Consider the following 53,627-nt stretch of genomic DNA (forward strand, 5'->3'; position numbering starts at 1 on the left):
GGGAAGGAGCGGGGGGAGGCGTGACCGAGAAGAGGGGGCGCCGCCGCTCTCAGTGCTGCAGCACGGCGCGCATGGCGGCGACGCGTCTGAAGACGACCGTCTCCATGTCGTCGGTGTTGTCCGTCGTGAAGAACTCGAAGGCGCTCGCCCGCATGATGGACATGAGGAGCTGCACGGCAGCGGCGGCGCGGAGGTCCCCGGGTGGGAGCCCCTCCCGACGCTCGACGAGGGCGACGTCCCGCTTCTCGTCGCTCGACATGTGCTCGAGGACCCGCTTGAAGAGCCTCGGCTCCTGGTCGATGACGGCCATGACTTCGCGGATGTCTCCCGAGTTCGGCTCCGGGTCGGATTCGCGCCACCGCTCGAGTGCGAGGTGCGTCAGCGCTTCGAGGAGGTCAGGGCTGAGCTGCTCGCTCCCGGGGTCCCCGCCTGCCACGAAGCGCTCGTCGAGGGGCGTCGTGTCTCGTCGGGCCGAGATGCCGAGCACGGCGTCTTCCTTCGATGCGAAGTAGTTGAAGAACGTCCTTCGGGAGATGCCGACCTGCTCGCAGAGCTCCTCGATCGTGAAGCTGGGAAGGCCGCCGTCGAGGGCGCGACGTCGGGCCATCGACGAGATGTCGCGGCTTGTCTGCGCCATCTTGCGAGCCCGCAGGTTCGTTGCACTATCGGTCACTAGTGCAGTATTGCACTAATCAGGAAAAGTGCAACAAGTTCTGGGTGCGGATGCACGTTCCGCCCATGCGCATCCCTTGGCCTACGCTGTCCCCTAGTACCCCGAGGAGACCCGATGGCCGAGATCCCGCACATCACGATCAGCGCTGGCTTCATCTTCGCGATCATCGACCTGATCATCCGAGTCATCGCGATCATCGTCGTGCCCCGCAATCGCAAGCCGAGCGTCGGCATCGCCTGGCTCATGGCCATCTTCCTCATCCCGTACGTCGGCGTCATCGCGTTCCTCCTCCTCGGCAGCTTCCGCCTCCCCGCGAAGCGCATGGAGCGTCAGCAGGAGGTCACGACCTTCATCAACATGGCCGTCGGGAGCGTCGAGGTCGAGCCGACGAAGCACAGTGACCCGGCCTGGTTCGACTCCGTCGTCGCCCTCAACCGCACGTACACGGCCATCCCGCTCATCAGCGACAACGAGGTCGTCCTGCAGGGCGACTACGAGGAGACCATCGTCGCGATGGCCGCCGAGATCGATACGGCGGAGAAGTGGGTGCACGTCGAGTTCTACATCCTCGCCTGCGACCACACCACTCGGCCGATCTTCGACGCCCTCGACCGGGCGGTCGCTCGAGGCGTGAGCGTTCGCATCCTGCTCGACCACATCGCCTCCATCCGCGTGCCCGGCTACCGCAAGCACACGCTGTCGCGACTCAAGGCCCTCGAGCGGGCCGGCGCCGAGTGGCACTACATGCTGCCCGTCCGCCCCTGGCGCGGCGAGTACCAGCGGCCAGACCTGCGAAACCACCGCAAGCTCCTCATCGTCGACGGCAACTCCGCCTACCTCGGCTCGCAGAATGTCGTCGACTCGACGTACAACAAGCGCGGCAACATCCGCCGTGGCCTCCACTGGCACGACCTCATGGTGCGCCTCGAGGGGCCGGCCGTGCACGCCGTCAGCGCCGTCTTCATCACCGACTGGTACTCGGAATCGGGAACGATCATCCCCGAGGACCTCACCGACGTCGAGACGATGCCGCAGGAAGCCCGGATGGACTGCCAGATCGTGCCAAGCGGCCCCGGGTATCCGAGCGAGAACAACCTCCGCCTCTTCCTCAACCTCCTCTACGTCGCCCAGAAGTCGATCATCATCACGAGCCCCTACTTCGTTCCGGACGAGTCGATGCTGTACGCCATCACGACCGCGACGGCACGCGGGGTGGTCGTCGAGCTGTTCGTGTCGGAGATCGGCGACCAGGCCATGGTCTACCACGCGCAGCGCTCCTACTACGAGGCCCTGCTGCTCGCGGGGGTGCGCATCTGGATGTACAAGTCGCCGACCATCCTGCATGCCAAGCACTTCACGATCGACGACGAGGTCGCCGTCATCGGGTCATCCAACATGGACATGCGCTCTTTCTCGCTGAACTTCGAGGTGTCGCTCATGGTGCGAAGCGCGGACTTCGTCGAGGACCTGCGAGAGGTGCAGCAGGACTACCGCGAGCACTCGCGAGAGCTGACGATGTTCGAGTGGCGGAAGCAGCCGCTGCGCTCGACCGTCCTCGACAACCTCGCGAGGCTCACCGCGGGTCTGCAGTAGCCGAACCCTGGGTGTTCGCTCCACCTCGAGCACGAGGCTCGCCGCAGCTGTTGTGGGTCGGGAGTAATTTTGCGAGTGAGCCCGATCGGGCTCAGATCGACCGACGCGTGCAGGAGCAGCGAGTCATGCAGAAGATCATCCCGAACCTCTGGTTCAACAAGAATGCCGAAGAGGCAGGCGAGTTCTACGCCTCCAGCTTCCCCAAGACGACGACGTCGGTGGAAGCCCGATACCCCGAGACCGATCTCCTCGACTTCCAGAAGGACTTCGCGGGCTTGCCGCTCGTCGTCGGCGTGGAGATCGACGAGTACCGGTTCACGCTCATCAACGCCGGCGACCAGTTCAGGCCGAACCCGTCGGTCTCGTTCATGCTCAACTTCGACCCGCGCGTGCTCGGCGGCGACGCGGCGTCGGTGCAGGCGAGCCTCGACAAGCTCTGGACTGCGCTCAGCGACGGCGGGAAGGTGCTCATGCCGCTGCAGGAGTACCCGTTCAGCCCGCGCTACGGCTGGGTCGAGGACCGCTATGGCGTGAGCTGGCAGCTCATGTTCGTCGATCCCGACGGCTTGAGCACTGCCGACGAGGCCCGGCCGTTCATCGTGCCGAGTCTGCTCTTCGGCGGAGCGGCGCAGAACAGAGCGCGCGAGGCCATCGACTTCTACGTCTCCCTGTTCCCGGATGCGCTCATCGGCACGGTGGCCGAGTACCCGGCGCCGTCGGGTCCGGCTCCGGCGGGTGCCATCATGTACGCCGACTTCCAGCTCGCCGGCCAGTGGTTCGTCGCGATGGACAACGGGGCCGGCCAGGAGTTCGGCTTCGACTGCGGCGTCTCATTCGAGGTCGACTGTGCCGACCAGGCGGAGATCGACCACTACTGGAACGCGATGAGCGCCGTCCCGGAGGCCGAGCAGTGCGGATGGCTGGCGGACAGGTTCGGAGCGAGCTGGCAGATCGTGCCGACGAACATGGGGGAGCTCATGGCGAGGCCGGACGGCTATGAGCACATGATGCAGATGAAGAAGCTGGTCATCGCCGACTTCTGACCTACCACCGTGCGGTGTCGAGCGCGCTCGGGTTCGAACACATATTCCCAGGATTCGTCGGGTCGTCAGCCAGGCGAGCCGCTTACTGTCGCCGGTATGGCAGAGACACACGAAGGCGAAATGCTCGGAGCAACCGAGCCCGATGAGAACGGCACGGAAAAGGATCCGTCGAACTGGGTCACCGGTGACGAGCCGATGACCGGCGCGCAGCGCAGCTACCTCGACACGCTCGCCCGCGAGGCTGGCGAAGAGATCCCGGCGAACATCACGAAGGCCGAGGCGTCAGAGCACATCGACCGCCTCCAGCAGAAGACGGGTCGCGGCGAGAGCTGACCGCGGCAAGAGAAAAGGCCAGGCCGGGTCGCGTTCAGCGACCGGCCTGGCCTTCTTCGTGGAGCGGATGACGGGAATCGAACCCGCGCTATCAGCTTGGGAAGCTGAAGTTCTGCCATTGAACTACATCCGCGCACCCAACGCCCGAAGGCGATGAACTCGACCATCGTACAACGAAGCCGCCTGGGGGTGGTGGCGACGCGGCCGTGATGTCCCGGCATAGGTGCCCGCATGACTCCCCAGAATGTTGCGGTCCAATCTGTGATCTGTCATCGTGGGCTTCACATCACAGTGAAGCCGGATGAGGGGGAATGCCGGTTCACTGTTCGACAACTCCGGGGGGACACATGAGCGATATTCTGCGCGCCGAGAAGCAAGAGCCGAGTCGACGGGCGGTTGCATCCGCGGTGGCGTGGGCGCTGCCGACCATTGCGATCGCGGTCTCCGCGCCTGCGCAAGCGAGTTCCGGCGTCCCGCCGCAGCCACCAGGCCTGAACGGTTGGATCTCCTTCACGATGCCGGACGACAGCGCGAGCGTCTACCGAGTCGAGGGGCGCCCTGGCCAGAGTCACCAATACGGAATATATGGGCTCTGGGTGACGAACACGACGAGCACCTCCGTCATCACGGATACGCGAATCGTCCTGCACTACCTTCCCGGTCCGAGCTCGTGGTCCTCGAGCACGTCATCGGCCTGGAGCGACCTCAAGCAGATCGGCACGCACGACTTCCCTGAGGGCAGGCACGAGAGCTACGAGATGACCTACCTGCGCACCATCGTGCCGACGGAGGGAGTCACGAACCTCGTCAGCGACATGGTCTTCGCGGGCGAGGTCAGCCTCGACGGCAACGCGCCCTCCCTCTACGTCGACAGGTACGTGACGGTGGACGGCGTGGAGCTTGCGTTCCGAAGGAAGTACCGCACGAACGTGTACACGCCGCTCAACAGCAACACCCCACCGAACGCGTCGAGCACTTCTCGCGAGCGGCGCGCGTTCGCAGGGGCCGACGAGGAACTCGGGTCGAACGCCGCCCCAGTCTGAGGGTGCGCACCTGAGGGTGCGCGTCCGAGCCGGCGCTCTGAACCCGACCGGCGGTGCGCCGGTCGGGTTCAGTCGCGCTTGGCGACAAGCGCGCGGATGACGAAGAACACGATGACGGCGACGACGGCGACGACGGCGACGATGCTCAGTCGCGCCACCATCCAGGCCAAGTGGAAGAGCACGTCGACGAGCCACCAGGCGATCACGACGGCCACGATGACGCCGATGACGGTCCACACGTTTCTGCTCACGTCCTCAGCCTAGCCTCGCGCATCCGGCGACCAACTAGGCTGGCGACGTGCTTCTCAGCGATCGCGACATCAAGCAGGGCGTCGAAGCGGGCCGTATCGGCCTCGAGCCGTACGAGCCGGGACTCGTGCAGCCCTCGAGCATCGACGTGCGCCTCGACAGGTACTTCCGGTTGTTCGACAACCACAGGTACCCGTTCATCGACCCGGCAGAGGAGCAGCCGGAGCTGACGAGGCTGGTCACGTCGAAACCAGACGAGCCGTTCGTGCTGCACCCGGGCGAGTTCGTGCTCGCCTCCACATTCGAGCGCGTCACCCTCGGCGACGATGTCGCGGCCCGGCTCGAGGGCAAGAGCTCGCTCGGCAGGCTCGGACTGCTCACGCACTCGACGGCGGGATTCATCGACCCCGGCTTCACGGGGCACGTGACGCTGGAGCTGTCGAACGTCGCAACGCTCCCCATCAAGCTCTGGCCCGGCATGAAGATCGGCCAGCTCTGCTTCTTCCAGCTCTCGAGCGCCGCGGAGCACCCCTACGGGTCTGCGATCTACAGCTCCCGCTACCTCGGGCAGCGAGGCCCGACCGCTTCCCGGTCGTTCATGAACTTCACCCGCGCCGACGTGTCGGTCACCGAGGCGGGCGCGCCCGGCGAGTAGCTCGAGAGGGGCAGCGAGCCGCGCCGCTCCGGTGCACCGAACTTCTCTGCGAGGTTGCGGAAACCGGGGCACGCGCACGTAGCGTTGGCGCAACGTTGTCAACGATGCCCGTGCTCCATTCGGGCTCGAGGCGTCCCCACGAAGGATGCATGGCCCATGCCACAGACACCACCCCCGAACTCGCAGCGCGGCCCCGGAACCGGGGATCTCTCTCGCGAGCCGAGCGGTGCCGACATTCGCCGTTGGCGCCGCTACCTCGCCGATGAGCGCGCAGAAGGGTCCGTGTACCGAGACCTCGCGGCGAAGCGCGAGGGTGAGGAGCGGGAGATCCTGCTGGGTCTCGCGAGCGCCGAGGTGCGGCACGAGGAGCACTGGCTGAGTCTCCTCGGCCCGGCGGGCGACGGCGGGGTGCGAGCACAACTCGGGACGCGCCTCTTCGGCTGGTTCGCGCGCCGCTTCGGCTCCCTCTTCGTGCTGGCGCTCATCCAACGAGCTGAGTCACGTTCGCCGTACGAGCGCGAAGCGGATGCGACCCCAGAGATGGCGGCGGACGAGCGCATCCACGAGGAGGTCGTTCGCGGCCTGGCAATGCGCAGCCGCTCCCGCATGTCCGGCGGCTTCCGGGCGGCGGTGTTCGGGGCCAACGATGGGCTCGTCTCGAACCTCGCCCTCGTGCTCGGCATCGGCGCGACCGGTGCGCCCACGGTGATCATCCTCGCGACGGGCCTCTCCGGGCTGCTCGCCGGAGCGTTGTCGATGGCGGCGGGCGAGTACGTGTCCGTCCGCTCGCAGCGTGAACTCCTTGAGGCCTCGACGCCAAGCCCGGACACTCCCCAGACCATCCAGCAGCTCGACGTGAACGCGAACGAGCTGGAGCTCGTCTACCGTGCCAGGGGCATGGGCGAGGACGAGGCTCGCAGCTACGCCCACCGCGTGTTCGCGCTGCAGGGGGCCGACCCGGAATCCGGCCCGATCTCGCTGCAGTCCGCCGAGGAAGAGCACGAGGAGCTCGGTACCGCGTGGACTGCGGCCCTCTCCAGCTTCTGCTTCTTCGCCGGCGGTGCGCTCCTCCCGGTGCTTCCCTACATCTTCGGAATGAGCGGCATCGCCGCCGTCGCGGTGTCCGCGGCGGTCGTCGGTGTCGCGCTTCTCGCGACGGGCGCCATCGTCGGCGTGCTGTCGGGTGGTCCGCCGTGGCGTCGCGCCGGACGCCAGCTGCTCATCGGCTTCGGGGCCGCGGCCGTGACGTACGTGCTCGGCCTCGTCTTCGGAGTTGCGGTTGGATAGGGCTCATGCCCATTCCTGAGTTCGTCGCCGAGCTGCGCGCCAAGATCGGGCCGGAGCATCCGCTCTGGCTTGCTGGTTCGACTGCCGTCATCATCCGTCCGACGATGGCACCCGCTGGTGTCCCCGCTGCCGGCGGTGAGGAGGTGCTGCTCGTGCGGCGCTCCGACAACGGAGTGTGGAGCCCGGTGACGGGCATCGTCGACCCGGGCGAGCATCCGGCGACGACTGCAGTGCGGGAGAGCCTCGAGGAAGCCATGGTGGAGGTCCGCGTCGAGCGCCTCGTGCGTCTCAGCGTCTCGCCGAAGATCGTGCACGCGACGGGTGACCGCGCGCAGTACTGCGACCTCGTGTTCCGCTGCTCCTGGGTAGCCGGAGATGCGGCGGTCGGTGACGACGAGTCGGTGGACGTCGCCTGGTTCCCCGTGGATGCCCTGCCCGAGATGCCCGAGCATCTGGCCTCCCGTGTCGCCGTCGCGGTCGCGGACCAGCCCGAGTGCGAGCTGCTCGTCGACGGGGTGCCGCTGTCGATCGTCGGGCCCGGAGTCTCTCGGTAGACATGCCGGTGCCGGTGCCCGTGCCGGCGTGGGTGCCCGTGTGAGTGTGAGTGCGGGTGGAGTCGTCCCTGCCTGGCTACTCCGGGGCGCCGACGACGACCTGGCCGTCGGCTGACGAGACGGTGACGGTCACGGACTGCTCCTGCTCTGCATACGTGAACGTGCACTGGAACTCGGCGCCTTGATCGGCCTTGACCTGCTCTGGGCAGACGACGTCGGTCACCTCGACGAGACCGAAGTCGTCTTGCAGCACGCGTGTGACCTCAGCCTGCAGCGGCTCAGCTGCGAGCACGCTGCCGTTGCTCTGGCCGATGAAGTAGCCGCCGAGACCTGCGATGAGTGCCGCCGCGGGAATCGCGAGGATCAGGAGCAGACGAGAGTTGCCCTTCGGCTTGCCTGCCTGTGCCGGCCCGGGCCCTGGTCCGAATTGCTGGCCCGGGAAGCCAGGGCCCTGGACGCCGGGCCCCTGGTAGCCAACCGGCTGCTGGTAGCCGAAGTCCTGCTGTGTCGGGGACGCGGGAGCTGGCGCCCCGTAGGTGGCGCTCGGGACGCCGTACGTGGCGTTCGGGTTCGCAAAACCGGAGCCGTACCCGGAACCATCTCCAGGCCCGTAGCCGGACGCCGATGCCGCGTGAGCGCCGGGACCGTACGCGCTGGGGGTTGACCTCTCGCCTGGCGTCGACCCGACCTGGCCGGTCTGGCTGGTCTGGCCCGTCTGGCCGGCCTGGCTGGTCTGGCCCGTCTGGCCGGCCTGGCTGGTCTGGCCGGCCTGACCGACGTTGCTCGCACCTGGCGTCGCCGAAGCGGCCGGGTATCCGGGCTGGGGATACGGCAGGCCGTACTGGGAAGGCTGCTGATGCGGTGCAGGCTGCTGGCCCTGGCTCTGACCGTACTGCTGGTTCTGGTTCTGGTTTTGGTTCTGGTTCGGGTTCTGACCGTAGTGCTGTTCCGGGCCCGACCCCTGGCCGGGCCCGTGCGGTTGCCGAGCCTGCTGCCCCTGTTGCCCCTGCCGCGGGTCACGCGGGTCGCGCGGGTCGTTGGGGTCGCGTGGCCTCTGCGGGCCGCCCTGCGGTGGGAAGGTCATCGTGGCTCCTCCAGCTTGCTTGCTGTGACGTGCATGAGCGGTCCCGGCCTAGCCGGTTCTCGCGTTCCCGATCGCATCCCAGAACGCGCTCGCCTGATCTGCGGTCACATTGGTCACGTACTGGGGCGCGAGCGACGCGGGGTCATCCGGCAGATCGTCGGCCGTTGGCGTGCCCGTGATCTCGAAACCGAACTGCACCTCGACGTCGAGCGATGCCGCATCCATCGTGCCGTTCACCTCGATCTTCTGCACGATGCCATCCGTGCCGACCCACACGTGCAGCGGGAGCAGGGTGCCGAGCTCGTCCTCGCTGAGCTGCGAGCGGAGATCGTCGCCCAGCGTGTACAGCCCGGCCTCCTCGAGCGAGTCGAACGTGACCGCCGACGTGAAGTGCTTGCTGCCATCTGCCGAGACCTCGAGCTTCTCGGGAAGCTCCTCGCCGTTGCTCTCCTTCGACAGCTGCCATGCCTTCACCAGATTGCACATGTAGATGACGGTGCCGAGGATGCACGTGCGCTGCGGGTCGTTCGCGCGGTCGAGGTCGCCCATCGGCAGGCGCGCCCACGGGGTCGAGACGACCGTCGTGTACGCGCTGCCGAAGAGGTAGTAGGTGTAGTCGCTGCCGGCAATGTGGACCTCGTCGATGGAGGTTCCCGCCTCGGCGGTCGACTCCTTCGTGACGTAGGACGCGCCGACCACGCTCGTCTCGTGCTGCGTGCTGAGCGTTGCCCCGGTCGAGGCCTTGCCGTGCGTGTAGGCGGTCGCGGAGAAGTTCTCGACCTTGGCGAGGCCCTCCACGAGGGAGTCACCGAGCAGCTCCGCGCCGGTGTCGGCGTGGTACTCGAGCTTCGCCTCGTGGTTCGCGACCGCTGTCGGGGTCGTCGTCGCGCATCCGGAGAGCACGAGGCCGACCAGCAGCGCCGTCGCGCCTGCGATGAGGTGTTGGGTGCGCATCAGGAACCCCCGAGCTCGTTGTACAGCGAGAGCGCGGTCTGGCCGAGCACCGAGCCCTCCCACCGGAACGGCGGGTTCGCCGACGAGAGGACCGTCGACGAGGTTGCGGCGACGTAGCCGGCCCCGATCACCGTGTCGTAGTAGACGAGCCAGGCCCCACCAGAGCCTCCCGGCGTCATGCTGCACATGTGGGTGTACCCGCCGGCGGAACCCTCCCGCCACTGGCTGGAGGCGCACATGTACTCCTCGGAGCCGTCGTAGGGGCTCGCACTCGGATAGCCGACCTGCGTGATCGCCTTGGCGGGGACCCCGAAGGCGATGCCCTGCCCGCCCGTCACGTCCTGGATGCGCTTGCCGTCTTTCTCCTCCATCACGAGGAACGCGAAGTCGTTGTTCCAGCCCTCCCCGTACACGCCCTGGTCGCCGTAGTTGGCGTTGTCGAGGAAGTGCTGCGGGATGCTGTAGTCGGTGGCCGCCCAGCGACCGTACGGCTGCTCGGCCCCGTCGCCGCGGTCGCCAGGGATGAAGACGACGTTGCTCGCGATGGCCTTGTTGCTCTCGAAGTCGACGAGGCAGTGGGCCGCCGTGACGACGATGTTGCGCTCGCCGGAGTTCACGACCGTCGCCGAGCACACCGCGAGACCACTCGCGAACGACATGTACAGGCGACCGAAGGTGGATGCGCCGAGCCCGGCGCGGTCGTAGGGCACCGCCTCCGAGACATCTCCGTAGCCGTTCGCCGACTCGGCGGCGGGCACCGGGGTGGTCGGCGGGACGAAGGCGCCGGTCGCCGGGTCGCCGACTCCGACCGTGATGCCGTTGTCTGGTGCCGTGTAGTCGAAGCCCTCGGCGTTCTTGAACATGTCGGGGTCTGACCAGAAGTCGTGCGATTCCTGCGCCGAGGACTCGAACGAGTCGCGCAGGCTGACCGTGCCGCCCTCGATGGGCGCGTCGACGGCGTCGTACCCGTTTGCCGAGGGAGTCGCCGTCGCGCTCACTGAGCACCCGGCCAGCAGCGCGACCGCAGCGAGCGCGCCGATGCTCGCGAGCAGAGCCCGTGGTCGGCGACGGTGTCGGGTCATGGGGTCTCCTTCGGCACGCTGGGTATGCCGTTCGTTGTCATGCTACGCAGAGCCACCGACACTCAGGCCGCGAACCTGCCGAAAACCCCGACGGTGGGGACTTCTCCCCGGGAGGGCCGGGGAATGCGGCGCCATCACCGCGTGGGCCATGAGGAATAGGGAGGCCTGAGTGTGCGTTGCCCCGACCATGCCAGGAACGCCCACGCTCTCCGTGCTCGACCTCATCCCCGTCGCCGAGGGGCAGTCCGGCGCTGACGCCGTTGCCGCATCCGCCCGCCTGGTGCGGCGAGCCGACGAGCTCGGGTACCACCGCTACTGGGTCGCCGAGCACCACAACACCGAGCTCGTCGCCTCGACGACGCCGCCCGTGCTGCTCGCGGCGCTCGGCGCGGGAACGCAGCGCATCCGCCTCGGCTCGGGCGGCGTCATGCTGCCGAACCACGCACCCTTCGTCGTCGCCGAGCAGTTCGCGACTCTCGAGTCGCTCTACCCCGGGCGCATCGACCTCGGTCTGGGCCGCGCGCCCGGCACCGACCCGTTCACCGCCGCCGCGCTGCGTCGCGACCTGTCGCGCGATCGCGTCGACGAGTTCCCCAACGACGTGCTCGAGCTCATGGGCTACCTGGGCGACGTGAGGGCGGAGCACGACCGCGAGGTGCTCAATCGCCTCCGAGTCAGCCCGGGCGCGGTGACGAACCCCCAGATCTGGCTCCTCGGCTCGAGCCTCTACGGGGCAGAGCTGGCCGCCGCCTTCGGCCTGCCGTACACCTTCGCGCACCACTTCGCGATGCACGCGGACCCCAAGGCCGCCGCCGACCACTACCGCGACCACTTCGTGCCGTCGCCCGTGCTCGCCGAACCGCACTTCATGGTGTCGGTCTCCGCGATCGCCGCGGAGTCGGTCGATGAGGCCACCCGCCTCGCGCTCCCCAGCAGGGCGGCCATGCACCAGATCCGGTTCGGCCGCCCCACGAGGGTCCTCTCCCCAGAGGGCGCGGCCGCGTACGCGGACCGGATGCAGGATCGCTCTCTCTACGACGCGACGACCGGCACGCAGCTCGTCGGGACCCCCGAGATGGTCGCCGACGGCATCGACCGCCTCATCGAGCGCACGGGGGCCGACGAGGTCATCCTCGCCGCCACGACGCACGACGTGGAGGTGCGGATCCGCACGATCGAGGCGCTCGCGGAGCTGCGCGACCCGGCTGCCTGGGAGCCGCGCGCGACTGTCGGTGCACATCCGCATAATTGACGGGTGACTTCCCACGCGCGCCATGCCTCTTCCGCCTCCACACCTGACGACTTCACGTTCGACGACCCGAGCGACGCCCCCGACAGCACCGACGAGGCGCTGCTCCGCGCGCTCGCGGTGACATTCGCCGACGCTGGCTTCACCGTCGACGGGGTCGAGTCGCGTCTGGGGGCCGAAGCGGCGGATGCGCTGCACCGCGACCTGCTCGAGCCTGCGTCGTTCGCCCTCTCGCGTGAGCCGGACGACGCGCTCTCCGCGCTCATCCGCCTGTTCGTGCTCGCTGAGACCGTCGAGGCGGGCGACGTCCCGGCACTCGACGAGCTGCTCGCGGCTCGCCTCGTTGCTCGCGTCCCGCGCCGGCGCCCCACGGAATCGGCTGAGGAGGCCAGCGCCGAGGAGCTCGCGGACGGGCTCGTGGTCGCACTCGTCGACGTGCGCCCGTACGCGAGCGAGGGCGTCAACGGCAGCGTCGAGATGTGGGTCGCCTCCGACCTCGGCGGTGTGCAGCTCGGCCGCGACCAGCCGCTGCGCCGCGACCATGTCGTCGGCATCGGGCCGGCGACGACGCTGCTCGCCCAACTCACCCCGCGGGAGCCCGTCGCCCGCGCGCTCGACCTCGGCGTCGGCATGGGCGTGCAGACCATGCACCTGCTCGCCCACACCAGGCACGTCGTCGCGACCGACATCTCGGAGCGTGCCCTCGCGTTCGCGAAGTTCAACCTGCTGCTCAACGCCGAGGCGCTCGGCATCGCCCCCGGCGGCCTCGAGGATCGCGTGAGCCTGCGCCTCGGAAACATGCTCGAGCCCGTCGCCGGCGAGCACTTTGACCTGTTCGTGTCGAATCCGCCGTTTGTCATCACGCCCCGGCGCGAGGGCGAAGGGGGAAGCGACCAGTACACGTACCGTGACGGCGGCAAGCCGGGCGACAGCATCGTCGAGGGGCTCGTGCGCGACCTCGGCACGGTGCTCGCCCCGGGCGGCGTCGCCTGCATGCTCGGCAACTGGGAGGTGCGGGAGGGCGACGCCAACTGGCACTCGCGCCTCGAGACGTGGCCCGCGAACGATGTCGACCTGTGGGTCGTGCAGCGCGAGGACGCGACTCCGGTCGAGTACGCCGACATGTGGTTGAAGGATGCGGCTGAGAACGCCGAGCTCTCGAGCTGGCAGCACGCATTCCGCCGCTACCTGCAGGACTTCGCGAGCCGCGACGTCGAGCGCATCGGCATGGGCATGTTCTTCCTCCGCCGCACCCACGAGGGCGCCGTCGGCGGCCCGCTGCGCCGCTTCGAGCACCTCACGCACGCGCTCGGCCACCCGCTCGCCGCGCACATCCGCGACGGCTTCGAGGCCATCACCTGGCTGCGCGGGGTCGACGACGACGAGCTCTTCGACGAGCCGCTCGTCGTCGCCGGCGACGTCACCGAAGAGCGCCACTCGCGGCCAGGCGACGAGGACCCGAGCATCATCATGCTTCGCCAGGGCGCGGGGTTCCGCCGCACCATGTCGATGTCGACGGAACTCACCGGCTTCGTGTCGGTGTGCGACGGTGAGCTCGTCGGTTCACAGATCGTCACCGCCATCGCATCGCTCGTCGATGTCGAGGAAGAGGCCCTGCGCGCGAGCCTCGTGCCCGACGTGCGCGAGCTCGTGGCACTCGGCTTCCTCGAGCCGCGCTGGCGGTAGAAGGTCAGCTCGGCTGGCGGCGCTGAGCGTGCTCGCTCCCCGCCGTCACGGGTGCACCACGACGTTCTCCGGCGCCTCGCCGGCCAGGAGTGCGCGCAGCTGGCGGTCGATGAGCGCGACCATGCGCGGATGCATCGCCGAGGAAGCACCCCCGACGTGCGGGGTGATGAGTGCGCCGTCGAGATCCCAGAGCCGGTGCCCTGGCGGCAGGGGCTCTGGGTCGGTGACGTCGAGGGCGGCCCGGATGCGGCCGGCCTCGAGCGCGGCGATGAGCGCCTTGGTGTCGACGACGGGTCCGCGCGCGACGTTCACGAGGAGCGAGCCCTGTCGCATCGCGGCGAGGAAGCTCGCATCGACGAGGTGCCTGGTCTCGTCGGTGAGCGGCACCGTGAGGATCACCACGTCGATCTCGGGGAGCAGCGCCTCGAGGCTCGAGATGGGGTGCACGCGGTCGGGCCCGCCCTCGGCTCCGCGGGCGGAGCGCGCGAATCGGAGCACGTTCGCCTCGAAGCCGCTCAGTCGAAGCTCGATGGCCTTGCCGACGCCGCCGTATCCGACGATGGCCACCGTGCGGTCGGCGAGGCTCTGGCCGGGCAGCTGGTGCCACGCGTGCCGCTTCGCCGCTGTCGTGTACTCGGGGATGCGGCGGAGCGACGCGAGCGTGAGTCCGAGCGCGAGCTCGGCCGTCGAGGCCTCGTGCACGGAGCGCGCGTTGGCAACCGCGTGGCCGGCGGGCAGGTGGGCGAGCACGTCCTCGTAGCCGATCGTCTGGGCCTGGACGAGTCGCGTCGTCGTGCACCCGAGGCTCGCGGCGAGGCGCGGGTCCTGCTGATAGGGGAGCACGACGAGGTCGATGTGCGGGGCGGGTGACGGCGTCGTCAGATCCCAGGTGATGCACTCGAGGTTGGCGGCGATCTCGAGCTGCGTGATCGAGGCCGCGAGGGCCGGGGTCGGCACCGAGACGAGGAGCTGTTTGATGTGGGTCACGATACGGGCTCTTGCTTACATAATGAGTTCATGCACATAATGTAAGCCAGACGCGGTCCCAGGCCAAGCAAGTCCTGTTCCTCCTCGGCAAGGCCGAGACCGCGCGAGACCCCACCTCGATTGGACGACAATGACGTCAGAGATCATCACGATCATCCACACGGCGATCGCCATCCTCGGCGTCGTCGTGCTCATCACCCGCTTCCGACTGAACCCCGCCGTCGCCCTCGTGATCGGCTCCCTCTACCTGGGACTCGCCACGGGGCATCCGCCGACCGAGACCATCGGCACGATCACCGGCGGCTTCGGGGAGATCATGGCCGAGGTCGGCCTCCTCATCACCTTCGGCGTGCTGCTCGGCTCCATGCTCAGCGAGATGAACGCCATCCAGCGCCTCGTCTCGCACCTGCTGCGCGTCTTCGGGCCGCGAGGGCTGCCGTACGCGATGGGCCTCACGATCGGCACCGTGCTCCAGTCGATCTTCCTCGACGTGCTCCTCGTGATCTCCGCGCCCCTCGCACGCAAGATGGCGCCGCTCATCGGCAAGCACGGCACGCCGCGCATCGCGACGGCCCTCGCCATCAGCCTCGAGTGCGGCATCGTCTTCATGGTGCCGGGCGTGGCAGCCCTTGCGCTGGCAGGCGTCCTCGGCGTCCCGCTCGGCCAGATGCTGCTCTTCGGCCTCATCGTCATCGTGCCGACCATCGTCATCTCGATCTTCATCATGACGCTGCTGTTCCGCATCGGCTTCTGGAAGGAGAAGCTGGACGAGACGCAGCCCCTCGAAGGTGAAGAAGGAGCGGACAACAGCATCGACGCGTCTCCGGAGCCCGTCGCACCCCTCAAGACCGAGAGCATCCCAGTCGGCGACCGACTCAGCAAGGTCGGCGGCGTCCCCCGCGGCGTCGCCGTCGCCGAGCGCACCACGACCTCCGAGCCGAAGCTCATCCTGCTCTTCGCGCCGCTCCTGCTCTGCCTCGGCCTCATCGCGACGGGCGCGATCCTGCAGATCGTCGGCGTCGAGATCGACGCGCTTGTCCTCGTGACGGACCCCGTCTTCGCGCTGCTCCTCGCCGTCCTCGGCACGAGCATCATCGGCAGGCTCACGGTCGGCGGCAAGGCGGTCGAGAAGTCGGTTGTCGCGGGCTTCCGCGAGAGCGGTCAGATCCTGATCCTCACCGGTGTGGGCGGCTCGCTCGCGGCGACCGTCGCGGCGACCGGCCTCGGCGACATCCTCGGGCAGGCGTTCAGCGCCAACAGCTTCGCGCCGCTCCTCATCGTCTGGGCCATCGCGGCCGTACTGCACATCGCCGTCGGCTCCGTCACGATCTCGGCGATCACCGCCGCCGGCATCCTCGCGCCCATCGCGTCCGTCATCGGCCTCGACCCGATCCTCATCGCCCTCGCGGCGGGAGCCGGCTCGCTCTTCGCGGTGCACGTCACCAGCAACACGTTCTGGCTCCTGCAGTCGTTGCTCGGACAGACGACACGGGGCACGCTGAAGACATGCACCGTCGGTGTGTCCGTCGCCTCGGTGGTCGCGTTGCTCGTGACCCTTGTCCTCAGCATCTTCATCTGACCCGCACGCTCCGACCGATCACCGTCCGGAAAGGACCGACATGCACACCAACGCCAAGATCGCCCCGCTCGCGGGAGTCCGCGTGCTCGAGCTCGGGAACTTCATCGCAGCCCCGACGGCAGGGCGGATGCTCGCCGACTTCGGCGCCGAGGTCATCAAAGTCGAGCGGCCCGGAACGGGAGACGAGTTGCGCTCGTGGCGCCTGCATCCCGGCGCGACGACCTCCATGCTGTTCCACACCATCAACCGCAACAAGAAGTCGATCACCCTCGACCTCCGGACCGAGGAGGGGCGGGATGCGGTGCGTGCGCTTGCCGCCGACTGCGACGTGGTCCTCGAGAACTTCCGTCCGGGCACCATCGAGCGGTGGGGGATCGGGCCGGACGTGCTCAACGAGATCAACCCGGAAATCGTCATCGGCCGTATCTCCGCTTTCGGGCAGACGGGGCCCCTCTCGAGCCGGCCGGGGTTCGCCGCCGTCGCGGAAGCCATGGGCGGGTTCAGGAACCTCGTCGGCGACCCCGACCGCGCCCCGGTCCGCGTGGGCGTCTCGATCGGCGACTCCATCGCGGGCGTGTACGCCGCCTACGGCGTGATGATGGCGATGTTCCAGCGTGAGCAGCGCCGTGGCGCCGGCCTCGAGCCGGCCCCGCTCGAGGAGCGCGTCATCGACGTCGCCCTCAACGAGGCCATGTTCTCAATGATGGAGTCGCTCATCCCGGACTACCAGGCGCACGGGGTGGTGCGCGAGCGGGTCGGCGGGCGCATGGAGGGTATCGCCCCCACCAACGCGTACGTGTGCGGGGATGCGAAGAGCGTCGTGATCGCGGGCAACGCCGACGCGATCTTCGTGCGCTTCATGGGCATCATCGGGAGAGACGACCTCGCTCGCGACCCGGGCCTCGCGACCAACAATCTCCGCTGGGATCGGCGCGACGAGCTCGACGCCGCGATCGGCGCGTGGACGGCGACGCTCCCGGCCGAGGAGGTGCTCGACATCCTCGACGACGCCGGCGTCCCCTCTGGCCCGATCTACACTGCCGAGGACATCACCGCGAGCCCGCAGTACGCGGCCCGCGACATGATCCAGAAGTTCGACGTGACCGACGGAGACACCACCGTCGAGGGTGTCGGCTTCCCGGGCATCGTCCCGGTCCTCGGCGGCGCCTCCCTGCCGATTCGCACGCTCGCGCCCGGGCTCGGCCAGGACACCGAGGCGGTGCTCGCGGCCTACGCGGGCCGCAGCGGGCAGACGCAGAGCGACGACAACAGCAAGGTGGACGCACGATGAGCCAGAACCCGATCACCTCCGCGCGTCTGCGCGACGTCACCCTGCGCGACGGCCTGCAGCTCACCGGCAAGCTGCTGTCGACCCAGCGCAAGGTCGAGCTCGCGCGCGAGCTCTTCTCGGCCGGGGTACCAGAGCTCGAGATCGGCTCGATGGCGCGCGGCGACCTCGTCCCGCCCATGGCCAACACGCTCGAGGTCATCGAGGCGCTCACCCCGGAGGAGCTCGAGCACAGCTGGGTGTGGGTCGCGACCCCGCGGCACATCGAGAAGGCCGCGGCCGCCGGGGCGAAGAACTTCCAGTACTGCCTCTCGGTCTCCGACGCCCACAACCAGGCGAACATCGGGCGTACCACCGACACGAGTCTCGCGGCCATGCCGGACGCCGTCGCCCTGACCCGTCAGGCCGGCGGGCGCATCCAGCTGTGCCTCGCGACCTCCTTCACGTGCCCCTTCGACGGGCAGGTCGACCCAGACCGGGTCATTCGGATCGCCGACGACCCCAGGGCCGAGGGCGCTGAGGACATCGTCATCTGCGACACCCTGGGCCAAGCGCACCCCGGACAGGTGTCCTCGCTCATCTCCAGGGTCGTCGCCGAGTCGCCGAAGCGGGAGATCGTGTTCCACGGCCACGACACCTGGGGTGCGGGCGTCACGAACTCGATCGCGGCGGTCCTCGCGGGTGCGAGCGTCGTCGACGGCGCGCTCGGAGGGCTCGGCGGATGCCCGTTCGCTCCCGGAGCCAGCGGCAACACGGCCACGGAGGACCTGCTCTTCGCGATGCGCCCCGAGTGGCTCACTCCGGCGGCGTTCGCCCAGATCGTCCGCGAATCGGAGGCGCTGCTCGTCGACCTCGAAGAGCCGAACCGATCGAAGGCCCGCCAGGGCGCTCGCTCCAAGGCCCCCGCGTTCGAATGGGTCGTGCCGGCGTAGGCTGCGCCGCTACTCGGCGGGAGCGCGACCGCCGATGAGGCGCGTCGCGCGTTCGGCCGTCTCGACGAGCATCGGGGCCCAGTCCTCGAGCATCTTCGGCTGGATGCGGGCGGCCGGCCCGCTCACTCCCAGCGCCATCCGCACCCGTCCGCTCGGCTCGAACACCGGGGCTGCCACCCCGACGAGGCCGTCGATGCGCTCGTTGCGGGTGATCGCGAACCCGTCTTCCCTGGTCTGCTCGAGCACGGCTCGCAGCTCGACCGGGTCGGTGATGGTGCTCGCCGCGAGGTCGGGGATCGGCCCGGCGAGGATGCTCTCGCGGAGGTCAGCGTTCCAGGCGAGCAGGACCCGCCCCGCGGAACCGACCGTGAGCGGCGCGACCTTGCCGACGTGGACATCCTGCTTCAGCTCATGCCGCGTCTCGTCGACGGCGATGCAGACGCGGTAATCGTCGTCGGCGCGGAAGAGGGTCGCGCTCTCGCCGGTCGCCTGACGCAGCTCGCGCAGGAGCGGCGCGAGCAGGTCGATCGCTTTGATGCCGCGGACGGCTGGCGCAGACCAGTACGCCATCCTCAGCCCGATCCGGAACCGGTCGTCGTCGCGGTCGAGGAAGCCCTGCGAGACGAGATTCGTCACGAGACGCTGCGTCGTGGAGGTGGGCAGGCCGGTCTTCGTGCGGATCTCCGCGAGCGACAGTGAGGGCGACTCGAGGGTGAAGCTGTCGAGGATGTCCGTGATCTTGCCGAGTACCAGCAGCGGGGCGACGCCCGAGTTTCCGGTGGCTGGCGGGGCTGCGCTGCCGGAATCAGTCATACATGGAATCTAGAGCATCGGCTCGCTCGATCGCCCACGACGGCGTGGTTCAGCGCTGGCCCTGAGCGTCGCCGCGCCGGAACGGGGCGAGCAGCTCGCGTCGGTCGCGCCACGCGGCGGTCGACCAGAGCGCCACCGCGATGAGCAGCACCTGGAACGGCAGGCGGATGAGCCGGGCCGCGTCGGTATCCAGGCCGAACGCATCCGTCCCCGTGACGTACTGGGAGATGTTCCCGGGGAAGACTGCCAGGAAGAACGCGGCGACGACGAAGCCGACGGCGACCCGCCAGCGGCCCGCCGCGATGAGCGCCAGCCCCAGCAGCACCTCGACGACGCCGGAGGCGAGCACGACGAAGTCCGCGTCGAGCGGCAGCCACGTCGGCACCTGCGCCTGGAACTCGGCGCGTGCGAACGACAGGTGCGCGGCCCCCGCGAACAGCAGGAACCCGCCGAGCACCACGCGGGCGATGACCCGCGGCACCGAGGTCCGGGGCGTGCGCCCCGCGTGCGCCGTGCGCGCGTCCTGTGGCGCGCTCTGTGGCGCGTTGGAGCCGGCCGGTCGGTGGTCTGCTGGCGGTGAGGTCTGCATCCGCCAAGTCTGCGCCCTCCGCTACGGGTGCACCTGCGGATTGACTTGGTGGATCTGCGGCGCCACCTGCGCCGGCGCGGGCTTGGGCGGCGCTAACTGCTTCGTCGCGAGGAGCACGGCCACGAAGATGAGCGGCACGATCCATCCGGTCCAGCCGAGGATCGTGGCCTGCGTCGTGTCGACCCGCTCGCCAGCCGCGGCGAACAGCAGGTACGAGCCGGCTGCGGCGTTGAAGGCACCGTGTGCGAGCGCGGCCGGCCACACCGATTCCGAGCGGATGCGCAGCCACGCGAACACGGCCCCGACGAGGATGCACATCACCGTCATCATGGTCAGCCCGAGCCAGCCAGGCGCATCCGCGTAGTTGTAGCCGAGGAGGATCAGCGGGGCGTGCCAGAGGCCCCAGATGACGCCCGAGATGAGCAGCGCGGGGACGGTGCCGAGCCTCAGGAGCTTCGGGAGCAGCCAGCCACGCCACCCCAGCTCCTCGCCGAGGGCGGGGATGAGGTTGAGGAACGCGCCGACGGGGATGCTCACGAGCTGCAGCAGCACGAGCACGACAATCGGGAGGGGGAGCTCGAGGTTGCCGACGCCCTCGGCGGCGAGCTGCTCGTCGAGCATCGCCTGGAAGCCGGAGAAGTTCACGAGGTCCATGGAGTAGACGCCGAAGAGGGCGCCGATGGGCAGGGCGGCGAAGATGAGGGCGACCGGGACGATGACGGCGAGCGCCAGGTACGCGATGAGTCTGCCCGCCGGCTTCAGCGGCACGAGGCCGAGCGTGCGCCACGGCCGTGCGGGGCGCTCGAGCGCGAACACCGTGACGAGGGCGGCGATTGCCGGGGTCAGCATCATGGCGATGGAGATGACGGGGAACCAGGGGTTGGCGAGCCCATCGCCGAGCCAGAGGGGGAGCGCGATCAGCCAGGAGAGGCCGAACGCCAACGCAAGGAAGACCCCGACGGAGAGCTTGTCACGGGTGGACGGGGTGGTCGGCGTTGTCGTCTGCACCGTTCCAGCCTGTCGTCACCGAGCGCGTCCTGTCAAAGAAACGCGAGCAACGCGGCGAGAAGTGGCAGCGGATGCGGAAAAGGGATGTTCCCGCCCGTTTCCGAGCGGGAGCATCCCTTCTGCGAGATCGAAGCGGAGGGCTACGCGGCCGCGCTGGTCGCGTTCACCTCGCCGACGAGCACCTCGAGGACGTCCTCGAGGAACAGGAGACCCGTCACCCTGCCGTCGGTGTCGAGGGCCTTGGCGACGTGCGCGCCGCGGTCGCGGAGCACCGCCATGGCGTCCTCGAGCTCCGCGTCGCGCGACACGGAGACGAGGCTCCGCAGTCGCTTCTGCGGGATGGGCGACGTGAAGGCGTCAGCACCCATGAGGTCCATGACGTCCTTCATGTGGATGTAGCTCGTCGGCTCGCCTCGCTCGTCGGTGACGACGTAGCGGGAGAAGCCGTGCTCGGCGACGGCCTTCTGCACGTCGATGGGGCGTGCGCCTGCCGGCAGGAGCACCATCTCGGCGATGGGCACATCCACGTCGCTGACCTTCTTCTCGGTGAACTCGAACGCGCCAGCGAGCGTGCCGGACGTGTCGCTCAGCGTTCCCTCTCGGGTCGACTGCTCGACGATCCCGGCCACCTCCTCGAGCGTGTACGTGCTCGTCGCCTCGTCCTTCGGCTCGACCTTGAAGAGGCGCAGCACGCCGTTCGCGATCGTGTTGAGGCTCCAGATGATCGGGTTGAAGATCTTGGAGACCACGACGAGGGGCGGGGCGAGAAGGAGCGACGCGCGGTCAGGCACCGAGAACGCGAGGTTCTTGGGGATCATCTCGCCGAACACGACGTGCAGGAACGTGACCAGCACGAGCGCGACCGCGAATGCGATGACGCTGATGGCTTCGGCCGACAGCGCGGTGAGCCCGAGCGGGATCTCGAGCAGGTGGTGGATGGCCGGCTCGGAGACGTTCAGGATGAGCAGCGAGCAGACGGTGATACCCAGCTGGCTCGTCGCCAGCATGAGCGTCGCGTGCTCCATCGCCCACAGGGTGGTCTTCGCGGCGCGGCTGCCCCGCTCGGCGAGGGGCTCGATCTGGGATCGCTTCGCCGAGATGACGGCGAACTCGGCGCCGACGAAGAAGGCGTTGCCGATGAGGAGGACGAACAGCCACAGGATTCCTGGCAGGTACTCACTCATTGGTCATCACCTCCTTGACTCGGTCGTGAGCTCTGTCGAGCGCAAGCTCCTGGTTCGTCATGAGGCTCTGGTCGCCGTCCGGTTCGTTGGGCAGGTACCGCACCCGCACGATGCGGGTGCCGTCGATGCGCTCGACGCGCAGCATGCCCGCCTCGATGGCGACCTCGTCGCCCAGTTCGGGGAGACGCTCGAGGGTGTCGGTGATGAAACCGCCGACGGTGTCGTAGTCGCCGTCCTCCGGCACCTCGATGGCGAGGCGGTCGAGGACTTCGTCTGGGCGCCAGGAGGCGTCGAACGTGACGGAGCGGCCGCGCCGGATGAACCCGGTCTGGTGTCGGTCGTGTTCGTCCTCGAGTTCCCCGACGATCTCCTCGACGAGGTCCTCGAGCGTGACGATGCCAGCGGTGCCGCCGTGCTCATCCACGACGACGGCGACCTGGTGGCGTTCGGCGCGCAGGAGGGTCAGCAGGGCGGATGCGCCCATCGACTCCGGCACGCGGAGCGCCTCGGTCTGCAGCTCGCCGGCGGTGACCTCGGTCTGCCGCTCCACGGCGACCGCGAACGCCTGCTTGGCGTGCACGAACCCCGTGATGTTGTCCGGGGTGCCGTCGACGACCGGGAACCGGGAGTAGCCGGTCTCGATGGCGAGGGTGATGATCGCCTGCGCCGTGTCGTCGACTTCCACGCTCGCCATGCGCACGCGGGGCGTCATGACGTCGGACGCGTCGTGCTCGGCGAACTTGAGGGTGCGCCGCAGCAGGGCCGCGTCGTCTTCCTCGAGCAGGCCGGAGAGCGCGGAGTGGCGGATGAGGTACGACAGCTCGTCGGCGCTTCTGGCACCGGAGAGCTCCTCCTTGGGCTCGATGCCCATGGAGCGGATGATGGCGTTCGCGGTGTTGTTCAGGAGCAGGATCACGGGCTTGAACACCGTCGTGAAGAGCGCCTGGAACGGGATGACGACCTTCGCGGTCGCCCGGGGAAGGGCGAGTGCGAAGTTCTTCGGGACGAGCTCGCCGATGATCATCGAGAACAGCGTCGCGAGAATGATGCCGACGATAGCCCCCGCGACGGGCACGAGGCCCGCGGGAACGCCGAGGCCGGTGAGGGGTTCCTCGAGGAGGGAGCTGACGGCCGGCTCGAACGTGTATCCCGTGAGCAGGGTCGTGAGCGTGATCCCGAGCTGCGCGCTGGAGAGGTGTGTCGACGTGATCTTCAGGGCCTTGATGGTGGGCCCGAGTCGCTTCTCTCCGCGGCTTTGCCGTTTCTCGAGTTCGTTTCGGTCGAGGTTGACGAGCGCGAATTCACTCGCGACGAACAACCCGGTTCCTACTGTGAGAACGAGGCCGATGCCGAGCATCACCCATTCGTTCATGCGTGGTGCCTCCAGACTGTGGCGGCCGAGGGTTCGGCCGGAACGTCGAGAGGCTTGGGACTATGACTGGGAGGGTCTTCCATGAGGAGAGATTCTAGTTGCCCTTCGTTTGCCCGCAACTCGGCAAGCTGGGGATCCGCCGGGTCAGGAGCGAGCGAGCTGGGCCTCTTCGCGGCCCTGGGAGGTCCAGGCGGGGTCGGCGGAGCGGTGACCGGCGACCTGGTCGGCGAGCGCGTCCAGCTGCTGCAGCTGCTCGCCGTTCAGCTCGAGGCCGATGGCACGCAGGTTCTCGTCGACGCGCTGCGGGCTGCGGGTTCCGGGGATGGGGGAGACGCGCACGCCGAACTCCGCCGACTTCGCGTAGACCCAGGCGAGGGCCACCTCGGCGACCGAGACGTGGCGGTCGTGCACTTCGCTGAGCTGCTGGGCGACGGCGGCGACCTCGCCGGCAAGCGCGCGGTTCACGGGCAGGTTCTCGGGGAAGAAGCGGGGGAAGTTGGCGCGCACATTGGGGGAGACGGCGTCGAGCTCCGCCCAGGAATCGGTGAGCAGGCCGCGGCTGACAGGCGAGTAGGGCACGAACCCGGCTCCGACCTCGCGGATGGCGGGGATGACGTGCGCCTCCAGGTCGCGGCTGAAGATGCTGTACTCGCTCTGCACCGCAGCGATCGGGTGGATGGCGGCCGCGCGGATGATCTCAGCGCCCGTCGGCTCGCTCAGCCCGATGTGGCGGACCTTGCCTTCGGTGACGAGCTCGGAGACGAACCCGACCGTGTCCTCGATCGGTACGTTCGGGTCGACGCGGTGCTGGTAGTAGAGGTCGATGTGGTCGGTGCCGAGACGCGTGAGGGAGAGCTCGACCTGCTCGCGGACGTGCTCGCGGTCGCCGCGCACGCCGCGCTTGCCAACGCCGTCGCCCTTCGTGATGCCGAACTTCGTGGCGAGCTGGATGCGCTCCCGCTGTGCCGGGAAGATCTTCGCGATGGTGCTCTCGCTGCGGCCGTCGCCGTAGATGTTGGCGGTGTCGAGGAACGTGATGCCCGCATCCACCGAATGCTGCAGCGTGCGCAGCGCCTGCGCGTCGTCGATGGGCCCGTAGGCATCGCTGAGGCTCATCGCGCCGTAACCCTGCACGGTCGTCACGAGGCCGTCGCCGAGGAGTGTCGTGGGGAGCTGGCCTGCCGAGCTGTTCGTCATGGCGTCAAGTCTTGTGCTGACCACCGACATTTCGCCAGCGAGCCGCGCCCCGGGGGTAACACTCGGGGCGCGGCTCGCTACCTCGCCACGTTGAAGGCGACGAGCCGAGCCGAGCCGTCGTGCTGCACGTCGATCGCCGTGAGGCTCGGCGCGGCGACGGGCTCGATGAGGTCCGCGGTGAGTCCGATGTAGCGCGCGAGGACCGCGCGGATCGTGCCACCGTGGGTGACGACCAGCACGGGTCCTGGCCGCCTGGCGGCATCGGCGACGGCGCCCTCGATGCGGGCTCGAAGCGCTGGCGCCGATTCGCCGCCAGGCGGCACGAGCCGCCCCGCACGCCACTCGGCGTAGTCCGGCCCGATCTCCGCTGGCACGCGCCCCTCCCATTCGCCGAGCGTCGCCTCCGCCCAGCGCTCGTCGATCGACGGCTCGAGATCGCTGAGGGCCGACGCTGTGGAGCGAGCACGGAGCAGCGGCGAGGCGACCACGCTGGAGGGTGCCCACACCGAGACGGCATTGCGCAGCGCCGCGGCATCCGCTCGGCCCTTGGCGGTGAGGTCGATGTCGGTGCGTCCCTGCAGGCGGCGCTCGGCGGTCCACGAGGTCGCGCCGTGGCGGACCAGCAGCAGCGCGGTCATCGGGCCGCCCCCGCGAGCTCGGTCCCCGCCGCGTCCCCGGTGGCAGCGAGCCGCGAGCCGTCCGCCGAGAAGATCGCGTCCGGACGCTCCGGCGGCTGCAGGCGCGTCGCCTCGCCAGGCTGGTGGGCCCGGTCGGTGACGATCGAGAGGCGGTCTGCGCCCGTGAGGCCCGTCGTGATCCATCGTCCCGCGACCGGGGTCGACTCGAGCACCTCGAACTCGAGGAGCCCGCCGGGTCCGACCGAGATCGACTCCGGCGCGTACATGGCGTGCAGCGTCTCCCCGTCCGGGACGCCGGGCACCTCGGCGAGCGGCGCCACGCCTCGGAAGAGGCGCCCCCGACCGACCTCACCGCGGAGCATGACCTTCGCGGGGCTCCCCAGGAAGGAGGCGACGAACGCGGTCGCGGGTCGATCGAGCAGCTCCTGCGGCGTGCCGAACTGCTCGATCGCCCCATCACGCATCACCGCGATGTGGGTCGCCATGGCAAGCGCCTCCATCTGGTCGTGCGTGACGTACACGCTCGTCGCACCGCTCAGCCGGTGCACCTTCACGAGCTCGGCCCGCGTGTCGAGCCGCAGGCGCGCGTCCAGATTCGAGAGGGGCTCGTCGAAGAGCAGCACGCCGGGCTTCGGCGCGACGGTGCGGGCGATGGCGACGCGCTGCTGCTGGCCGCCGGAGAGCTCGGCGGGGAAGCGATCGGCGAGGCCATCGAGCTCGAGCATGCCGAGCACCTCGGCGACTCGAGCGTCACGCTCGGCGGAACCCCAGCCGGCGACCTTGAGCGGCCAGCCGATGTTGTCGCGCACGCGCATGTGCGGCCACAGTGCGTAGCTCTGGAACACCATGCCGAGCCCGCGCTTGCTCGCCGGCACGGACGCGCCCGTGTCGCCGTCGGCGACGACCCGGTCGCCGAAGCGGATGCGCCCCGCCGTCGGCTCCTCGAGCCCCGCGAGCATGCGCAGCGTCGTGGTCTTCCCGCATCCGGAGGGCCCGAGCAGCACGACGAAGGCGCCGTCCGGGATATCGAGATCGATGTCGCGCACCGCGCGCTGGCGGCCGAACGCCTTCGCGAGGCGGTCGAGGGTGATGGCGGTCACGTGGTGCTCCCGGCGTTTCGGTCGCCCTGCAGTCTGCGGGCGAGGAGGGTGGCGGCCACCGAGATGGCGGCGATGATGAGGGTGATGGCGTTGGCGTGCTGGGTGAACCCCTCGGAGGCGTACCGGAAGGTCATGGTCGAGAGCAGCGGGGTGGCTGGCGTGACGAGCAGCACGACAAGCGACAGGTCGCGCACCATGGTCACGAAGACGAGCACGCCTCCGCCCACCACGCCCCTGGCCGAGAGGGGTAGCAGGATGCGCGCCAGCCGTCGCGGTCCACGGGCCCCGGCGACGGTCGCTGCCTCCTCGAGCTCGCTCGAGACCTGGCCGAGTGCGGCCCGTGAGGTCTGGAACGCGAACGGGACGCTCGCCGCGACGCCGGCGAGGATCAGGATCCAGAAGGTGCCGTAGAGCGAGGGGAGCGGGCCGATCGGCGTTCCGAACTGCGCGATGAACGCGGCCCCGAATGCGACGCCTGGGATGAGGAAGGGCACGTACGACAGGAACGAGATCGTCCCGGACGTGACGCGCGCTCGCGGGAGGCGACGCAGCACGTAGGCGCCGAGCACGCCGAGCACGATCGCCCCGACCGCGACGGAGGCCCCGAGCGCGAGGGTGCCGCCGAGCGCGGTGATGACGGTCGGGTCGGTGAGGATGCCCCGCACGCCCTGCGCGATGCCGGGGTCGGACCCGCCGGTCCAGAAGTGCAGCGTGAAGCCGCCGTCGACGCGCCCCGTGCGCCGCAGCACGGTGCTCACGGCGAGCACGATGCCGGGGACGATCGCCGTGACCAGCACCAGCGTGGATGCGGCGACGAGCAGCGGGATGCGCCAGACGCCGGTCCGCACGGCTCGGGCCCGCGTCGCCTTGCCGGTGAGCGTCGCGAACGAGCCGCGCCCCGTGGCCTTCGTGCCGAGGAAGAGCACGGCGGCCGCGATGACGACGAGGAGGATCGAGAGCACGTAGCCGCGTTCGACGTCGCCCGTCGAGATGGACCCGTAGAGGCGGGTGCTCAGGGTCTGGAAGCGGACGGGCAGGCCGAGGAGGGCTGGCACGGCGAAGTTGCTGACCCCTTCGGCGAAGGCCAGCAGGAACCCGGAGAGGAGCGCGGGGGCGACCGAGGGCAGCGTCACGCGGAGGGCGATCCGCAGCCTGGAGGCCCCGGTCAGCTCGGCGGCCGCGAGCAGGTCCCCGCCGACGTTCGCGAGGGCTGCGGCGACGACGAGGAAGGACAGCGAGAAGTAGTGCGCGACGAGCGTGAGCGTGATCGGCACGGCTCCCCAGGCCAGCGCATCCGGAACCGCGATGCCGAACGACTGGAGAAGGCCGGGGGAGCCGCCGATGCGGTCGTTGCGGAAGACCGTCTCCCAGGCGAGCGCGATGGCGAAGCTCGGCAGGGCGAAGGGCACGGCGGCGAGCGCGCCGATGATCTTCCGGCCGGGCACGTCGCTCATGACGACGACCCAGGCGAGGAACGCGCCGATCACGGTCGAGAGGAGTCCCGTTCCGAGGCCGACGAGCAGAGAGTTCCCGAGCGGCTGCCAGAAGAGGTTGCCCGCGATGCGCCCGACGAACACGTCGCCCCATGCGCCGGCACCTCGTTCGCCGACGGTCGCGGCGACGAGGCCGCCGAGGGGGAGCGCCACGAGGACGACGAGGATGGCGATGACGACCGCCGCGAGCACGCCGATGCGGCCTCGCGATGCGACCGTCCGCCAACCGCGGCCCCGCGCAGGGGTGGGGCCGCGGCCGACGGACGTGGCGAGGAGCGTCACTGGATGCTGAGGAGGAAGTCGGCGATCTCGTCGCGGCGCTCGGCGGACGACTCCGGCTCGATGCGCCACGCGCCGAGCTCGTCGAGCGAGACGGCGTCGGCTGGCGCGACCACGTCGCTGCGCGTCGGGTAGTCGCCTGCGACGTAGAACGGCTCGAAGCCCTCTCCGCCCGTCTCGGTGTCATCGCCCATCATGTAGTCGATGAGGAGTCGCGCGGCTGCCGGGTTCTGGGCGTTCGCGGTGACGCCGAGCATCGCGGGGAATGCGATGCCGGGCGACGGGGCGACGTTCGCGGCCACCTGCAGCGCCCATCCCTCGTCCTCGTTGTCGCGGCGGTCGGAGTACGAGGTGAAGCCGACGGGAGGGTTCGCCTGGCCGGTGGCGCCGATCGCGGCGTTGACCGTGTCGGTGTCGTCGACGAGCACGACGTCGTTCGCGTAGAGCTCGGAGATGAACTGCAGGCCCGCATCGTCCACGCCCTCGTCGAGCACGACCGGCGTGCCGAAGTGCTCCTCGTAGGCGGCGGCCATCTCGTCGGCGCGCAGCGACATCTCGGTCACGAGGTCGAGGTAGTCGCCGCGCACGTTCGGGTCGACCATGACGACCTTGCCCGCCCAGGCCGGCTCGGTCAGCTCCCACAGGTTGTCGACCGGGGCGCCATCCGGATGTGCCTCCTCGTTGTACATGAGCACCTTCGTCGAGAGGCGGTTCGCGACGAGGGGCGCCTGGAACTCGGCGGGCAGCGACTCGGCGACGCGCGGCGGCACGTAGGGGGTCAGCACGCCGTCGGCGAGCAGCTCGGTGACGACGACCGGGGCGTCGCTCACGTAGGCGACATCCGCGGTCGTGCTGCCCGCGGTGTGCTCGCTCGCGAGTCGCTGGATGAGCTCGGTCGAGGAGAGGTCGCTCGAGACGACGTCGATGCCGGGGTAGGCGGCCTCGAAGCTCTCCTCGATGCTCGCGATGCGGCTCGTGAAGGCGTACACGGAGACCGTGCCCTCCTCTTCGGCCATCGCGACGAGCTCGTCGTGGCTGAGGGAGTCCCAGTCGACTGCGGATGCCGCGTCGTCGCCGGTGGTCGGGGTGGTGGAGCATCCGGCGAGAAGCGCGAGGGCGGTGAGCGCCGCGGCGGACGTCACGAGAGGGCGGGCGGGGAAGCGCATGGGTGTTCCTTCGTTGTCTGTGGAGCGCAGAGCGGAGAGGGGTGGATGCGTCGATGCGTATCCGGGTGCGGGGTGAGGCAGATCGTGGTGCTGGTCAGGAGTCGAAGCGGTCGAGGAGCGTGCCGAGGCGGTCGAGGGAGCGCAGGGAGGGCTCGGCGCGGCGGGCGATGGTGAGGATGAGGGCGTTGCTGATCGCCATGGGCACGGTCAGGGAGAGGTAGTCGTCGCTGCCGCCGCGGGGCGCGGCGATGATGGTCGACGGGCGCGGCGCGGGCCACACGACGGTGTCGGTGATGAGGGCGCTGTGCGCGCCCGCCTCGGCCGCTACGTCGAGCAGCGGCCCGAGCACGGCGGGCGCCCGGCGGAAGGCGAATGCCAGGAGGAGGTCGCCCGCCGAGAGCCGCGCGATCCGCTCGGCGATGTCGCGGCGCGACCCCGTGAGCTGCACGGTGCGCATCCCGAAGCGCTGCAGGCGGCGGCTCATGAGGTCGACGAGCACGGTCGCGTTGCCCTGCGCGAAGAGGTGCACCTCGCCGGCGCGCAGCACCTGCTCGGCGAGCGCATCCAGCTCGCCCTGCTGCACGTGGCGGGGGAGGTCGGAGAGCGCAGCGAGCTCGTCGGCGACGAATCCACCGAGCACGTCGCTCGCCTGATGCCGCTCGAGGCGACCCCTGATGCGCTGCGAGGGGCCGTCGCCGGCGTGGTAGTCGGCGCGCAGCGCATCCCGAAGCTGCGGGTAGCCCTCGAAGCCGAGCCGCTGCGCGAGCCGGGTCGCCGCGGACTGGTGCAGCTGGAGCGGGCCGGTCAGCTCGGCCGCGCTCCAGAAGGTGGCCTCGAGCGGCTGCGACTGCAGGGCCGAGACGAGCCGACGGTCGGTCGGCGTGAGCAGGTGACCCTGCTGCTTGGCGAGGCTGATGATGAGCACGCGAGGAACGCTAAGTGCAAAAGAACTTGCAATGGGTGCAAGTCCTGCACGTTCACGTGCCGTTCATCGAGTGTCCGATTCGGCGTTCCCTGACGCGCCGCCGGAGCGCCGCGGAGCTCGCTGCTACGCGCTCGCCTGCTTCACCTTGCTCGGCACTGGCAGCATCATGAGGAAGCCGACGGCGAGCACGATGCCGATGCCGATGATGCCCATCTTCGGGTTGCCGGAGAGGAACACGAAGAGGCTGAACAGGGCGGGGGTGATGAAGCTCGCGACGCGGTTCGTGGTGGCGTAGAGGCCGAACAGCTCGCCCTCGCGCCCGGGAGGCGTCGCGCGCGACAGGTAGGAGCGACTCGCCGCCTGCGCGGGCCCCACGAAGAGGCACAGGGCGAGGCCGAAGATCCAGAACACGGTCTGCTCGGACGGCAGGAAGAGGAGCACCACGGAGAACGCGGTGAGCGACACGAGCGAGGCCATGATGACGAGCTTCGGGCCGAAGCGGTCGTCGAACCAGCCGGCAGCGAGCGTGCCGAGGCCGGCGACGAGGTTCGCGGCGACCGCGAAGTAGATGACCTCGCTCGGCGCGAAGCCGTACACCTGCGCCGCGAGGATCGCCCCGAACGCGAAGATCGCCTGCAAGCCGTCGCGGAAGACGGCGCTCGCGGCGAGGAACAGGAGCAGCTTCGGGTCGCTCTTCGCGAGCTTCCCGATCACGCGGAAGAGAACGCCGTAGGAGGCGAGGAAGCCCACCTTCGGGCGGTTCTCGTCCTTCGCGATCTCCGGCACCTTGAACATGACGGGGAGCGCGAAGACGACGTACCAGACGGCCGCGAGCACGATGGCGAAGCGGATGTCGAGCGCGCCCCCATCCACCCCGCTCGGCACTCCGAGCACTCCGTTCCGGCCCTCCGCGCCGAACGACTGGATGAACAGCACGAGCAGCAGCACGAGCAGCACGATGCTGCCCAGGTAGCCGAGGCCCCAGCCGATGCCGGAGATGCGGCCCACGTTCTTGGGCGTCGACACCTGCGAGAGCATGGCGTTGTAGTTGACGCCGCTCAGCTCGGCGAAGATCGTGCCGACCGCGAGCAGCAGAGCGCCCCAGAAGAGGTACTCCTCGCCCGGCTGGATGAAGAACATCGCCAGCATGATGAGCACCGTGATGCCCGTGAAGATGCCCAGCCACAGCTTCCGCTTGCCCGAGCCGTCCGAGCGCTGTCCGAGGACCGGCGCGATGAGTGCGACGAGCAGTCCAGCGACGGTGCTCAGGTTCGCGATGACGTTCGTGGATGCGGCCTGAGCCGCCAGGTACTGCGGGTCGAGCGGGTTCGCGTCGCCCAGCGCCGCGACCTGCGGGTCGATGAAGAGGTCGCTCGCGAGGTAGGTCGCGAAGACGAACGTGACGACGACGGCCTGGAAGGCGGAATTGCCGACGTCCCACAGCGCCCACGCCGTCGCGCGCCTCTTCAGCTCCTTGGGCGTGACCGCCGCCCCGCCGTCGACGGTCTCGACTCGCCCGCTCGGGGTCGGGTCGCTGGAGGAGGGGGCGCCATCGTCGGCGCGGCCTGGGAGTGCCATGCGCGGAGTCTATGCGCGCCAGGCGGCGCGCAGGCGAACGCGCGGACGGTGGGGTCCGCGTGGACGTCTGCGCTCCGGTCCGGCCCGGTCCGGCCAACTTCCGTGATGGTTCGGGGCTGCCCGCCCGGATGGACGTCAGTCGGGCCGAAGCATCACGGAAGTTGGCCACTGCAGTGCAGCGCTGCGTGCAGGCGCGCCGCCGGCGGCTACTGTCCGAGCCAGGTGTCGTAGAAGTACGGGCGGCCGACGGCGTTGGTCTCGATGCCGTGCACCTCGGGGCTCGTGACGAACACCTGGTAGTTGTCGACGATCGGCACCGTGTAGGCCTCCTCGAGGACGCTCTCCTGCAGCTTCGCGAGGTTCGCCGCGCGTTCATCGGTGCCGTTCGCGGTCTGGGAGACGCCAAGCAGCTGCTCCTCGAGCTCGCCGCCCGTCAGCTGGAACTGGTTGGTGTAGTCCTGCCCCCAGTACTGGCGCAGCGTCGTCGCGTCCAGGAACGAGTTGGCTACGGGGAAGATCGGGGTGCCGCCCGCCGCGAAGACATCGCTGTACGTGCTCGCATCCGTCTGGCGGATCTCGAGCTGGATGCCGATCGCCTTGAGCTGCTGGGCGGCGAGCTCGAGGATCTGGCCGGAGCCGTTCACGAACGGCGACGTGTATGCGGGGATCGTCAGGCGCGTGCCGTCCTTCACCCGGTAGCCGTCGCCGTCCTTCTCGGTCCAGCCGGACTCGTCGAGGAGCGAGTTCGAGAGGTCCTGGTCGAAGGCGAGCTTCTCGCTCAGGTCGACCCAGCCTGGCGTCGCGGCCTGCACGGAGGAGGTCGCCGGCTTCCAGTTGGCGTTGAAGACGGTGTCGACGATCTCCTGACGGTTCACGCCGTGCTGGATGGCCTGGCGCACGTTCACGTCGTCCGTGATCTCGGCGTTGGGTCGCAGCACGAAGTTGATGGGCGTGCCGAGGTACTCGCCGTAGATGACGTTGAAGCCACCGTCGATGAGGCGCTGCTCCTCGCTGGGCTGCACGAAGTGCACGGAGTCGACCTGGCCGGACTCGAGGGCGCCCTGGCGTGCGGAGTCCTCCTCGAGCACGTTGAAGGTGATGGAGTCGAGGTAGGCGGGGCCCTCGTGGTCGAACGCCTCGCTGGCCCAGTCGTAGTCGGCGCGCTTCGTGAGCACGATCTCGCGCTCGGGCACCTGCGACTCGAAGACGAACGCTCCGGTGCCGACGACGTTCGCGAGGTCCGCCTGCTCCTCGAGCGGCAGGTCGATGGTGCTCTCGCCGAGGATGCCGGCCGCGAAGAAGCCGAGACTGGGGATGAACCCGCGGTTGGGTGCGCTGAGGGTGACGAGCACGGTCGTGTCGTCGACGGCCTCGGCGCTCGCGAATTCTCCGGGGACGATCGGCGAGCGGGTGATGCCCTTGCTGTCGTCGCCGAGGCCGAGCACCTCGAGGTTCTTCGCGACGATGTCGGCGTTCAGCGGCGTGCCGTCCGAGAAGGTCACGCCATCGCGCAGCTTCAGCGTGTACTGAAGTCCGTCCTCGCTCTCCTCCCACGACTCGGCCAGCCACGGGTGCACCTCGCCCGTGTTGTCGACGTAGACGAGCGTCTCGACGAGCTGCGTCCACACCTGGCTCTTGTACCAGTTGTTCGACTGCTGCTGCTGCCACCCGTCGGCGATGGCGGTGACGGCGTGCACGAGGTCGCCGCCGGCGACGGGGGTGTCGGAACCCGCGCTCGCGGTGCTCTGCCCGGTCGCGCATCCGCTGAGGAGGAGGGAAGTGAGGGCCGCGCCGATGACGGCTGCGGAGAAGGTGGAGCGGCGTCTGTTCATGACGGTCCTGTCGTGGGTGGATGCGTTGCGAGAGCCCGAGGGCGGCCAGCCTGAGTGGCGGGCTGGCGTGAGCGTGGCAGGTAGCTCAGGCGGCGTCCAGGAAGCGCGTAACAGTGGGGCCGGGGCTGAACTCGCGTGACTCCACGCGTGAACTCGTTGCCTCGTGTGTCTCGTGTCCCGTGACTCGTGTGACTCGTCAAGACTTGAGTCGTTCCCACTCAACTCTCAGCCGCCCAGCTTGACGCGTGCACCGTGCTGAGTAAACTTGAGCGCAGACGGCTCAGGTCTTAATGGCTCCGATTCGGAGCACAGAACCAGAGCCGACGAAGACTCAGAACAGACAAGCACTACAAAAGGAGAACCACATATGTCACGTGCTGTTGGAATCGACCTCGGAACCACGAACTCCTGCGTCTCGGTCCTCGAGGGTGGTGAGCCCAAGGTCATCGCAAACGCCGAAGGCTTCCGCACCACCCCGTCGATCGTCGCATTCACGAAGGACGGCGACGTCCTCGTCGGCGAGACCGCCAAGCGCCAGGCCGTCACGAACGTCGACCGCACCATCGGATCCGTCAAGCGCCACATGGGCACCACCTGGACCCAGGCCATCGACGACAAGAAGTACACCGCGCAGGAGATCTCCGCGCGCATCCTCGGCAAGCTCAAGCGCGACGCAGAGCAGTACCTCGGCGACAAGGTGACCGACGCGGTCATCACCGTCCCCGCGTACTTCAACGACGCCGAGCGCCAGGCCACGAAGGAAGCCGGCGAGATCGCCGGCCTCAACGTGCTCCGCATCATCAACGAGCCCACCGCCGCCGCACTCGCGTACGGCCTCGACAAGGGCAAGGAAGACGAGCTCATCCTCGTCTTCGACCTCGGTGGCGGAACGTTCGACGTCTCCCTCCTCGAAGTAGGCAAGGACGACGACTTCTCCACCATCCAGGTGCGCTCCACCGCAGGTGACAACCGCCTCGGCGGCGACGACTGGGACGACCGTCTCGTCAAGTACCTCATCACCGAGTTCAAGTCGCAGACCGGCGTCGACGTCGCGAACGACAAGATCGCGCTCCAGCGCCTCAAGGAAGCCGCTGAGCAGGCGAAGAAGGAGCTCTCCAGCTCCACCAGCGCCAGCATCCAGCTGCCCTACCTCTCCCTCACGGAGAACGGCCCCGCGAACCTCGACACGAGCATCACGCGTGCGAAGTTCGAGGACCTCACGAAGGACCTCCTCGAGCGCACCCGCAAGCCGTTCGAAGACGTCATCCGCGAAGCCGGCATCAAGGTCGACGAGATCGACCACGTCGTCCTCGTCGGTGGCTCCACCCGCATGCCCGCCGTCGCCGAGCTCGTCAAGAAGCTCAGCGGCAAGGAAGCCAACAAGGGCGTCAACCCGGATGAGGTCGTCGCAGTCGGCGCCGCACTCCAGGCTGGTGTGCTGAAGGGCGAGCGCAAGGACGTCCTCCTCATCGACGTCACGCCCCTCTCCCTCGGCATCGAGACCAAGGGCGGCATCATGACCAAGCTCATCGAGCGCAACACGGCCATCCCGACCAAGCGCAGCGAGACCTTCACGACGGCCGACGACAACCAGCCGTCCGTGCAGATCCAGGTCTTCCAGGGCGAGCGCGAGTTCACCCGCGACAACAAGAACCTCGGCACCTTCGAGCTCACCGGCATCGCACCGGCACCCCGTGGCATGCCGCAGATCGAGGTCACGTTCGACATCGACGCCAACGGCATCGTGCACGTCTCCGCAAAGGACAAGGGCACGGGCAAGGAGCAGTCGATGACGATCACCGGCGGCTCCAGCCTCGGCAAGGAAGACATCGAGCGCATGGTCCGAGAGGCTGAAGAGCACGCGGAAGAAGACAAGAAGCGCCGCGAAGGCGCCGAGCAGCGCAACATCGCCGAGACCACGGTCTACCAGGTCGAGAAGGTGCTCACCGAGAACGACGACAAGCTCCCCGCCGACGTCAAGAACGAGGTCCAGGGCGATGTCGACGCGCTCAAGACGGCCCTCGCAGGCGACGACGACGCGGCCGTGAAGTCGGCGCTCGACAAGCTCAACACCAGCCAGACGAAGCTCGGCGAGGCCATCTACGCCGCAGCCCAGGCTGAGCAGGCAGCAGAGGCCCCCGCGGCCGACGCACCCGCCGGAGACCAGGCAGCCGACGATGACATCGTCGACGCCGAGGTCGTGGACGACGAGGACGACAAGGACAAGAAGTAACCATGGCTGAAGAGCGAAACGAGTCAGAAGCACGCGGCCCCGAGAACTCGGGAGAAGCAAACGAGCCGATCATCAACGACAAGCGTCGGATCGACCCGGAGACTGGCGAAGTTCGCGACCTCGGCACGGCTGCTGGGGCCGAGTCGGCGGAGTCCACACCGGACGACGCCGACCCGGCCGCCGGCCAGGCTGCTGAAGCCGCGGCTGAAGGCCTGAGCGTCGAGGATCTCGAGAAGCTCCTCAGCGGCGAAGGTGCAGAAGACGCGCCAACGGAAGGCACCCCCGGCGAGAGCGATCTCGCAGTGGAGCGCCTCCACGACCTGCAGCGCGTCCAGGCGGAGTACGCCAACTATCGCCGCCGCACCGACCGCGAGAAGACCGAGGCCTACGACGCCACCAAGGCGGAAGTGCTCCGGTCCCTCCTCCCCGTCCTCGACGACCTCGACCGTGCCCAGAAGCACGGCGACCTCATCGAGGACACCCCGGTCGCCGTCATCGCCAACAAGCTGCGCACCGCAGTCGAGCGCCTCGGCCTCACCGCCTACGGTGAAGCCGGAGACGCCTTCGACCCCCAGCGGTACGAGGCCATCGCGCAGCTGCCGAACCCCGAGGTCACGAGCGACACGATCGCTGACGTCGTCGAACGCGGCTACACCATCGGCGAGCGCGTCGTCCGCGTCGCGAAGGCAGCCGTCTTCGTACCCGCTTCATAAGCACCGCGATCGGCGCATCCGCCCGATCGAACACGGGAGGGGGCACCGCAGCTGCGGGCCCCCTCTTGTCTTCATCCGGAAGACACGTGCTCATCCCTAGGAACAGAAGGACCATATGGCCAGTCAGGATTGGTTTGACAAGGACTTCTACGCGGTGCTCGGCGTATCGAAGGACGTAGACGAAAAAGACCTCAAGAAGCAGTACCGGAAGCTCGCGCGTCAGTATCACCCTGACTCGCACCCGGGCGACACTGCGGCAGAGGCGAAGTTCAAGGAGATCTCCGAGGCCTACTCGGTCATCTCCGACCCAGAGCACCGCGCCGAGTACGACCAGATGCGCGCCATGGGCTCGGGGGCCCGCTTCCAGCAGGGGCCAGGCGGTCCAGGTGGCGCGGGCTTCGAGGACGTGTTCGGAGGCATGTTCAACGGTGGCGGCGGACGCCGCGGCGCGTCGAACGCCGACTTCGAGGACCTCCTCGGTTCCATGTTCGGCGGCGGGGGCGGCGGCTTCGGAGCAGGCAGCTTCGGCGGCGGCGCCGGTGGGCCCGCCGGGTTCCAGGCCGGACCGCAGAAGGGGCGCGACCAGAGCGCATCCACGACGCTCAGCTTCATGACCGCCATCCACGGCGACACGGTCGAGCTGCAGGGCCAGGATGGGCGGGTCGTGAAGGTTCGCGTTCCCGCCGGCGTCGAGGACGGGCAGAAGATCCGCCTCCGCGGCAAGGGCGGGCAGAGCCCGAACGGCGGCGAAGCCGGAGACCTCATCCTCACCGTCGCCGTGCGACCCGACCCCGTCTTCAAGCGCTCGGGCCTCAACCTGGAGGTGACCGTGCCGGTCTCCTTCGCTGAGGCAGTGCTCGGCGCCACCATCGAGGTGCCGACCGTCGACGGCAAGACCGTGCGCGTCAAGGTCGCGCCGGGAACGCCGAACGGGAAGACGCTCCGAGTGAAGGGCCGAGGCATCGAGTCGAAGAAGGGCAAGGGCGACCTGCTCGTGCACCTCGAGGTGGCCGTGCCGAATCACCTGTCGAGCGCGCAGGAGAAGGCCCTCGCCGACTTCGTCGCCGCATCCGGAGACGAGAGCCCTCGCGAGGACCTGCTGCGTCTCGCGCGCCAAGGCAGGTAGGGGGCGCCCATGGCATTCCCCTCCGACCTCGACGAGGACGCCCCGATCTTCGCGATCGCCATGGCGGCGGAGCTCGCGAACATGCACCCGCAGACGCTTCGCCAGTACGACCGGATGGGCCTCGTCACGCCTCGGCGCACGGCCGGGCGCGTGCGGCGGTACTCGCTCCGCGACGTCGCGCAGCTTCGCGAGATCGCGGTGCTGTCGAACGAGGGCGTGAGCCTCGAGGGCATCGCCCGCGTGCTCGAGCTGCAGCGCGAGGTCCTGGGACTGCGCCGCCGCGTCCGCGCGCTCGAGGCGGAACTCGCCGACGAGCGCCTCACGAGGCTCGGCGGTCGCATCTTCGCGGCCGGGGAGCGCGGCGATGTCGTGCCCCTCGCCCACGGGCGCCGCACGGCCCGCCGCACCGAGGTCGTCGTGTGGCGGCCGGCGCGCATCCACGATGCCGAGGACGAAGCCGACGCCGACGAGCCGCGGCCGGAGCGCAGCCGCGCGAAAGCCTCCGCACCGCGTTCGCGCGCTCCCCGCGCCAAGCGGCCGCCGGACGCGTAAGCCCGCGCCGCCCGCGCTCCTGTGGCTGCGCTCGCCGCCTGCCGCGCCGCATCCCGCCGAACCACGCGCGTCTCAAGCGCCGAAAGGTCAGTTTGGCCCCATCCTGAGGCCCGGGATGGGGCCAAACTGACCTTTTCGGCGTTCGCGCCGCTTCGTGCGCCGCGCGCGCCGCTCCCGAGCGCCGCTCCCGAGCCCGCTTCGCGCCCGCCGCCTTCCGCGCCGCGCGCGCCGGCCGCCCGCGCCCGCCGCCTGCCGCGCCGCATCCCGCCGAACCAGCCGCGTCTCGAGCGCCGAAAGGTCAGTTTGGCCCCATCCTGAGGCCCAGGGTGGGGCGAAACTGACCTCTTCGCGTCGGGTGGGCGCGGGGCTCGGGGCGCGGGTGTGGGGTGCGGCGCGCGGGGTTAGCGGGCTCCGTTGCCGCCGTCGACGCGCCACTGCGCGCCGGTCACGAACGACGCCTCGTCGGAGCCGAGGAACACGACGACTCGAGCGATGTCCAGCGGCTCGGCGTAGCGGCCCATCGGGATCGCCGCCTGGAACCCGGCCTTCGCGGCCTCCGTGTCGCCGCCGCCGAAGCCCTCCTCCAGTCGCCGAACCATCTGCGTGTTCACGCCGGACGGGTGGATGCTGTTGACTCGCACCCCGGTCGGGGCGACCTCGAGCGCGGCGGACTTCGTGAAGCCGACCACGGCGTGCTTCGACGCGACGTAGGCGGAGACGCCTGGCGCCCCGTCGAGGCCCGCCTCCGAGGACGTGTTGATGATGCTGCCGCTGCCGCGCTCGGTCATGACCTTGAGGACATGCTTCATGCCGAGGAAGACTCCGCGCACGTTGACGGCGAAGACCTTCTCGTAGTTGTCGACGCTCGCTTCCGTGAGCGGGCCGACGGCGCCTTCGATGCCGGCGTTGTTGAAGAACACGTCGATCGTGCCGAACGCCTCGACGGTCGCGGCGACGTAGCGCTCGACGTCGGCCTCGTCGGTGACGTCCGCGGCGATCGCGATGACCTCGCCGTGCGCCGAGAGGCGTTCACGCGCGGCCTCGAGGGGCTCCGGGAAGAGGTCGACCAGGGCCACGCGTGCGCCCAGCTTGAGGAACTCCTCAGCTGTCGCCGCGCCGATGCCGCCCGCGCCGCCGGTGATGACCACTGAGCGTCCGGTGAAATCTGTCATGTCGCAACTCCTTTGTCGTCTGGTTGTCCGCGTGGCGTCGCTCGCCCGCGGCAGTCGTCGGCCGCCGGAGCTGTATCTCCGACGGCGCCGCCAGGTTAGGTGCCGCGCATGCGCATCCACTGTGTACCGACACAGCGAACGCGACGGAAGCATGCGCACCGCCCCCGCCCCCGCCCCCGAGCGGGGTCACGGCCACCGCCCCGAGCAGGGTCACGGCCACCGCAGAGTTGTGGCGTGATGTCGTGGCGACGTCGCGCAGCAGCAACAAGCCACAACTCCACGGCCTGGGCGCGCGCGTTCGGGTGCAGGGCGCCGGACGTCGGACGTCGGACGCCAGTTGTCGGGTGCCGGATGTCGGACGTCGGACGCCAGTTGTCGGGTGCCGGATGTCGGACGCAGGGCGCCGGGTGTCAGGCGTCGGAGGTGAGGCGCTGCGTGCCGATGACCGAGAGCAGCTGCAGCCGGTCGTAGCTCTCCGTGCCAGGCGTGGCCGTCAGCACGAGCAGCGTCTGGTGCTGCGCGGGGTCGACGAGGAACTGGCAGTGCACCTCCATGACCCCTAGCTCTGGATGCTGCACTCGCTTCTCGAGCTCGTGCGTCGCGTTGATCTCGTGGTCGGCCCAGATTGCGGCGAACTCCGGGCTCTCGGCGAGGAGCGCATCCACGACCCGCTGCGCTCGAGAGCCTGGCCCCTGCTGGGCGGCGAAGCCGCGAGCATCCGCGGCGAACGCTCGAGACAGCTTCTCGTGGTCGGCGGATGGGTAGACGTCGCGGGTGCCGGGTGCCGTGAACCAGCGGTAGACGACGCTGCGGGCGTTGCCGGCGAAGCGGGTCTCGTCGCCGAAGAGGGCACGCGCGGCCGGTGTCTGCACGAGCGTCTCGCCCATGGCCGTCATGACCTGCGCTGGGGTGTCGGCCAGGCGGTCGAGGATGCGCATGAGGCCGGGGGCCACGTGCTCGCCGCCGATGGCACGGCGAGGTGCCTGGTGGCCGGCGAGGTGGAAGAGGTGGTCGCGTTCCGCGGCCGTCAGCCGCAGGCCACGCGCCATGGCGGCGAGCATCTGCTCCGACGGCTGGGGGCCGCGGCCTTGCTCGAGGCGACTGTAGTAGTCGACCGACATGTCGCTGAGTGCAGCGACCTCCTCGCGCCGCAGCCCCTGCGTGCGGCGGCGGGGTCCCTTCGTCAGGCCGACGTCCTCGGGCTGCAGCGCCTCGCGGCGGCTGCGGAGGAAATCGGCGAGCTGGGCTCTGTCCATGAGGCGAGGCTAGCGGGCGACGTGCTCGGCGACGAGCTGTTCGGAGAGCTCCCACAGGCGGCGCGCATCCGCTTCGCTCGCGACGCGCGAGTACAGCTTCTGCTCGGACGGGCGGCCGCCGATGTGGCCTGGGCCCTTCGGGCCGTAGAGGCGGCCACCCTTCGCGCCGGGGCTCGTGGCCGCGAGGACTGCGGGGAGGGCAGCGCTCTGCGGGGTGCCGGTGATGCCGACCCGCGAGAGGAGGCGGATGACCTTGACCTCGGTGGTGTCGCTGGCTCGCCCCATGCCCGGCTGTGCGGCGAGGAGGTTCGTGGGGGAGACGCCAGGGTGCGAGAGGTTGCTCTGGATGCCCCAGTCGTTCGCCTCGCTGAGGCGGTGCAGGTGCATCCCGAGCAGGCCGGTCGCGATCTTCGACGAGCTGTACGAGCCCATCTTGCTGTAGCTGCGCTCCCAGTTCAGGTCGTCCCAGTGAACGGCGCCCTGGTTGGCGGCGATGCTGATCTGCGTCGTGACGTGCGCCTCGCCCTCCTTGAGGAGGGGGAGCAGTCCGGTCGTGAGGGCGAAGTGGCCGAGGTGGTTGGTGCCGAACTGCAGCTCGAAGCCGTCGCTCGTGGTGCGTCGCTCGGGTGGTGTCATGACGCCAGCGTTGTTGATCAGGATGTTGATGGGGCGCCCGTCTTCGACGAGCTCATCGGTGAGGGCCGAGACCGATGCCAGCGAGGAGAGGTCCAGCTGGCGCAGCTCGAGCTTCGCATCCGGGTTCGCGCCTCGGATGCGCGCGGCTGCCTTCTCGCCCTTGGCGCGGTTGCGGACCGGCATGATGACCGTCGCGCCGGCGCGGGCGAGCCTCGCGGCGATGTTGATGCCGATGCCGTCGCTCGCACCCGTGACCAGGGCGAGTTGGCCGGTGAGGGAGGGAACTGGGATGTCGCGGTTCTTGGGCACGGGATGCTCCTGAGTGGTGTCGATGTCGAGATCGCTCCGCCGGTGAGGCGAAGGTGCAGTCTGGCTGCTGGAACCACTCTGCTGGGTCGATCTTCTTCGATTCAGGGCTCGCTCATCCAGGGATCGGGGGTCCCTGGATGAGGCTGGTTGACATAGTTAATGAGTTGACTCAGAATTGAGTACGCTCGGCAAATGGCGGGGCGATTCACCGACGCAAACCCGAATCCGGAGTCCCACCCATGCGAGCGTTCACCTTCTCCACTTACAAGACGTCCCTGCGAGAGGCCGATATCCCGGAGCCGATCATGGGAGAGCACGACGTGCTTGTCCAGGTGCAGGCCGCCGGCGTGAACCAGCTCGACGAGAAGATCCGCATCGGCGAGTTCAAGCAGATCCTGCCGTACAAGCTGCCGCTGACCCTCGGGCACGATGTCGCCGGAACGGTGCTGCGGGTCGGCGCCGCGGTTCGCGGGTTCCGTCCGGGAGACGAGGTCTACGCGAGGCCCCGCGACCACCGCATCGGCACGTTCGCCGAGCGCATCGCGGTCGACGAAGCGGATGTGGCGCCCAAGCCGTCGTCCATCTCCATGGAAGAGGCGGGCTCGCTCCCGCTCGTCGCCCTCACCGCCTGGCAGGCGCTCGTCGAGATCGGCAACGTGCAGCGCGGGCAGAAGGTCCTCATCCACGCCGGCTCGGGCGGAGTCGGATCCATCGCGATCCAGCTCGCGAAGCACCTCGGGGCCGAGGTCGCCACCACCGTCAGCGCATCCAACGCGGCGTTCGCTCGCGAGCTCGGCGCCGACCACACGATCGACTACCGCAACGAGGACTTCGAGCAGCTCCTCAGCGGCTACGACCTCGTGCTCGACAGCCTCGGCGGCGAGAACCTCGAGAAGTCGCTCCGCATCCTGGGGCCTGGCGGAATCGCCGTCGGCATCTCCGGTCCCCCCACCCCCGACTTCGCCCGGAGTGCCGGCCTGAACCCCGTGCTGCGCCTCGCGATCACCGGGCTCAGCGGCAAGGTCCGCAAGCAGGCGAAACGACTCGGCGTCGATTACCGCTTCCTCTTCATGCGCGCGAGCGGCGAGCAGCTGCGTGAGATCTCCGCGCTCATCGAGCGTGGAGCGATCAAGCCCACAGTGGGAAGAGTCTTCCCCTTCGACGAGACCGTGCACGCGCTCGAATCGCTGAGGGACGGTGGCATTCGCGGCAAGGCAGTCATCAGCAACCGCTGACCATCAGCGGTCACACCCCACCAACCCCCTCAAGGTTTCAAGAGAGAACATCATGAGCACTGCATCCAACGAGCCCGTCGTCACCTCCTACGCGCTCGCCCCGGCGAAGAGCATCACCGTGGGCGGCATCAGCTACGCCTACCGCGAGCTGGGTCCGAAGGAAGACATCCCCGTCATCTTCTTCGTGCACCTCGCGGCCACGCTCGACAACTGGGACCCCCGCATCGTCGACCCCATCGCCGAGAAGCGCCACGTCATCACCTTCGACCAGCGCGGCGTCGGCGCCTCGACGGGCGTCGTTCCCGGCACCATCGAGGAAGCGGCCGACCACGCGTACGAGTTCATCACCGCGCTCGGCTACGAGAAGGTCGACATCTTCTCGTTCTCCATGGGCGGGATGATCGCGCAGGACCTCGTCGTCAAGCACCCGGACCTCGTGCGCCGGCTCGTGCTCACGGGCACCGGTCCGCGCGGCGGCAAGGACATGGACAAGGTCGTCGGTGTCACCTACCTCGACCTCGTGCGCTCCATCCTCACCCGCTCCGACATCAAGGAGTTCCTGTTCTTCAACCGCGACGACCGGGGCAAGCGGGCCGCGAAAGCGTTCGTCGCCCGGTTGTCCGAGCGCACGGGCGACCGCGACAAGTCGATCAGCTTGAAGGCGTTCCAGACGCAGCTCAAGGCCATCCAGCGCTACGGACGCTCCGCGCCCTCCGACCTCTCGACCCTCACGCAGCCGACCCTCATCGCCAACGGCGACAACGACCGCATGGTGCCGTCGGTGCTCTCCAACGACCTGCACAGGCGCATCGCCGGCTCCGAGCTCGTCATGTACTCCGACTCGGGCCACGGCGGCATCTTCCAGTACCACCACCAGTTCGCACCGGTCGCCGTCGAGTTCCTCACCCGCTGACGCAGCACGCGATGCGTTCTTCGCGGCGGAAAGCGCGAGCGGTGAGCTCACGGAGCTGCTGGCGCCAGTCGCATCCGCTGTGCATGCCCATGACGTCACGGCAGCGCTGACGTTCGTTCGCGATGGCGAGGTCTTCGCAACGCCAGAATCGTAGCCTCGACAGGCTGTCACGAAAGTGGCGTGGCTCCCGACTGTCCGGGAGCCACGCCACCTTCGTGTTGAGGCGCGCGTCGCGCGTGGCCGATGGTTGTCGGTCTCGGCGACGTTGATGGGTTTCGGCGAGCGGTGATGGGTTTCGGGGATGCACGTGATGGGTTTCGGCGACCGGTGATGGGAAAAAACCCATCAGGGTCAGCGAAAGCCATCACGGTTCCGGCCGAAGGAGGGGCGCCGCTTGGTGGCGGCGCCCCTCCCAGGTCGTGCGTGCTGCGAGCTGCTAGCTGGTCGCCCGGCTGAGCTGCGGGTAGACCGCCTCGAGCGGGGCGCTGAGTCCTGCCCTCAGCTGTACCGACGTCTCGTCGGCGAGCACCTCGTACTCGCCGGCCTCGCTCGCGTCGAAGACCTTCGAGACGAGCACGGCCGGGTCGGTCTTCGGGTCATCCGTGTGCGCCGCCATGGCCGTGTCGACCCAGCCGACGTGGACGCCCACGACGTGCACGCCTGCTGGCTGGAGTTCGAGGCGCAGCGAGTTCGTCGCCGACCAGAGTGCGGCCTTCGTGGCGCTGTAGATGCCGTTGACCGCGTACCAGCTGAGGGCCGAGTGCACGTCGATGATGGTCGCGCCCTCACGGTTCGCGAGGAGCGGCGCGTAGGCGCGCGCGAGGAAGACGGGTCCGAGGAAGTTGGTCGCGACGTTCGCCCGGATCTCCTCGTCGCTGTGCGACAGGATGCCCGGGGACGAGACCGAGGCTCCGGCGTTCTTGATGAGCACGGTCACGTCGGGTGCCGCCTCGACGACGGCGGCGATGGATGCCGAGTCGGTGACGTCGAGGGCGAGGGGCACGACCCGCTCGTCGTCCCAGGTTCGTGGCGTGCGGGCCGTGGCGTAGACCTTGGCGGCGCCGCGGGCGAGGGCCTCGCGGACGAAGTTCGTGCCGATGCCCCCGTTCGCGCCGGTGACGAGGACAACTGCTCCGTTGAGTGAAGGCATGTGGGGCTCTTTCTAGTCGGTGGGTTGTCGCGTACGTCGGGGCAGCGGATGGGTGCTGCGGCGGCGTGGAAGAATCGGCACGGGTACCGAACCCGCACGTTAGCGACTAAACTCATAACTGAGCATACTCACGAATTATTCCCGGGGAGATCTGGATGACCACCGACGCCCGCCCGATGGGGCGCCGCGAGCGAAACAAGCTCGACAAGCTCGAGCGCATCACGGCGGCGGCCGGCGAGCTCTTCGCCGAGCGCGGGGTCGATGACGTCACCACGCAGGAGATCGCGGACCGCGCCGACATCGGCACCGGAACGCTGTTCCTCTACGCCAAGACCAAGGGCGAGCTGCTGCTGCTCGTGCAGAACTCCATGTACGAGACTGCGCTCGAGGAGGGTCGGGCCGCTGCGGCCGAGACGACCGGCGCGCTCGACGGCGTGCTCGCCGTGCTTCGCCCCGTCGTCGCGTGCAACCGCAAGCAGATCGAGAACGGGCGAACCTACCTGCGGGAGATGGTCTTCGGCGACCCGGAAGAGCCTCGGCATGCAGAGGCGCTGGCACTGACGAGCCAGACCCAGGACCTGGTCGCCGACGTCATCGAGCGGGAGACCGCCGCCACGGCCGACACCGCGCGCACGCTCGCGCAGGTCGTCTCCGCCATCATGTTCACGACCATGGCCGCGTCGATCAACGCCTCGCTATCCGACGACGACCTCGTCGAGCAGGTTCGCGCGCAGGTCCAGGCGGTGCTGCCCGCCTGACTCGACGTGCCGGTCCGGGGGATCCCCGAACCGGCACGTCGCCGGCGCTCCGCCCGCTCTTCGTGCTCTCCGTTAGCTCTTCGCGCTCTCCACGAGCTCGCCGAGCGCCGCCTCGTCGAGTGGGCTGCCGGGGAACTTGGCCACTCGCCCGAGCGGCATGGAGCCGAGCATCTTGAGCATCTCCGGGTCGGCCAGCATCCCGGACAGGCCGCTGTCGCCCTCGAGCAGTGCGGTGCGCAGCAGTGGGCCACCCCGCTCGTCGTCGAGCCACTCGGCGATCGTCGAGGTCTCGTCGAGGGGGAGCGCGAGCTCGTCACCGGCGACCGCCACCTGCGTCGAGGCGCGGAGGTCGCGGCTCGAGGCACCAACCTCGACGGGGTACTCGCCGCCCTCGACCGTCCACTGCCCGGCGATCGGGTGGAAGTAGGCGAGCTCGGAGCGCGGCACCTCGATGGTGACGGGGACCGTCGAGCCGGCAGCCACCTCGACGACGGCGAACGCAGCGAGCGAGCGCGTCGCGCGCGGCACGGCGGAGCCGGGGAGGCCCGTGTAGACCTGCACGACCTCGCGGCCGTCCCTGCTCCCCGTGTTGGTGAGATCCACCTGGATGCGCAGACCGCTGTCGTCGACCTCGACGGCGAGGTTCTCGTAGGCGAAGCTCGTGTACGACAGGCCGTGGCCGAACGGGAACGAGACCTCGCTCGCACGCGCGTCGTAGCCGCGGTAGCCGACGAAGATGTCCTCGCCGTAGCGCACGTGGCCGAACGCGCCGGGGAACCCGACGTGCGCCGGGGAATCCTCGAGGCGCACGGGAACCGTCTCGGCGAGGCGCCCGGACGGGTTGACGACGCCGAAGAGCACGTCGGCGATCGCCCCGCCGCCGGCCTGCCCGAGGAGCCAGCCCTCGACGATCGACGGGGCGAGGTCCTGCCACGTCGAGGTGCGGACGACACCGCCGTTGGAGAGCACGACGATGACGTGCTCGTTCGCCGCGTGCACCGCCTCGAGCAGCTCGAGCTGGTCGGCGGGCAGGTCGATGTGCGCGCGGTCGAAGCCCTCGGACTCCTCGTGCGCTGGCAGGCCGAGGAAGAGGACGGCGACGGATGCGCTCGCGGCGGTCTCGACCGCATCCGCTCGCAGCGCGTCGGCGTCGCCGGAGTCGTCGAGCGTGAAGCCGGGCGCGAATCGGACCCGGTCTCCGGCGACCCGGCTCAGCTCCGTGAGGGCGTCGTCGAGCCGGGTCGGGTTGATGAGTGAGCTGCCGGCGCCCTGGTAGCGGGGAGTGCGCGCGAACTCGCCGATCACCGCGATGCTCTCGCTCGAAGCGGGCTCGAGTGGCAGCAGCTCGCCCTCGTTCTTCAGCAGCACGATGCTGCGCCCGGCGGCCTCGCGGGCAAGCCCGTGGTGCGCCTCCGCGTCGTAGCTGGCGGATGCGTCTGCGCCCGCGACGATCTTGTCGACGAGCTCCAGCGCGCGGCGGGCGGCGGTGGTCACGTGCTGCTCGTCGAGGTCGCCGGAGCGCACCGCATCCACGAGCTGAGCGTCCGTGCGCCCGCCGCTGGCCGGCATCTCGAGGTCGAGCCCGGCCGCGATGCCGGTGACGCGGTCGTCGACGGCGCCCCAGTCGGAGACGACGAGGCCCTCGTAGCCCCATTCCTCGCGGAGGACGGTGGTGAGCAGCCAGTGATTCTCGGAGGCGTAGACGCCGTTGATCTTGTTGTAGGAGCACATGACGGTCCACGGCTGCTGCTCGGTGACGACGCGCTGGAAGGCGCGCAGGTAGATCTCGCGGAGGGGGCGCTCGTCGACGTCGGCGCTGATCCGCAGTCGGTCGGTCTCCTGGTTGTTCGCGGCGAAGTGCTTGAGCGACGACCCGACGCCCTGGCTCTGCAGGCCGCCGACGAGGGCAGAGCCCATGACGCCGCTCACGAGCGGGTCCTCGGAGAAGTACTCGAAGTTGCGCCCGCACAGCGGGGACCGCTTGATGTTGATGCCGGGGCCGAGCAGCACGCCGACACCCTCCGCCTTGGCCTCCTCGCCGAGCGCGACACCCACGCGGCGGACGAGGTCCGCGTCCCAGCTCGAGCCGAGCGCGACGGCGGGCGGGAAGCACGTCGCAGGAACGCTGTCGGCGAGGCCGAGGTGGTCGCCGCCCTCCCGCTGCAGGCGCACCCCGTGCGGCCCATCCGTCAGCGTCACCGCCGGGATGCCGACCCGCTCGACCGCCTTCGTCGACCAGAAGCTCCCGCCGCTCGTCAGGGACGCCTTCTCTTCGAGGGTGAGGTCGTCGAGGTGCTCAGCGTGGGTCATCGTCGTGCTCCGATCTGTCGTGCGGGGGAGTGCTCGCGGCCCGGAGATCAGGGCGCGTGGCGTTCCAGGTAAGCGTAGATCTCGCTGTCGTCGACGCCTGGGAACCGGCCAGCGGGGAGGGATGCAAGGATCTGCGCGTGCAGGCGGGCGCTTGGCCAGGCGCGCCCGGACCAGCGCGCTGCGAGGGTCGGGTCGGGTCGCCGGCAGCAGGTCTCATCGGGGCAGCGCGACACCTGGCGGTTCTCGGTGTCGCGGCCGCGGAAGTACTTGGCGTCGTCGAAGGGCACCCCGAAGGTGATCGAGAAGGCGCCCTCGGCTGACCGGCCCGTCTGAATGGTGCTCCAGAACGTGCCGGCGGGTGTGTCCGTGTACTGCCAGAACTCCGTCGTTCGGTGCTCGATCTCCGTCGCACGCCTCGCACCCCAGCGGCGGCAGACGATCTGCCCTTCGACGGCGCCGGTCACGTCGAGCGGCAGGGGGAGATCGTCGTTCTCGTAGGCCTTGTAGACCTCGCCGACGGCGCCGACGCGCAGGAAGTGCACGCGCATCCCGAGGTGCTCCGTCATGAGGTTCGTCATGCGCAGGGCGGCCGCCTCGTGGGTGACGCCGAAGGCATCGCGGAAGTCCTCCACGGCGAGGTCGCGGTCCTTCTTGCGGGCGCTCAGGAAGTCGACTGCCTGCGTGCGCGGGATGAGGCAGGCGGCTGCGAAGTAGTTGATCTCGAGCCGCTGGCGCAGGAAGTCGGCGTACGAATCTGGAGGCGTGTGGCCCAGGATGCGGTGGGCGACGGCCTGGAGGGCGATGGACCGCAGCCCGTGCCCGCCCGGGATCGACTCCGGCGGCAGGTAGATGCGCCCGTTCTCGAGGTCGGTGATGCTGCGCGTGGAACGGGGGAGGTCGTCGGCGTAGACGATCTCGAGGCCGAGCTGCTCGACCATGAGGTGCACCTCGCGGTGCGTGAGTGCCCCGGCGACGTGCCCGACCTGGCGGAGGCGCTCTTCGGCGACCGCCTCGATCTCCGGCAGGTAGTTGTTGCGCTCCCGCATCCACGCCCGCTGCTGCGTGTTGCGGATGCGCGCCTCCTCGGGCGTCGCAGAGGCGGCCTGTGCGCGTCGCTCGAGTTCCCGGTGCAGGCCGACGAGCGTCTCGAGGGTGTCGTCTGGCATGCCCTTGCCCCCGCGCAGCTTGGGGAGCCCGAGCCCCGCGAACAGCGGGGAAGACTGGGCGCGCTTCAGCTCGAGCTCGAGCGCGGCGCGGCTGTTCGGCGCCTCGGCGCGCACGAGGTCCTCGACCGTCACCCCGAGGGCCCTCGCGAAGGAGGGGAGCTCTGACGGCTTCGGCTCGCGGCGCCCGTTCTCGATGAGCGAGATGCGGCTGGGGCTCGTCTCGAGCTGAGCCGCGAGGTCGTCGAGGGTGAGCTTCGCGAGCGAGCGGTAGTGGCGGATGCGGGCTCCGAGCACGGAGGCGGTGTACACGTCGGCGGGCATGGCATGACGCTAGCGCAAGAACGGCAGTTCTTTACACACATTTCCGCGAAAGAGTGCTCAGTTCGCGACGAATACTGAGTTCATCCCGCAACTACCGTCAACGACGACACCCAGAAGGACTCACCATGACGTTGCTCCACGAACCCCCTACCTCCGCAGACGCATCCACGAGCAACGAGGCGTACGTCCTCCCCTTCAGCGCGGTGCGCCTCTCGGACATCCCCGAGGTCGGCGGCAAGAACGCCTCGCTCGGCGAGCTCATCGCGAACCTCACGGACGCCGGAGTGCGTGTGCCGGACGGCTTCGCCACGACGGCGAGCGCCTTCAACCGGCACCTGCGTGAGACGGGCATCGACGCGTGGATCCGCGGTGAGATCGTGGGCCTCGACGTCGACGACGTGGCGCGCCTCGCGATCGTCGGCGCCCGCATCCGCGCTCGCATCGAAGCCGCCCCGCTCGCCGCGGAGCTCGAAGCAGCCATGCGCGAAGCCTTCGCCCGTCTGGACGCCGAGACCGACGGCCAGCTGCTCGTCGCGGTGCGCTCGAGCGCCACGGCCGAGGATCTGCCGGACGCGTCGTTCGCGGGGCAGCAGGAGACGTTCCTCAACATCGCGGGCATCGAGAACGTGCTCGCCGCCACCCGCAAGGTCTTCGCGTCGCTCTTCACCGACCGCGCCATCGCGTACCGCGTGCACCAGGGCTTCGCGCACACCGGCATCGCGATCTCCGTCGGCGTGCAGCGCATGGTGCGCTCCGACGAGGGTGCAGCCGGGGTCATGTTCAGCGTCGACACCGAGTCGGGCTACGACGGCGCCGTGTTCGTGACGAGCGCCTACGGGCTCGGCGAGGGGGTCGTGCAGGGCGCGGTCAACCCCGACGAGTTCACGGTGCACAAGCGCACCCTCCGCGAGGGGCGGCCCGCCGTGCTGTCGCGCCGAGTCGGCAGCAAGGCGACCCGCATGGTCTTCACGGACGACACCCGCGTCGGGCGCACCACCGAGTTCGTCGAGACGGCACCGGATGCGCAGCGCCAGTTCTCCGTCACCGACGCCGAGGTCACCGAGCTGGCCGAGGCGGCGCTCGCGATCGAGGAGCACTACGGGCGGCCCATGGACATCGAGTGGGGCAAGGACGGCATCGACGGGCGCATCTACATCCTGCAGGCCCGCCCGGAGACCGTCGTCTCGCGGCGAGCTGCCGGCACGCTCGAGCGGCACAGCCTGCTGGAGCGCAGCGCGAAGCTCGTCGAAGGTCGGGCGATCGGGCAGCGCATCGGCGCTGGGGTCGTGCGGCTGCTCACCTCCCCCTCGCAGATGAGCGAGTTCCGCCAGGGTGACATGCTGGTCGCCGACATGACCGACCCCGACTGGGAGCCGATCATGAAGCGCGCCTCCGCGATCGTCACGAACCGCGGCGGCCGCACCTGTCACGCCGCGATCATCGCCCGCGAGCTCGGCGTCCCCGCCGTGGTCGGGGCCGGCGACGCGACCGAGCGCCTCGCGGACGGCGACGAGGTCACCGTGACCTGCGCCGAAGGCGAGACTGGGGTCGTGCTCGCCGGCATCCTGCCCATCGAGGTGGAGCGCATCGAGCTCGCCTCCTTCCCGGAGCTGCCGGGCAAGATCATGCTCAACGTCGGCAACCCGGACGCCGCGTTCACGCTCGCCGCGCTGCCGAACGACGGCGTGGGGCTCGCGCGCATGGAGTTCGTCATCTCGCGCCAGATCGGCGTGCACCCCCGTGCGCTGCTCGAGCTCGACGACCAGGAGGCGAGCATCCGCGCCGCCATCGACGAGCGCATCGCCGCCTACGACTCTCCCGCGGACTTCTTCGTGCGCCGCCTCGCCGAGGGCGTCGCGACGCTCGCCGCCGCGTTCGACGGGAAGCCCGTCATCGTGCGGCTCTCCGACTTCAAGTCGAACGAGTACGCGGGGCTGCTCGGGGGCGCCCGCTACGAGCCCGTCGAGGAGAACCCGATGCTCGGCTTCCGCGGTGCCGCGAGGTACATCTCCGACGACTTCGCGGAGGCGTTCGCACTCGAGTGCGAGGCGATCAGGGTCGTCCGGGACGACATGGGGCTCACGAACGTGAAGGTCATGATCCCGTTCGTGCGCACGGTGGAGGAGGCCCGCGCGGTTGTCGAGCGCCTCGCGGAGAACGGGCTGCGCCGCGGCCAGAACGGCCTCGAGGTGATCATGATGTGCGAGGTGCCCTCCAACGCGCTCCTCGCGGAGCAGTTCCTGGAGCTCGTCGACGGCTTCTCCATCGGCTCGAACGACCTCACGCAGCTGACGCTCGGCATCGACCGCGACTCCGGCCTCATCTCGGACAGCTTCGACGAGCGCAACCCCGCGGTGCTTCGCCTCATCGACCTCGCGATCGACGCCTGCACGAAGCACGGACGCTACGTCGGCATCTGCGGGCAGGCGCCGAGCGACCATCCCGAACTCGCCCAGTACCTGTTCGACCGTGGCATCTCCTCGCTGTCGCTCAACCCGGACAGCGTCGTGGAGACGTGGACGAGGCTCGCCGCGAACCTCTGAGGCGGAGGGCTGGCGTGCCGCCTCCGGGCGGGACGCCAGCTCGGCGTCGCAAGCGGTGCCGGCCGCGCGGCTGACACAATCGGTGGATGATGAGCGACGAGAGCCTGCCCAACGTGTTCTCCTGGCGCGGCAGGACCGTGCGCTGGGACAGCTTCGGGGAAGGGCCAGCCCTCGTCTTCCTGCACGGCACCCCGTGGTCGTCGGCGCTGTGGCGGCCGATCGCGGAGGCCCTCTCCGCGCAGTTCACCGTCTACCTGTGGGATATGCCCGGCTACGGCTCCTCGTCGAAGGAACCGTCGCATGCCGTCGACCTCGGCGTGCAGGGCGAGCTGTTCGCCGAGCTGCTCGAATCCTGGGGCCTCGACCGGCCGCACGTCGTCGCCCACGACTTCGGCGGCGCGGTGGCGCTGCGTGCTCGACTGCTCCGCGGGGCCGCGTACGCGTCGCTGGCACTCGTCGACGTCGTCGCCCTCTCGCCGTGGGGTTCGCCCTTCTTCAACCTCGTGAAAGAGCACGCCGCGGTGTTCGAGCAACTGCCGGCCGCGGTGCATCGCGGCGCCGTGGAGGCGTACATCCGCGGAGCCAGCCATAGGGGCCTGAGCGCGGATGACCTCGCCATGCTCGTGGATCCGTGGGCGGATGCGGCGGGGCAGGCTGCGTTCTACCGGCAGATCGCGCAGGCAGACGAGCGCTTCACGGCGGAGGTCGAACCGCTCTACGCCACCCTCACGGAACCCGTGCACATCGTGTGGGGGCGCGAGGACACCTGGATCCCGAGCGACCGAGCGCAGCGGCTCGGCGCGCTCATCCCGAACGCCTCGGTCACCCTCATCGACGGCGCAGGCCACCTCATCCAGCTGGACGCTCCCGCAGCGCTCGCGGCTGAGCTCACGCGGTGGACGAGTGGCGTCCGGCGCTGACCTCGCGCCTGCTGATTGAGGGAACTCCCACGCTGGCGGTGAAGGCTGGGGCAGGTCGCGTGGACCAGCCCGCTTGTCGTGGCTCTGGTCTACGGGGTCATCACACAGGTACACCGAGGAGAGGAAGAAGTCATGAGACTGCGCCAGAAGCTCGCGTCCGCCGTGATCGCGTTCGGACTCGTCGGGGGTGCGGGGGTTGCCCTCGCGCCCGCTGCAAGCGCCGCCACGCACCGACAGATGATCTACGGCAGCACGCTGCAGAATTGCCAGATCACCTTGAACAACGCAGCCAACACCTACGCGGCTGCCGGCAAGAAGATCACCGCGGTCGACAACTGTGTGCGAAACACTCTGACACCAGGCGGTTTCAACAACTACTACGGATCCGTCAGCTGGGACATCTGACCTGACGCGGCGCATGCAGAAGCGGCAGCCGACCGAGTCGGCTGCCGCTTCTGCGTGATGGTGAGGGCTACTTCTTGAAGGCGTCCTTGACGTCTTCGCCCGCCTGCTTCACGTTGGCCTTGGCCTGGTCGGCCTGGCCCTCGGCGACGAGCTTGTCGTTGTCGGTGGCCTTGCCGAGGGCCTCCTTGGCCTTGCCGCCGAACTCTTCTGCTGCGTTCTTGATCTTGTCTCCTGCGCTCATGGCAGTTCCTTTCTGTTGGGGGTGCGGTTCCTCGGAATCGGGGTGCCGCGGTGGGGAGTCGTGGTTACTGGAGGCGCGTGGACTGCTGCACCTTGGCGCGGAATCCGCCGCTGAGCTGCAGCAAGACCGGGACCTTCTGGCCGAGGAGCGCATCGAGCGCCTCGAGGTTCTGCTCGACGATCGCCGTCGCGTCCCTGGGCGAGACGCCGCGTCGGCAGGTCGC

48 protein-coding genes and 1 tRNA gene are annotated in these 53,627 nt (G+C 69.2%); 22 read left to right on the forward strand and 27 right to left on the reverse strand.

Going from position 1 to position 53,627, the window contains the following annotated elements; translation table 11 throughout:
• Positions 1–49 precede the first annotated feature (49 nt).
• Positions 50–673, reverse strand: coding sequence for a TetR/AcrR family transcriptional regulator (locus tag C5E10_RS00800; protein WP_258070945.1), 624 nt, complete (start codon positions 671–673; stop codon positions 50–52).
• Between the two features lie 114 nt (positions 674–787).
• On the opposite strand from C5E10_RS00800, the gene cls reads away from it, so the two are divergent.
• From cls to C5E10_RS00815, 3 genes are all read left to right on the forward strand, one after another.
• Entirely contained in the window at positions 788–2,266 is a 1,479-nt protein-coding gene (gene cls / locus C5E10_RS00805) for a cardiolipin synthase (RefSeq protein WP_104330018.1), read from the forward strand.
• 125 nt (positions 2,267–2,391) lie between these two features.
• The gene (locus C5E10_RS00810; protein ID WP_104330057.1) at positions 2,392–3,309 is read left to right on the forward strand and encodes a VOC family protein; all 918 of its coding nucleotides are present in this window, start codon (positions 2,392–2,394) and stop codon (positions 3,307–3,309) included.
• 96 nt (positions 3,310–3,405) lie between these two features.
• A complete protein-coding gene (locus C5E10_RS00815) occupies positions 3,406–3,642 on the forward strand; it encodes a DUF3072 domain-containing protein (protein ID WP_104330019.1) in 237 nt (78 codons plus the stop codon).
• 59 nt (positions 3,643–3,701) lie between these two features.
• Here the strand turns inward: C5E10_RS00815 and C5E10_RS00820 are convergent.
• A tRNA-Gly gene (locus C5E10_RS00820) sits at positions 3,702–3,775 on the reverse strand.
• 214 nt (positions 3,776–3,989) lie between these two features.
• Here C5E10_RS00820 and C5E10_RS18760 point away from each other — a divergent pair.
• On the forward strand, positions 3,990–4,685 hold the full coding sequence (locus tag C5E10_RS18760) for a hypothetical protein (RefSeq protein WP_146080110.1): 696 nt from the start codon (positions 3,990–3,992) through the stop codon (positions 4,683–4,685).
• A gap of 68 nt (positions 4,686–4,753) precedes the next feature.
• On the opposite strand, the gene C5E10_RS00830 is transcribed toward C5E10_RS18760, so the two are convergent.
• Positions 4,754–4,936: a hypothetical protein gene (locus C5E10_RS00830; protein ID WP_104330021.1), complete on the reverse strand. Its 183-nt coding sequence runs from the start codon at positions 4,934–4,936 to the stop codon at positions 4,754–4,756.
• A gap of 47 nt (positions 4,937–4,983) precedes the next feature.
• Here C5E10_RS00830 and dcd point away from each other — a divergent pair, with 47 nt between their 5' ends.
• The 3 genes from dcd to C5E10_RS00845 all read left to right on the forward strand — a co-directional run bounded on the left by dcd (position 4,984) and on the right by C5E10_RS00845 (position 7,430).
• Positions 4,984–5,589 carry a dCTP deaminase gene (dcd, locus tag C5E10_RS00835; protein ID WP_104330022.1) on the forward strand — a complete coding sequence of 202 codons (606 nt, stop codon included), beginning with the start codon at positions 4,984–4,986 and terminating at the stop codon, positions 5,587–5,589.
• 156 nt (positions 5,590–5,745) lie between these two features.
• The gene (locus tag C5E10_RS00840; protein WP_104330023.1) at positions 5,746–6,876 is read left to right on the forward strand and encodes a VIT1/CCC1 transporter family protein; all 1,131 of its coding nucleotides are present in this window, start codon (positions 5,746–5,748) and stop codon (positions 6,874–6,876) included.
• Between the two features lie 5 nt (positions 6,877–6,881).
• Positions 6,882–7,430 carry an NUDIX domain-containing protein gene (locus C5E10_RS00845; RefSeq protein WP_104330024.1) on the forward strand — a complete coding sequence of 183 codons (549 nt, stop codon included), beginning with the start codon at positions 6,882–6,884 and terminating at the stop codon, positions 7,428–7,430.
• A gap of 76 nt (positions 7,431–7,506) precedes the next feature.
• Here C5E10_RS00845 and C5E10_RS00850 read toward each other — a convergent pair whose 3' ends face one another.
• The 3 genes from C5E10_RS00850 to C5E10_RS00860 are packed head-to-tail and all read right to left on the reverse strand — an operon-like array spanning position 7,507 to position 10,550.
• On the reverse strand, positions 7,507–8,514 hold the full coding sequence (locus C5E10_RS00850; RefSeq protein ID WP_104330025.1) for a DUF4333 domain-containing protein: 1,008 nt from the start codon (positions 8,512–8,514) through the stop codon (positions 7,507–7,509).
• Between the two features lie 48 nt (positions 8,515–8,562).
• Positions 8,563–9,468, reverse strand: coding sequence for a hypothetical protein (locus tag C5E10_RS00855; protein WP_104330026.1), 906 nt, complete (start codon positions 9,466–9,468; stop codon positions 8,563–8,565).
• The gene (locus C5E10_RS00860; RefSeq protein ID WP_104330027.1) at positions 9,468–10,550 is read right to left on the reverse strand and encodes a serine protease; all 1,083 of its coding nucleotides are present in this window, start codon (positions 10,548–10,550) and stop codon (positions 9,468–9,470) included. Before C5E10_RS00860 ends, C5E10_RS00855 begins: the two co-directional genes overlap by 1 nt.
• A gap of 187 nt (positions 10,551–10,737) precedes the next feature.
• Here C5E10_RS00860 and C5E10_RS00865 point away from each other — a divergent pair, with 187 nt between their 5' ends.
• Both C5E10_RS00865 and C5E10_RS00870 read left to right on the forward strand, forming a co-directional pair.
• Positions 10,738–11,802: an LLM class flavin-dependent oxidoreductase gene (locus tag C5E10_RS00865; protein WP_104330028.1), complete on the forward strand. Its 1,065-nt coding sequence runs from the start codon at positions 10,738–10,740 to the stop codon at positions 11,800–11,802.
• A 3-nt stretch (positions 11,803–11,805) separates the two neighbouring features.
• Entirely contained in the window at positions 11,806–13,485 is a 1,680-nt protein-coding gene (locus C5E10_RS00870) for a methyltransferase (protein WP_104330029.1), read from the forward strand.
• 45 nt (positions 13,486–13,530) lie between these two features.
• Here the strand turns inward: C5E10_RS00870 and C5E10_RS00875 are convergent, their stop codons facing one another.
• Complete coding sequence (locus C5E10_RS00875) at positions 13,531–14,472, reverse strand: 2-hydroxyacid dehydrogenase (protein WP_258070946.1); 942 nt, start codon at positions 14,470–14,472, stop codon at positions 13,531–13,533.
• A 130-nt stretch (positions 14,473–14,602) separates the two neighbouring features.
• Here C5E10_RS00875 and C5E10_RS00880 point away from each other — a divergent pair, with 130 nt between their 5' ends.
• From C5E10_RS00880 to C5E10_RS00890, 3 genes are read left to right on the forward strand one after another with little or no spacing between them, the layout of a single operon-like run.
• On the forward strand, positions 14,603–16,051 hold the full coding sequence (locus tag C5E10_RS00880) for a GntP family permease (RefSeq protein ID WP_104330030.1): 1,449 nt from the start codon (positions 14,603–14,605) through the stop codon (positions 16,049–16,051).
• A gap of 40 nt (positions 16,052–16,091) precedes the next feature.
• Positions 16,092–17,342 (forward strand): CaiB/BaiF CoA-transferase family protein, encoded by a 1,251-nt coding sequence (locus tag C5E10_RS00885; RefSeq protein ID WP_104330031.1) that lies wholly within the window; start codon positions 16,092–16,094, stop codon positions 17,340–17,342.
• Positions 17,339–18,271 carry a hydroxymethylglutaryl-CoA lyase gene (locus tag C5E10_RS00890; protein WP_104330032.1) on the forward strand — a complete coding sequence of 311 codons (933 nt, stop codon included), beginning with the start codon at positions 17,339–17,341 and terminating at the stop codon, positions 18,269–18,271. Before C5E10_RS00885 ends, C5E10_RS00890 begins: the two co-directional genes overlap by 4 nt.
• Positions 18,272–18,280: 9 nt before the next feature.
• On the opposite strand, the gene C5E10_RS00895 is transcribed toward C5E10_RS00890, so the two are convergent.
• From C5E10_RS00895 to C5E10_RS00955, 13 genes are all read right to left on the reverse strand, one after another.
• A complete protein-coding gene (locus tag C5E10_RS00895; RefSeq protein WP_104243688.1) occupies positions 18,281–19,084 on the reverse strand; it encodes an IclR family transcriptional regulator in 804 nt (267 codons plus the stop codon).
• Between the two features lie 49 nt (positions 19,085–19,133).
• Entirely contained in the window at positions 19,134–19,673 is a 540-nt protein-coding gene (locus C5E10_RS00900; protein WP_258070947.1) for a hypothetical protein, read from the reverse strand.
• 21 nt (positions 19,674–19,694) lie between these two features.
• Positions 19,695–20,681, reverse strand: a complete 987-nt coding sequence (locus tag C5E10_RS00905; RefSeq protein ID WP_104330033.1) for a CPBP family intramembrane glutamic endopeptidase — start codon at positions 20,679–20,681, stop codon at positions 19,695–19,697.
• Positions 20,682–20,821: 140 nt separating this feature from the next.
• Positions 20,822–21,865: a hemolysin family protein gene (locus C5E10_RS00910; RefSeq protein ID WP_104243684.1), complete on the reverse strand. Its 1,044-nt coding sequence runs from the start codon at positions 21,863–21,865 to the stop codon at positions 20,822–20,824.
• On the reverse strand, positions 21,858–23,237 hold the full coding sequence (locus tag C5E10_RS00915; protein WP_104330034.1) for a hemolysin family protein: 1,380 nt from the start codon (positions 23,235–23,237) through the stop codon (positions 21,858–21,860). The genes C5E10_RS00910 and C5E10_RS00915 overlap by 8 nt, the downstream gene beginning before the upstream one ends.
• A 144-nt stretch (positions 23,238–23,381) precedes the next feature.
• The gene (locus tag C5E10_RS00920) at positions 23,382–24,434 is read right to left on the reverse strand and encodes an aldo/keto reductase (RefSeq protein WP_104330035.1); all 1,053 of its coding nucleotides are present in this window, start codon (positions 24,432–24,434) and stop codon (positions 23,382–23,384) included.
• Between the two features lie 77 nt (positions 24,435–24,511).
• Complete coding sequence (locus tag C5E10_RS00925) at positions 24,512–25,072, reverse strand: histidine phosphatase family protein (RefSeq protein WP_104330036.1); 561 nt, start codon at positions 25,070–25,072, stop codon at positions 24,512–24,514.
• Positions 25,069–26,172 (reverse strand): ABC transporter ATP-binding protein, encoded by a 1,104-nt coding sequence (locus C5E10_RS00930; RefSeq protein ID WP_104330037.1) that lies wholly within the window; start codon positions 26,170–26,172, stop codon positions 25,069–25,071. The genes C5E10_RS00925 and C5E10_RS00930 overlap by 4 nt, the downstream gene beginning before the upstream one ends.
• The gene (locus C5E10_RS00935) at positions 26,169–27,947 is read right to left on the reverse strand and encodes an iron ABC transporter permease (RefSeq protein WP_104330038.1); all 1,779 of its coding nucleotides are present in this window, start codon (positions 27,945–27,947) and stop codon (positions 26,169–26,171) included. Before C5E10_RS00935 ends, C5E10_RS00930 begins: the two co-directional genes overlap by 4 nt.
• Positions 27,944–29,110, reverse strand: a complete 1,167-nt coding sequence (locus C5E10_RS00940) for an ABC transporter substrate-binding protein (RefSeq protein WP_104330039.1) — start codon at positions 29,108–29,110, stop codon at positions 27,944–27,946. The genes C5E10_RS00935 and C5E10_RS00940 overlap by 4 nt, the downstream gene beginning before the upstream one ends.
• Positions 29,111–29,204: 94 nt before the next feature.
• Positions 29,205–30,035 carry a MurR/RpiR family transcriptional regulator gene (locus tag C5E10_RS00945; RefSeq protein ID WP_104330040.1) on the reverse strand — a complete coding sequence of 277 codons (831 nt, stop codon included), beginning with the start codon at positions 30,033–30,035 and terminating at the stop codon, positions 29,205–29,207.
• 123 nt (positions 30,036–30,158) lie between these two features.
• A complete protein-coding gene (locus C5E10_RS00950) occupies positions 30,159–31,613 on the reverse strand; it encodes an MFS transporter (protein ID WP_104330041.1) in 1,455 nt (484 codons plus the stop codon).
• Between the two features lie 206 nt (positions 31,614–31,819).
• Positions 31,820–33,445, reverse strand: coding sequence for an ABC transporter substrate-binding protein (locus C5E10_RS00955; protein ID WP_104330042.1), 1,626 nt, complete (start codon positions 33,443–33,445; stop codon positions 31,820–31,822).
• Positions 33,446–33,812: 367 nt separating this feature from the next.
• On the opposite strand from C5E10_RS00955, the gene dnaK reads away from it, so the two are divergent.
• From dnaK to C5E10_RS00975, 4 genes are all read left to right on the forward strand, one after another.
• Complete coding sequence (gene dnaK, locus C5E10_RS00960) at positions 33,813–35,678, forward strand: molecular chaperone DnaK (RefSeq protein WP_104243663.1); 1,866 nt, start codon at positions 33,813–33,815, stop codon at positions 35,676–35,678.
• A gap of 2 nt (positions 35,679–35,680) precedes the next feature.
• Positions 35,681–36,391 carry a nucleotide exchange factor GrpE gene (locus tag C5E10_RS00965; RefSeq protein ID WP_104330043.1) on the forward strand — a complete coding sequence of 237 codons (711 nt, stop codon included), beginning with the start codon at positions 35,681–35,683 and terminating at the stop codon, positions 36,389–36,391.
• Between the two features lie 115 nt (positions 36,392–36,506).
• Complete coding sequence (locus tag C5E10_RS00970) at positions 36,507–37,517, forward strand: DnaJ C-terminal domain-containing protein (RefSeq protein ID WP_104330044.1); 1,011 nt, start codon at positions 36,507–36,509, stop codon at positions 37,515–37,517.
• Positions 37,518–37,526: 9 nt separating this feature from the next.
• Positions 37,527–38,069: a heat shock protein transcriptional repressor HspR gene (locus C5E10_RS00975; RefSeq protein WP_104330045.1), complete on the forward strand. Its 543-nt coding sequence runs from the start codon at positions 37,527–37,529 to the stop codon at positions 38,067–38,069.
• 401 nt (positions 38,070–38,470) lie between these two features.
• On the opposite strand, the gene C5E10_RS00980 is transcribed toward C5E10_RS00975, so the two are convergent.
• The 3 genes from C5E10_RS00980 to C5E10_RS00990 all read right to left on the reverse strand — a co-directional run bounded on the left by C5E10_RS00980 (position 38,471) and on the right by C5E10_RS00990 (position 41,442).
• Entirely contained in the window at positions 38,471–39,241 is a 771-nt protein-coding gene (locus C5E10_RS00980) for an SDR family NAD(P)-dependent oxidoreductase (RefSeq protein ID WP_104330046.1), read from the reverse strand.
• Positions 39,242–39,651: 410 nt separating this feature from the next.
• A complete protein-coding gene (locus C5E10_RS00985; protein ID WP_104330047.1) occupies positions 39,652–40,497 on the reverse strand; it encodes a helix-turn-helix transcriptional regulator in 846 nt (281 codons plus the stop codon).
• Between the two features lie 9 nt (positions 40,498–40,506).
• A complete protein-coding gene (locus tag C5E10_RS00990) occupies positions 40,507–41,442 on the reverse strand; it encodes an SDR family oxidoreductase (protein WP_104330048.1) in 936 nt (311 codons plus the stop codon).
• 239 nt (positions 41,443–41,681) lie between these two features.
• On the opposite strand from C5E10_RS00990, the gene C5E10_RS00995 reads away from it, so the two are divergent.
• Positions 41,682–42,677 (forward strand): NADP-dependent oxidoreductase, encoded by a 996-nt coding sequence (locus C5E10_RS00995; protein ID WP_104330049.1) that lies wholly within the window; start codon positions 41,682–41,684, stop codon positions 42,675–42,677.
• A 52-nt stretch (positions 42,678–42,729) separates the two neighbouring features.
• On the forward strand, positions 42,730–43,590 hold the full coding sequence (locus C5E10_RS01000; RefSeq protein ID WP_104330050.1) for an alpha/beta fold hydrolase: 861 nt from the start codon (positions 42,730–42,732) through the stop codon (positions 43,588–43,590).
• 436 nt (positions 43,591–44,026) lie between these two features.
• Here C5E10_RS01000 and C5E10_RS01005 read toward each other — a convergent pair whose 3' ends face one another.
• Positions 44,027–44,740 (reverse strand): SDR family oxidoreductase, encoded by a 714-nt coding sequence (locus C5E10_RS01005; protein WP_104330051.1) that lies wholly within the window; start codon positions 44,738–44,740, stop codon positions 44,027–44,029.
• Positions 44,741–44,895: 155 nt separating this feature from the next.
• Between C5E10_RS01005 and C5E10_RS01010 the strand changes: the two genes are divergently transcribed.
• Entirely contained in the window at positions 44,896–45,498 is a 603-nt protein-coding gene (locus C5E10_RS01010; protein ID WP_104330052.1) for a TetR/AcrR family transcriptional regulator, read from the forward strand.
• Positions 45,499–45,570: 72 nt separating this feature from the next.
• Here C5E10_RS01010 and C5E10_RS01015 read toward each other — a convergent pair whose 3' ends face one another.
• Both C5E10_RS01015 and C5E10_RS01020 read right to left on the reverse strand, forming a co-directional pair.
• Positions 45,571–47,808, reverse strand: a complete 2,238-nt coding sequence (locus C5E10_RS01015; RefSeq protein ID WP_104330053.1) for a beta-glucosidase — start codon at positions 47,806–47,808, stop codon at positions 45,571–45,573.
• Positions 47,809–47,855: 47 nt separating this feature from the next.
• A complete protein-coding gene (locus C5E10_RS01020) occupies positions 47,856–49,295 on the reverse strand; it encodes a helix-turn-helix domain-containing protein (RefSeq protein ID WP_104300036.1) in 1,440 nt (479 codons plus the stop codon).
• Positions 49,296–49,420: 125 nt separating this feature from the next.
• On the opposite strand from C5E10_RS01020, the gene ppsA reads away from it, so the two are divergent.
• From ppsA to C5E10_RS01035, 3 genes are all read left to right on the forward strand, one after another.
• A complete protein-coding gene (gene ppsA, locus C5E10_RS01025; RefSeq protein WP_104330054.1) occupies positions 49,421–51,838 on the forward strand; it encodes a phosphoenolpyruvate synthase in 2,418 nt (805 codons plus the stop codon).
• An 86-nt stretch (positions 51,839–51,924) separates the two neighbouring features.
• Positions 51,925–52,758: an alpha/beta fold hydrolase gene (locus tag C5E10_RS01030; RefSeq protein ID WP_219820302.1), complete on the forward strand. Its 834-nt coding sequence runs from the start codon at positions 51,925–51,927 to the stop codon at positions 52,756–52,758.
• A gap of 132 nt (positions 52,759–52,890) precedes the next feature.
• Positions 52,891–53,163: a hypothetical protein gene (locus C5E10_RS01035; protein WP_104330056.1), complete on the forward strand. Its 273-nt coding sequence runs from the start codon at positions 52,891–52,893 to the stop codon at positions 53,161–53,163.
• Between the two features lie 67 nt (positions 53,164–53,230).
• Here C5E10_RS01035 and C5E10_RS01040 read toward each other — a convergent pair whose 3' ends face one another.
• Complete coding sequence (locus C5E10_RS01040; protein ID WP_104243312.1) at positions 53,231–53,404, reverse strand: CsbD family protein; 174 nt, start codon at positions 53,402–53,404, stop codon at positions 53,231–53,233.
• Positions 53,405–53,627 lie beyond the last annotated feature (223 nt).

This window comes from Pseudoclavibacter sp. RFBG4, from assembly GCF_002931515.1.
Taxonomy (GTDB): Bacteria; Actinomycetota; Actinomycetes; order Actinomycetales; family Microbacteriaceae; genus Pseudoclavibacter.

Bases quoted from the DNA above. Each gene is read 5' to 3' on its own strand.
- cls (WP_104330018.1), top strand. From the start codon at position 788: ATGGCCGAGATCCCGCACATCACGATCAGCGCTGGCTTCATCTTCGCG.
- C5E10_RS00810 (WP_104330057.1), top strand. From the start codon at position 2,392: ATGCAGAAGATCATCCCGAACCTCTGGTTCAACAAGAATGCCGAAGAG.
- C5E10_RS00815 (WP_104330019.1), top strand. From the start codon at position 3,406: ATGGCAGAGACACACGAAGGCGAAATGCTCGGAGCAACCGAGCCCGAT.
- C5E10_RS18760 (WP_146080110.1), top strand. From the start codon at position 3,990: ATGAGCGATATTCTGCGCGCCGAGAAGCAAGAGCCGAGTCGACGGGCG.
- C5E10_RS00840 (WP_104330023.1), top strand. From the start codon at position 5,746: ATGCCACAGACACCACCCCCGAACTCGCAGCGCGGCCCCGGAACCGGG.
- C5E10_RS00845 (WP_104330024.1), top strand. From the start codon at position 6,882: ATGCCCATTCCTGAGTTCGTCGCCGAGCTGCGCGCCAAGATCGGGCCG.
- C5E10_RS00850 (WP_104330025.1), bottom strand. From the start codon at position 8,514: ATGACCTTCCCACCGCAGGGCGGCCCGCAGAGGCCACGCGACCCCAAC.
- C5E10_RS00855 (WP_104330026.1), bottom strand. From the start codon at position 9,468: ATGCGCACCCAACACCTCATCGCAGGCGCGACGGCGCTGCTGGTCGGC.
- C5E10_RS00860 (WP_104330027.1), bottom strand. From the start codon at position 10,550: ATGACCCGACACCGTCGCCGACCACGGGCTCTGCTCGCGAGCATCGGC.
- C5E10_RS00865 (WP_104330028.1), top strand. From the start codon at position 10,738: ATGCCAGGAACGCCCACGCTCTCCGTGCTCGACCTCATCCCCGTCGCC.
- C5E10_RS00880 (WP_104330030.1), top strand. From the start codon at position 14,603: ATGACGTCAGAGATCATCACGATCATCCACACGGCGATCGCCATCCTC.
- C5E10_RS00885 (WP_104330031.1), top strand. From the start codon at position 16,092: ATGCACACCAACGCCAAGATCGCCCCGCTCGCGGGAGTCCGCGTGCTC.
- C5E10_RS00890 (WP_104330032.1), top strand. From the start codon at position 17,339: ATGAGCCAGAACCCGATCACCTCCGCGCGTCTGCGCGACGTCACCCTG.
- C5E10_RS00895 (WP_104243688.1), bottom strand. From the start codon at position 19,084: ATGACTGATTCCGGCAGCGCAGCCCCGCCAGCCACCGGAAACTCGGGC.
- C5E10_RS00900 (WP_258070947.1), bottom strand. From the start codon at position 19,673: ATGCAGACCTCACCGCCAGCAGACCACCGACCGGCCGGCTCCAACGCG.
- C5E10_RS00910 (WP_104243684.1), bottom strand. From the start codon at position 21,865: ATGAGTGAGTACCTGCCAGGAATCCTGTGGCTGTTCGTCCTCCTCATC.
- C5E10_RS00915 (WP_104330034.1), bottom strand. From the start codon at position 23,237: ATGAACGAATGGGTGATGCTCGGCATCGGCCTCGTTCTCACAGTAGGA.
- C5E10_RS00920 (WP_104330035.1), bottom strand. From the start codon at position 24,434: ATGACGAACAGCTCGGCAGGCCAGCTCCCCACGACACTCCTCGGCGAC.
- C5E10_RS00925 (WP_104330036.1), bottom strand. From the start codon at position 25,072: ATGACCGCGCTGCTGCTGGTCCGCCACGGCGCGACCTCGTGGACCGCC.
- C5E10_RS00940 (WP_104330039.1), bottom strand. From the start codon at position 29,110: ATGCGCTTCCCCGCCCGCCCTCTCGTGACGTCCGCCGCGGCGCTCACC.
- C5E10_RS00950 (WP_104330041.1), bottom strand. From the start codon at position 31,613: ATGGCACTCCCAGGCCGCGCCGACGATGGCGCCCCCTCCTCCAGCGAC.
- C5E10_RS00955 (WP_104330042.1), bottom strand. From the start codon at position 33,445: ATGAACAGACGCCGCTCCACCTTCTCCGCAGCCGTCATCGGCGCGGCC.
- dnaK (WP_104243663.1), top strand. From the start codon at position 33,813: ATGTCACGTGCTGTTGGAATCGACCTCGGAACCACGAACTCCTGCGTC.
- C5E10_RS00965 (WP_104330043.1), top strand. From the start codon at position 35,681: ATGGCTGAAGAGCGAAACGAGTCAGAAGCACGCGGCCCCGAGAACTCG.
- C5E10_RS00970 (WP_104330044.1), top strand. From the start codon at position 36,507: ATGGCCAGTCAGGATTGGTTTGACAAGGACTTCTACGCGGTGCTCGGC.
- C5E10_RS00975 (WP_104330045.1), top strand. From the start codon at position 37,527: ATGGCATTCCCCTCCGACCTCGACGAGGACGCCCCGATCTTCGCGATC.
- C5E10_RS00980 (WP_104330046.1), bottom strand. From the start codon at position 39,241: ATGACAGATTTCACCGGACGCTCAGTGGTCATCACCGGCGGCGCGGGC.
- C5E10_RS00985 (WP_104330047.1), bottom strand. From the start codon at position 40,497: ATGGACAGAGCCCAGCTCGCCGATTTCCTCCGCAGCCGCCGCGAGGCG.
- C5E10_RS00995 (WP_104330049.1), top strand. From the start codon at position 41,682: ATGCGAGCGTTCACCTTCTCCACTTACAAGACGTCCCTGCGAGAGGCC.
- C5E10_RS01000 (WP_104330050.1), top strand. From the start codon at position 42,730: ATGAGCACTGCATCCAACGAGCCCGTCGTCACCTCCTACGCGCTCGCC.
- C5E10_RS01005 (WP_104330051.1), bottom strand. From the start codon at position 44,740: ATGCCTTCACTCAACGGAGCAGTTGTCCTCGTCACCGGCGCGAACGGG.
- C5E10_RS01010 (WP_104330052.1), top strand. From the start codon at position 44,896: ATGACCACCGACGCCCGCCCGATGGGGCGCCGCGAGCGAAACAAGCTC.
- C5E10_RS01015 (WP_104330053.1), bottom strand. From the start codon at position 47,808: ATGACCCACGCTGAGCACCTCGACGACCTCACCCTCGAAGAGAAGGCG.
- C5E10_RS01020 (WP_104300036.1), bottom strand. From the start codon at position 49,295: ATGCCCGCCGACGTGTACACCGCCTCCGTGCTCGGAGCCCGCATCCGC.
- ppsA (WP_104330054.1), top strand. From the start codon at position 49,421: ATGACGTTGCTCCACGAACCCCCTACCTCCGCAGACGCATCCACGAGC.
- C5E10_RS01030 (WP_219820302.1), top strand. From the start codon at position 51,925: ATGATGAGCGACGAGAGCCTGCCCAACGTGTTCTCCTGGCGCGGCAGG.
- C5E10_RS01035 (WP_104330056.1), top strand. From the start codon at position 52,891: ATGAGACTGCGCCAGAAGCTCGCGTCCGCCGTGATCGCGTTCGGACTC.
- C5E10_RS01040 (WP_104243312.1), bottom strand. From the start codon at position 53,404: ATGAGCGCAGGAGACAAGATCAAGAACGCAGCAGAAGAGTTCGGCGGC.